The following is a 57,671-nucleotide window of genomic DNA, read 5'->3' as shown; positions in this document are numbered from 1 at the left end:
CCGCAGCTGCGGGGCCCACTGGCTCGCGAGGACGAGCGGGGTGAAGGCGTCGTTGCCGTTGGCCTCGGCCGACCACACGTCGGTGTAGCCGAGGTCGGGCATGCGCTGGAAGAGGTCCTTCTGGTCGAGGAGGGACAGTCCTTCGAACGGAACGGTGATACCCCAGCGGGGGGTGGTCATGGCGTCTCCCTGTGGGTCGGGTGTCCCTGGAGACCATACCGCCCGGTCGGTTTGTTGACACCCCCTGGCGGTCTTCCCGATCCTTCCCCGGGGCACGCCCCTGATACCCCGCGCGCCGCACCGCCGCCCCGCCCCACCACGTGTGAATCAAGGGCCGCTGGGGCGTATGTTCGTAACCGAAGGCACACCCGAAGCGAACGAAGGAGGCCCAGCCAGTGGCCACGCCACCCTCCCCCTACGACTTCCTGCCGGAGGTCCCGTCGTTCACGGTCACGAGCACCGACGTGGCCGAGGGCCAGACCCTGCCCAAGCCGCAGGTCAGCGGGATCATGGGCGCCGGCGGCGAGGACGTCTCGCCGCAGCTGTCCTGGAGCGGGTTCCCGGAGGGCACCCAGAGCTTCGCCGTCACCTGCTTCGACCCGGACGCCCCCACCGCCAGCGGTTTCTGGCACTGGGCGGTCGCCAACATCCCCGCCGGCGTCACGGAGCTGGCCTCCGGCGCGGGTGACGGCTCGGGCCTGCCCGAGGGCGCGGTGACCCTGCGCAACGACGCCGGGAGCCACCGCTACATCGGCGCCGGTCCGCCTCCCGGGCACGGTCCGCACCGCTACATGTTCGCCGTGCACGCGGTGGACGTGCCCCGCCTCGAGGTCGACGAGTCGGCGAGCCCGGCCTTCCTCGGCTTCAACCTGTTCTCGCACACGCTGGCCCGGGCGATCATCACCCCGGTCTACGAGCAGTAACGGCGCCGGCCCGCAGCAGCGGCGCGACCGTCCGGAACGTCGGCCGGGACCTGTTCGGTCTCCGGCGACCGGGCATTCGCCGAGCGGGCCCAGAGGGCGGGCGGTGGTCTCCCCGGCCACCGTCCGCCCTCACCCTTTCCTCCCGGGGGCTCTGGGTACACGCGCGAGACCCCCGAAAGGTTCACGTCCGACAATCACCCAACCGGAACCGGCCATTCCTCCACCCGTCCGGCTTTTCGGCGTTACTCTCTGTGGCCTGACCAGCCTCCCTGTCTCCCAGACCGCCTCGAGGGGTGCACCGGTGCCAGACCAGACAGCGACGCGACCGACCGTCGTGGTGACCACCGCCGGCTCGGCGCCCACACCGGGCACCATCCTCCACCTGCGGTCCAGAGGGTTCCGTGTGGTGGCCACCGACGTCGATCCGACCGCCCCCGGCCTGTACCTGGCCGACCGCGGATGTCTGGTCCCGCCCGGCGACAGCGAGGCGTTCCTGCCCCGGATGCGGCAGTTGGTCGCCGAGGAGGAACCCGTCGCGGTGATCCCGCTCGTCGACGAGGAACTCCTGGCGGTCGGCACGCTCGAGGGCCCGGCCACGACCGTGCTCCTGCCCCGCCCCGAGTTCGTCCGGACCTGCCTGGACAAGTACGTGCTCATGCGCGAGCTCGAGGCCGCCGGCGTCGGTGTTCCGCGCACCTGGACCGCCTCCCGGTGGCCCGTGCAGGCCGCCGGCGCCCCGCCGGAGGGACTGGTCGTCAAACCCCGCAGCGGACGCGGCAGCCGCGGGGTCGCCTTCGTCGACTCCGCCCGTGACCTGGCCCGGGTCGTGGCCGAGAGCGGGTACCCCGCCGACGACCTCATCGTGCAGGAGCGCATCACCGGCCCCGAGTACACCGTCTCCGTCGTCGTGTGGCGCGACGGCGGGGTGCAGGCGGTGGTGCCCAAGGAGGTCGTGCTCAAGCAGGGCGTCACCAAGTACGCCGTGACCCGGCGGAACCAGGCGGTGATCGAGGCCTGCCGCGCGGTGCAGCGGGCCCTGCGCGCCGACGGGCCCTTCAACGTGCAGCTGTGCCTGGACCCGGAGGGCCGGCCGCGTGTATTCGAGATCAACCCGCGTTTCTCCTCGACCGCGGCGCTGACCGTGGCGTCCGGGGTCGACGAGATCGCCGGGCTGCTGCACCAGGCGACGGCGGGCGGTCCCCGGCTCCGCGACGACTGGCAGGAGGGTGTGGCCATGGTGCGGCGCTGGACCGACGAGTTCCTGAGCGAGACCCAGTTCGCCTCCCACGGGATCTCGCCGGCCTCCCCGCCCGCGGCGCCGCCCGCGCGCGAGGGTGTCCCGGCCGACCACCGCGCCCCGGTGCGTGCGCGGTGACCGCCCCGGAGACCCATCCGCTGTCGGAGTCCCTGGCCTCGGCCGTCACCGGGGTCGGGGCCCTGCTGCGCACGTGGCGCGAGGACCCGGCGAGCCTGGACGGCGTCTGGGAGGGCAGCCAGTTCAAGGCCCGCGCGGACACCATGGCGCACCGGGCGCTGAGCGAGCGGCTCGCGGCGATCGACCCGACCATCCCGGTGCTGAGCGAGGAGGATCCGGCGAGCCTGCCCCGGTACCGGCCCTCGCGTTACTGGCTCATCGACCCCATCGACGGCACCGCCAGTTACACGCACGGGTTCGCCGGTTACGTCACCCAGGCCGCGCTCATCATCGGCGAACGCCCCGAGGTGGCGGCGGTGCACGCACCCGACAGCGACACCCTCTACACGGCCGTGCGGGGCCGGGGTGCCCGCCGCGACGGGGTTCCGATGCCGCCGTTGGGTTCCTGTCCGCCGGGTACGGGGGTGCTCACCGACAACACCCCGGAACCGCGCGGGGTGGCGCTGCAGGTGCAGGAGCGGTTCGGTTACGGCCGGTACCTGGAGAGCGGCAGTATCTCCCTGAAGCTGTGCCGGATCGCCGAGGGCGCCGCGCACCTGTTCGTCAAGGACGTCCCCGTCCGCGACTGGGACGTGGCCGCGCCGGCGCTGCTGCTCTCGGAGGTGGGCGGGCACGTGACCCGGCTCGACGGGGGCGGGTTCGGCTTCCGCGGACCGTGGGAGCACACCGGCCTCGTCGCCGCCGCCGACCCCTCCACGGGGCGGCAGGTCGCGCACTGGTTGGCGAACTGACCGGGGGCTGGAACGCGCTTCACCGAACCTTGGCCCGGGCGCCCGAAAGTGGCGCCCACAAGGCCTTTCCGCGCCCCGGCGTGGCACGTATCGTGTGGGCACCAGCTCGCACCTGTGGGGGTGGGAAGTGCAGGACCAACGTCTGCCGCTGAAACAGATACGAGCCTCCGACGGCGAACGCGACCTCACCGTCGAACGCCTCACACGTGCCTTCGTCGAGGGCCGCCTCGACCGCGACGAGTACGAACGCCGGGTCGGGGTGGCGTTGGGTGCGGTGCGCCTGGGAGAGCTCAACCCCCTCACCGCCGACCTCCCGCGCCCCACGTCCTCGGGTCGGCGCCCCCGGTTCAACGAGACGCGGCGCGGCGGCGACGCCGGTTCGTGGATGATCCCGCTGCGCGAGTGGAAAGAGGAGTGGCGCTGGTGGGGCGGTGCCGCCGCGGTACTCACGGGCCTGTGGGGCGTGACCAGCCTGGTGGGCGGGGTCCTGCTCCCCTTCTGGCCCGCGGTTCCCCTCGCGATCTGGGCGACGCTGCTTCTGGTGTCGGCGGTGGACCCCAGGCAGAGCTCCTGAGGGTGTTGCGTGGCGGGCACGGCTCCCCAGGGCACGGCGATCCGCCGGAGACCCGGTCTCAGCCGACGGCGTGCAGCCAGCGCACGGGGGCGCCGTCACCCGCGTAACGGAACGGTTCGAGCTCCTCGTCCCAGGCCTTGCCGGTGAGCAGGTCGAGCTGGGTGGCGAGGTCGATCCCCCCGGCGGCGGCCTGTTCGGCGGCCGCGCGCAGGCGGCCTTCGGGCACGAGGACCTCGCCGGCGGCGCTCATGATGGAGGTGAACATGCCGAGAGAGGGTGTGTAGCTGTAGCGGACACCGTCACAGCCGGGCGATCCCTCCTCGGTCACCTCGAACCGCAGCCGCTGCCACGCGTTGAGGGCCGAGGCCACGGCCCCGGCCGTTCCGGGCTTTCCCTGCCAGTTGAGCTCGGCCCGGTGGTTTCCTGGGGCCGCCGGCTGGGCGACCCAATCGAGTTTGACGGGCACTCCGACGACACCCGCGACCGCCCACTCGACGTGTGGGCACAGCGCCGCGGGCGCGGAGTGGACGTACAAGACGCCACGTGCGGACACCGAACCTCCTGATACGAACGAGTGCGCTTCCCCGACGCCCTCGTACCACGAGAAGGTTGCATACCCGCCTTGATGCGTTTGCCCCATTGTGCCGCAAGGGCACCTGGAGAACCAGCGGTCACGCTGGTCGTTTTCCTGCGTTACCCCCGTGCCCGAGGGTCTCAGCGGTTACCGTGAGCTTCATAAGGGCAGGGAGTCCGATCATAATGGGGGCGGTTGTGCCAGACCAGCCGGGTGAGGGCACACACGGCACGGACGAGCCATGGAAAACGGTACTTTCGACCACATCCGAGGGTAAAACCCCGCCCGAATTGCCGGTTCCGGCCAGAACGGACGAGGACGACGGTGCCCTGGTCGCCCGAGCGCGGGAGGGCGACGCCGACGCCTGGACGGTCATCGTCGACCGGCACCTGCCCATGGTCAACGCCATCGCGAGCTCCTACCGCCTGGGCTCGCCCGACCGCGAGGACGCCGTGCAGACCGTGTGGCTGACCCTCAACCAGCACCTGCCCCACCTGCACTCACCGCACCACCTGCGCCACTGGCTGCGCCGGGTCACCCGTTCCACGTGTGCGCGCCAACGCCGCAACGGCCTCGGTCTGCATCCCGTGGACCCGCACGCGCTGGCGGCGAGGCGCCCGGACGACAGTTCCGACGAGCTGGACCCCGAGGCGCTGTACCTGCGCAAGGAGGTGCACGAAGCGTTGCACCGCGCCCTGGGCACCCTCACCGATCCCGCCGACCGGCGTGCGGCCCGCTACTACCTCGGTCAGGCCCACCCCGGCGAGACCACACCCGTGGAGCGGCGGCGGCTCAAGCGCCGGCTCCACCGAATCCTCAGGGAGGACCGTTGAACCAGCGTTCCGCGCACACGGGAGACCTGCGGGGCCGGGCCGCCGCCCTGGCGGCCTTCGACCGCTCCGACGACCGGCGGGGGCACGCGCCGCTCGCCGCGGAGCACCGGCCCGACCCCGAGCCCGTGCGGGACCGGGGGCCGGAGCTGCTCACCCACCTGCGGTTCGACCACGACGTGTTCACCCTGGACGTGTGGGTGCGGGCCGAGGGCGGGATGCGTTCGCTGTCCGGGCAGGTCGTGGAGGAGGACCCGGACTACCCCAGAGCCCGGGTGCAGGTGCGCAGGCCGGACCGCACGCTCGGGCGGCGGGTGGCGCTCGACGGTTCCTTCGGTGTCACGGACCTCGCGCCCGGGCCGGTGAGCCTGGTGGTGGAGTACAGGGAGTACCGCCACGACAGCTCGATCGTGACGGACTGGTTCACCGTCTGACCCACGCGTGCCCCAGCACCACGCCCCCGCATCTCACGCGCACCCAGCGCCCCGGCCCTCCCCGCCGGCTCCCACCTCCCGGCACCACCCTCGGTGCCGCCCAGGCCCAGCGCCTCCCCCGCGCGCCCCGCGCGCAGACGCACCCCCGCCTCCGCAGGCCCGCGCTGCGTGCACAAGCCCCGCACGCACCTCGCGCACGCACCACGCACTGCGCACCACGCACGCGACATGCCCCATGCGCTGCCCGCGGGGTGCGCTCAGCGCAGGTTTCGGGGGACGGGTGTTCCAGGCGCGCGTCCCGGAATGAGCGGCCGGGCTCCGCGCCTCCACCGGACGTCTCGTCGTCCACCAGTGACACACGTCGGAGGCGGCACCGTGCGGCTCTGCTCGTGCGCATCACGGGACACGGGGGCACGTCGCGCACCGCGGGTGCCACCGACAACAGAAGCGGACGTGCCGAACCCGAGTCACGGGACACGCAGAAACCACGTTCACGCGCGACCCCTTGTCCGGGTTCGGAACGGTTCGCACCCCGCGGCTGCGACGAGTTCCGCCCGAGGCCTCCCCATACGGCGTGTGACCTGCACACACTGGAAGCGCTTCGGCCCGACACCGTGGAAAGAAGGCCACGTTGGTCACGCGTTCCCCTGCCCCCGCACACGCAGCCGCACTGATCTCCGGCCACACCCTGCTCAGGCAGGTGTCCGAGGGCGTCCGACTCGCCCAGGACGGCCGGTTCGAGGACACCGTCACCCTCCTCGACGAAACCCAGTCCCGATTGCGCCGCCATCCCCTCTCACGGGTCGCGGCGGTCCTTCCCGGAACCCTCGCCAACCTCGGGCTCGCGCAGAGCCTCTGCGGCCGCTTCGACGCCGCACGCGACCACCTCCAGGAGGCACGCTCCCGGGCCGAAGAACACGGCCTGGGCGTCCTGGACCTCGTGATCCGCCAGAACCTGGGCTGCCTGGCCCTGCACCGGGGCGACAGCACGGCGGCGATCGGCCTCTTCCACGACCTGCTGCCGCGCATGCCCGCCGACCGCAGCGAGGCACTCTACGTGGACCTGGCCGAGGCCCTGCTGAGCGAGGGGCTCCTCCAAGAAGCGTCCGAGGCCCTGGGTGACGGGTCCTCCGCGGGCCCGACGGCGCACCTGCGGGAGGCCACCCTCCGCCTGCTCGAGGGGGACCCCTGGTACGCCCGCGACGCCGGCCTGCAGGTCCGGCAACAGCACGGTCCCGGATCACTCTGGTCCCGCTTCGCCGACCGCCTCGTGCGCCGGGCCGCGCGCCGCCCCTCCGTCCGCAGGCGCGGGGCCTGTCCCCTGCCCGCGTCCGCCGCGCCCCCGCCGCACACCGTGCGCACCGCGCTGCACCAGGCCCTGTCCGCGGGTGCGGCCGAGACGGCGCTGGAGTGGGCCGAACTCCGCTGCAGCTGGACCTCACCCCTGGTCCCCGGCCCGGACGCCACGCCCGGACCCGCACACACCGACTCCTACCGGGACGCGCACGCACGCGCGGGCGCGGCCGCGGCCCAGGCGCGGGCCCACGCCTGGGAGAGGTCCCGACGCCGCACGTTCTACGCCCGGCACGTCCAGCGCGCGCTGTGTCCCCCGAGCGGGCCGGTGCAACCGCCGACCCGCCAGGAACCCTGGAACCCGGTGACCGGAACACTCCACGCCCGACTGGGCGAGCGCGCCTACGTGCGTTACGTGCAGGTCGACGACCGCGCCTGGGCCCTGGTCGTGGCGGACGGAACCGTCCGGGCCGTCCCCCTCGGCCCGGCGGCACGGGCAGCCACACGGGCCACGCGCTTCACCCACTGCGCCCCGGTCGACCCGGACCTCCCGAGGGCGGCCGACGAAGCGGGCAAGGTCCTGCTCGGCCCGGTGTTGGAGACCATCGGCGACCGTCCGCTGGTGCTGTCGTGGGAACCCTTCCTCGGCGAACCGCCGTGGGGCGCGCTCCCCGCCCTGCGCGGCCGACCGTTGTCCCTGGTCCCGTCGGCGCGCGCGTGGGTGGCACGTCCGGAGGGGCTCCCGGCCCTGGACCGGGTCCTGCTCGCGGCGGGTCCGGTACTGCCCGGGGCGGCCGAGGAGGTGGAGGCGCTGGCCCGCCTCTATCCACAGGCCCGGGTGCTCTCCGGAACCAGGGCCCGGCCTCGGGCGGTCCTGGAGTCGATGGGCGACGCCGACCTGGCGCACCTTGCCGGACACGGGCACGTCCCCGACCGCGCGGCGATGCTGGCGTCGGTGGAGCTGGACGGCGCCCCGCTGCTGGCCTGCGACCTGGCCGGCCTCGACCGGGTCCCGTCGGTGGTCACGTTGGCCACGTGCTGGAACGGTGGGGCGTTCGGGCACCGTTCCGGCCCGCCGCTGGGCTTCGTGGGGGCGTTGTTGGCCCGGGGTGCGCGCGCCGTGGTGGCCAGCCCCGTCCCCGTGCGCGACACCGAGACGGGCTCGGCCATGCGGCGGTTCCACCGGGCCCTGGCCGCGGGGACGCCCGTGCCCGAGGCGGTCGCTCTCCACCTCGGGCGTTCGGGGTTCTGCTGCTACGGCGGGTGAGGTCTACCAGCCGCGCTCTCGCCACTCGGCGAGGCTGGGACGCTCGGCGCCCAGGGTGGTGTCGCGTCCGTGGCCGGGGTAGATCCAGGTGTCGTCGTCCATGGTGGCGAAGACACGCTCCTCCACGTCCTCGAGGAGGCTGCGGAAGTCGTCGTCGGACCACGTCCGTCCCACGCCGCCCGGGAAGAGGCTGTCACCGGTGAACAGGTGGGTGTGCCCCTCGGGGTCGTCGTAACGCAGGGCGATCGACCCGGGGGTGTGCCCGCGCAGGTGGACGACGGAGACGGAGCAGTCCCCCACGGGGATGCGTGCGCCGTCCACGACGGGTTCGTCCACGGAGACCGGCAGTTCGTCGGCGTCGTCGGGGTGGGCCACCGTGCGGGCGCCGGTCTGGCCGACGATCTCGGCCAGCGCCTGCCAGTGGTCCTGGTGGCGGTGGGTGGTGATCACCCGTGCCAGACCGTCCTCGCCGAGGATCTCGATCAGGCGGTCCGCCTCGGCCGCGGCGTCGATGAGCACCGCCTCGCCGGTGGCACGGCAACGCAGCAGGTAGGCGTTGTTGTCCATCGGTCCGACGGCCAGTTTGGTGATCGTCAGGTGCGGTAGTTCTCGCAGGTCGGCGGGGCCGCCGACCCTCGTATCTCCGGAGTAGCTCACCCGACCATTGTGGCCTGACCGCGGCACCGCACAAACCCCACCCCGCCCTCCTCGTGCGGGACCGGTGCCAGACACCGTTCCGCTGCAGGTCACCCGGCGTTCGGGGGCGGTCCGGCGAACGCTTCCCGCGTCCGCGGGGCCGTTCTGCGACCGAAGCGCAGCTGCCGGCACACGAACGCCCCGGCCCGGCGTGCGGACCGGGGCGCGGGGACGGGGTCAGCGCGACCAGGACGGCGGGCGCTTCTCGAAGAAGGCGGTCCGCCCTTCGGCCGCCTCCTCCCCGGCGAAGAACTCGGCGGAGAGGCGGCCCATGCGCTCGAACGCCTCGGACCTGCGGTCGGGCGCGGCCTCCACGCCCCCGGCGACCTCTCCGAGCAGCTGCTTGGTGCGCGAGAGGGCTGCGGGCGCGGCGGCACGCAGGCCCTCCAGCACGCTCTCCAGTGCGTGTTCCATCTCCCGGTCGGGCACGGCCTGGGTGATGAGCCCGGCGTGCGCGGCGTCGGCGGCGTCGAAGAGCTCGCCGGTGATGAAGTACCGGCTGAGCTGGCGCGAGTGCATCCGGGCCGACACCGGGACCGAGATGATCGCCGGGACCGCCCCGATGCGCACCTCGGTGAACGCGAACGTGGCGCTCCTCGGGGCGAGCGCGATGTCGGCCGCGGCGACCAGGCCGATACCCCCGGCGCGCGCGGCCCCGTTGAGCACCGCGACGACCGGTTTGGGCCCGGACATGATCTGCTCGAAGATCTCCGGGAGTTCCGGTGCCGGTTCGATCTGCTCACCGGCCAGGGCGGCGCCGATCTCCTTGAGGTCGGCGCCGGCGCAGAAGACCGGCCCCGTGGCGGTGAGCACGATCCCGCGCACCTCGTCGTCGGCCATCGCGTCGGCCAGGGCCTTGGACAGCTCCGACCGCAGGCGTGCGGAGAGCGCGTTGCGGTTGCGGGGGGAGTCGAGGGTGATGGTGGCGACGGCTCGGTCGACGGTGAGGCCCACCAGGGGGGTGTCGCCGGTGGGGGGCTGCTGCTGCGTCATCGCAGTTGACCTTTCCGGGTCCGTCCCCGCGGGTACGGGGGCAGTCTCTACGCGCGCGGGACCGGTGTTCCGGAGGCGCGTGCGCTCCCGGCCGGTGACCGGTCACGCCGGACGTGGGGACCGGGCGCCCCGGCCCGGGGTGGGGACGGAGGGCTCGGGCCCACCGGACACCTTAGACGGACCGGTCATCACATCACCATGTCCGGTGACGTCGTGTTCGTTAAGTCCTCATCACGCGCGTGGAGCCTTCTGTCACGTGACGTTCACACGGTAGGCCACGGCTGTCACGGGCCCCTCGTGCGGCCCCGGCCCGAGCGGGGAGCCCGCGGTCCCACCGGGAGCACACCTCCGTCCCGCCGGCCCGCACACGACGAGGGCACCGCCCCACCCGCAGGTGGAGACGGTGCCCTCGTGGCGGTGCTCCGCGGCCGTACCTTCGAGAGGTACGGAAGGCCGGTCAGCGTCCCCCGGTCGCGGCCGAGAGCGCGTCGGCGAAGCCCATCATGGAACGCACGGCGTCGGCCCCGTCGGCCGCCTCGCTCACCCGCAGCGTGAGGGGCTCGGCGGTGATCGCGCCCGTGTACCCGTGGTCGAGCTCGCAGGTCTCGTCGGCGCACGCGGCCGGTTCGAGGTCGATGTGCGCGACGGCGCCCCAGTTCACCGACAGGTTCACACTGAGCACGAGCTCGCTCGGCAGGCTGCCGGGCGTGTACTGGGCCGGGTTGGGCACCACGCGCGTCAGACCCACCGACTGGATGTTGCCCAGCTGGATGCTGTCGGTCGTGGTGGAGGCGTGCGAGGTTCCCGCGGGGTCGGTGGGCGGGTGCTCGTCGGTGTGGCACACCACGAGCCGGTTGGCGGTCAGCAGCATCACGGTGATGTGCCGCCGCATCTCCATCGCCGGGTCGAAGGTCGCCTCGTGGTGCACGACGAACGCCTCGGCGTCCTCGTCGCCCAGGGCGTCGGCGACCGCGTCGATGACCAGCGCGGGATAGTACCCGCTGCGCTCGATCTCCGAACGCCAGTCCGCGGAGACGGCTCGTGTTTTCCTCATACTCCTATCCTGCCCCCTACCGCCGACATTTCGCGACCGGGATCTGAAAAGCCCAGGCCACATGGTCAGAACGTCACCCCGCGGAGCCGGCGCGGCCCCACGTCGGGACGCACCTCGGGCGCCTCGCGCAGCCACACCCGGCCGCCGAGCACGTGGGCTCCGGTGGCGTTGACCAGCACGGGGTCGAGGTCGATGTAGCCGATCTCGGGGAAGGCCTCCACCAGACGGGAGACCCGGATCAACAGTTCCTCGAGGGCCTCGACGTTGGGCTGTTCGGCCAGGGACGTCGACCCGGCCGGCAGCCCGAACAGCAACGGCGCCGCCCGCACCGCGTGGATGAGGTCGGCGGCGTCCATGTCGGTCAGCGGTGCCAGGCGGAACGCCCGGTCGTCGAGGAGTTCGGCGGTCACGTCGGCCAGCCCGAAGGAGACCACCGAGCCGAAGGACTGGTTGTCCCCGGCCCGGATCACCGTGGGCACACCGGGCGCGGCCATGCGCTGCACCACCAGCTCGGCATCGCCGCCGAAGCGGTCGGCGAGGGAGTTGTAGGCGCTGCGCACGTCCTCCGGTGTGCGCAGGTCGGCGCGCACGAACGTGCCCCCGGCGCGTACACGCAGGTCGGGGGCGTCGGCCTTGACCACCACGGGGTACCCGAGCTGCCCGGCGGCCACGACGGCCTCGTCGGCGGAGGCCGCGGTGATGTCGGGGTAGGCGGCGATGCCGTAACTGGCGAGGAGGTCGCGGGCGTCCTGCCCGGAGACCGCGGTCTCCTCGTCGTAGCGGCGCTCGCCCCCGAACCAGGCGATGTCCTCCTCGTCGGGGGTGTCCTTGTCCAGGGCCCGGGTGATGACCGCCCGCGCCCGGGCCCGGTCGATGTCGGGGAGCTCGGGGTGGCGGCCGGGCTTGCGGTTGCGCCACTGGGCGTAGCGCGTGGCCAGCGCCAGGGCGCGCACCGCGTCCTCGGGCGCGGGGTAGGAGGGCACGGAACCCTTGAGGGTCTCCCCGCGCTCACCCGCGTGCCGCAGTTCCTCGGGGATGCCCTGACGCGCCAGGTAGGTCGTGACGATGGGCTTGTCCGATTCCAGGGCGCGCGCCCGCAGAACACGTGCCACGTCGTCGGAGATCGGGTGCAGGGCCGGGATGAACACGACCACGACGGAGTGCACGTCGGGCGCGGCGAGCGCCGTCTCCAGGGCCAGGTCGAAGTCCTCGGCGGTGGCCTGCGGACCCAGGTTGACCGGCTCGTGCGGCTTGAGGCCCTGGCGTACGGCGGCGTCCTTGACCAGCAGTTCCAGGGAGTCGGAGTTGCCGATGATGCCCACGCGCGGCCCGTCGGGCAGCGGCTGGTAGGCGAAGACCTGGGCGGCGTCGAACATCTGCGTGATGTCGTCGACGCGCACCACACCGGCCTGCTGGAACAGGGACGTGACGGCGTAGTCGGGCAGGGAAAGCCCGCCGGCGGCGTGGCCGGTGGGGGTGGTCTGCGCGGATCCGCCGCTGCGCACGGCGACGACCGGCTTCTGTTTGGCCAGGCGCCGGGCCAGGCGGGTGAACTTGCGCGGGTTGCCGAGCGATTCCAGGTACTGGAGCACGACCCCGGTGGAGGGGTCCTCCTGCCAGTACTGCATGAGGTCGTTGCCGGACACGTCGGCGCGGTTACCTGCGGACACGAAGGTCGACAGCCCCATGCCGCGTTCGGCCACACGCTGCAGGATCGCGCGGCCCAGGGCGCCGGACTGGGAGAAGAACCCGATGGGGCCGCTGGGCGGCAGGTCCGGCGAGAGGGTGGCGTTCAGGGAGACCTTGGGGTCGCTGTTGGCGATCCCGAGGCAGTTGGGACCGACCACGCGCATACCGGCGGCGCGTGCGGTGCGAACCAGCTCGTCCTGGCGGGCGCGGCCTTCCGGGCCGATCTCACCGAAGCCGGAACTGACCACGATGAGTCCGTGCACACCCTTGTCCGCGCACTCCTCGACGACGGCGGTGACGGCCTCGGCGCGCACTGCGACCACGGCCAGGTCGACGTCGTCGGGGATGTCGCTGACCGTCGGGTAGGCGCGCACGCCGGCGACGGCCTTGGCCTCGGGGTGGACGGGATAGACGGGGCCCTGGAAGTCGCCGCCGAGCAGGTTGCGCAGGGCGCTCTGGCCGATGGTGTGGGCGGTACGGCTGGCACCGATGACCGCGACCGAGCCCGGGTAGAGGAGGCGGGCGATGGAACGCGACTCGGCGCGCTGCTCGCGGGCCCGCATGACCTCCTTGGAGTCGTCGGTGGGTTGCAGGTCCAGGGTCAGCCGGATGACGCCTTCGTCGAAGGTCTGCTGGGCGGTGTATCCCGCCTCGCGGAAGACGTTGACCATCCGGCGGTTCTCGGGCAGGACGTCGGCGATGAAGCGGCGCACACCGCGCTCGCGCGCGGCCGCGCCGATGTGTTCGAGCAGGACCGATGCGAGGCCGCGGCCCTGGTGGGCGTCCTCCACCACGAAGGCGACCTCGGCCTCCTCGGGGGCGATCTTGTCGTAACGCACCACCGCGACGAGGGAGTCGGAGATGGTGGCCACCAGAGCGACGCGGTCCTCGTAGTCGACGTTGGTGAACCGGTCGACGTCCCGGTCGGACAGTTTCGGGTAGGGCGCGAAGAACCGGTAGTAGATCGTCTCCGGCGAGAGCCGGGCGTGGAACTCGCGCAGCAGGTCGGCATCGTCAGGGGTGATGGGGCGCATGTGCGCTGTGCCGCCGTCGGTCAGCACGACGTCGGCTTCCCAGTGGTTCGGGTAGGACTGCACGACTGCGAGACTAGACGACATTCGGTCGAATCTGGGGAAAGTCCTCGCTGCCCGCACGAAAACACCGCGCAGGCCACGCGGAGCAGGGCCTTTCTCAACGATCCGCACAGAGTCCTGGTTCCCCCGTCTGTGGGCCGATCGTCCCCTGGACACAGCGTGTCCGGGGCGCTGTCACTTCGTTACACGTAGCTGACAGTTCACCTGTTAACGTCGTTCGGGCACGGATTCTCATAACCCTCGGCGGTGGCTGGCGAAATGACACGAGTGGTCGTAATCGGTGATCTCATGACCGATGCAGTCGCGCGCGCGTTCCACCCGTTGGCCCGCGGCAGCGACACCCCTGCATCAGTGGTCATGTACGGCGGGGGCTCGGGCGCCAACATCGCCTCGTGGCTCGCCGTGGAGGGAACCGACACGACCTTCGTCGGCAGGCGGGGCTCCGACATCACCGGCCGCACCCGCGAGATGGAGCTCATGGGGTACGGGCTGGACTCCCGGATGGTCATGGACCCGGAGCGCCCCACCGGCACGTGCGTGGTCATGATCACGCACCGCGGCGACCGCACCATGCTCAGTGACCCCGGCGCCAACGCCCGTCTCCAGCCCGAGGACCTGCCCCGCGACGTGTTCGGCCCGGACGGGCACCTGCACGTCTCCGGGTACACGCTCATCAACGAGGACTCCCGCCGTGCGGCGCGTGTGGCGCTGCGGACGGCGCAGGAGTCCGGGATGTCCATCTCGGTGGACGGCGGTTCGCACGCGCCGCTCAAGCGTGCCGGTGCCGAGGAGTTCCTGGAGTGGACGCAGGGTGTGCGGCTGCTCTTCGCCAACATGGACCAGGCCAAGGTGCTCACCGGCCGTGAGGAGCCCGAGGCCGCGGCCAAGGTGCTCACGGCGTGGTTCCCGAACGTGGTGCTGAAGCTGGGTGACGAGGGCGGCCTGTGGGCGTCCAAGACCCGCGAGGACTGCGTGACGGTGCCGGCCGAGCCGGTGGAGCCGTCGCCGGGCTCCGTCGGCGCGGGTGATGCGTTCATGGCCGGTTTCCTGCCGGCCTGGCTGGTGGGCCGCCACCCGAAAGAGGCGCTCGGCCGCGCCCAGCGCCTGGCGGCGCGGGCCCTGCACCAGCCGGGTGCCCGCCCGGACCTGGGTGAGGGCCAGCCGGTGCGGCGCGGCGCCCCGCGCGGCCAGCGCATCCGCTGACCCCACGCGGATCCCCTGTCCCCGGTGACGTGCAAGGCACACCCCATACGTGCCGCGCACGCCTCGGCCCGTGCGCACCACGGGCAATGCCCGCCGCCGGACCAGGGCCCCGCACGCACGGACCAGGCACGGCGCTGGTCGGCACCCCGTACGCTCAGCGCACCGCGACGGGCACACGAAGGTGAACGCCCGGCCCACGGCCGACAGTGCTAGTCCCGAAGGAACGGCGCACGCACCACGCGCACCCGCCGATGAACGCCCCGCCGCGCGACGCCTACGACCCACGGCTCACACCCTGTGTGCCGGGGAAACGCGCACGCACCACGCACACCCATCGGTGCCCCCGCGCGACGCCCACGGCCCACACCCTGCGTGCCGAAAGAACGCGCACACACCACGCGCACCCATCGGTGAACGCCCCGCCTCCCGGAACCCGCCGCACGGCGTGCGCAGCACTTCTCCGCCCCGTACCGGCCGTGCGCACCGCACGCGTGCCCTGCGTTCCGCGCCGAAGGCACGGGCCCACGGCCGTGCGCGCCTTCCCTCGGGTCAGCCTGCTGCGAGGGTGAGGGGCAGGACGGCGGGGGCGCCTGCGCGGCGCAGCAGCGACGCGCCCACCGCCAGGCTCCACCCGGTGTCGGCGTGATCGTCCACGAGCAGCACCGGACCATCCACCTGTCCTGCGCGCCCGGCCAGGTCCGGCCCGATACGAAGGGCCTTGTGCACCTGGGCCAGGCGCAGAGCGCTGTTGTGCCGCCGCTCCCCCGGCCCCGCGGGGTCCGCGTACTCCAGTGAACCGAGCGGTTCGAGCCGCCCCAGGCGGGCGAGGCGTCCGGCCAGGTCGGCGACGAGCGCGGGGCGGGTCACCGACGGCATCGCGGCCACGGCGACGGGGCGCCGGGCCCAGTCCCAGTCGGCCAGTACCCGCACCAGACCCTGCAGCACCCGGTCGCTCACCGGCTCGTCGGGGGCGTCCACCGCCAGGATCCGGCGGAGTTCACTGCCCCATCCGACGTCGGTGAAGCGGGCCAGGGCACGTCCCTCCTCGTGGCGTTCGCCCTCGGGCACCCGGCCGGAGAGGGGGATGTCGAGGGTCTTCATCCCGGTCGGCCACTGCCGGCGCGGGGCGATGGGCGTGCCGGGCCGGTCGAGCATGCCCGCGGCGGCGTCGCGGCGCCCGGGGTCGACCTCGGTGGGCCAGTACCGGCCGGTGCACACGTCGCAGCGGCCGCAGGGTTCGGCCTCGGCGTCGTCGAGCTGGCCGCGCAGGAACTCCATGCGGCACGTGGTCGCGGCGATGTAGTCCAGCATCGCCCGGCGTTCGCGCTCGCGGGCGGCGGCGACGGCCGTGTAGCGCTCGGAGTCGTAGATCCACGGGCGCCCGGTGGAGACCCACCCGCCGCGCACCCGCTGCACCGCCCCGTCGACGTCCAGCACCTTGAGCATCTGCTCCAGCCGGGAACGCCGCAGGTCCACCCGGGTCTCCAGGCGGGCGACGGAGAGCGGTTCCCCCGCCTCGGCGAGGGTGTCCAGCGTCTGGCGCACGGTCTGTTCGGGCGGGAAGGACAGACTCGCGAAGTAGTCCCAGATCTGGGTGTCCTCGCGTCCGGGCAGCAGCACGGCCTCGGCACGGTCGAGCCCGCGCCCGGCACGTCCGACCTGCTGGTAGTAGGAGATCGGCGACTGGGGCGCACCCAGGTGGACCACGAACCCGAGGTCGGGTTTGTCGAAGCCCATGCCCAGCGCGCTGGTGGCGACCAGGGCCTTGACCTCGTTGGCGAGCAGGGCGTCCTCGGCCTCACGCCGTTCCTCGGGGTCGGTCTGCCCGGTGTAGGCCCGCACGGCCATGCCCTGTTCGGTCAGGAACCGGGCGGTCTCGAGGGCGGCGTTGACGGTGAGGGTGTAGATGATGCCGGAACCCTCGATACGCGGCAGGTGCTCGGCCAGCCATCCCATGCGCGCGGTCGGGTCGGGCAGTTGCGCCACGGCCAGGCGCAGGCTCTCGCGTTCGAGGGGGCCGCGCAGGACGAGGGTCTCCTGGCGTTCGTCGCCCGAGCGCAGCTGCTCGGCCACGTCGTGGGTGACCCGTTCGTTCGCGGTGGCGGTGGTGGCGAGCACGGGGATGCCGTCGGGCAGGTCGTGCAGGAGCTGGCGGATGCGCCGGTAGTCGGGGCGGAAGTCGTGGCCCCAGTCGGAGACGCAGTGGGCCTCGTCGATCACGACCAGCCCGGCCCCGGCGGCCAGTTCGGGCAGCACACGGTCGCGGAACTCGGGGTTGTTGAGGCGTTCGGGGCTGACGAGCAGCACGTCGACGAGCCCGGCTGCGACGTCGGCGTAGGTCGACTCCCAGTCCGTGGTGTTGGAGCTGTTGATGGTGCGGGCCCGGATCCCGGCGCGTTCGGCGGCGGCGATCTGGTTGCGCATGAGCGCCAGCAGCGGGGAGACGATGACGGTGGGCCCGGCGCCCTCACCGCGGCGCAGGGCCGTGGCGACGAAGTACACGGCGGACTTGCCCCACCCGGTGCGCTGCACGACCAGGGCCCGCCGCTGGTCGGCGACCAGGGCGTGGATGGCTCTCCACTGGTCCTCGCGCAGCCGGGCACCGTCGCCCGCCAGGGCGCGCAGGTGCTGTTCGGCGCGCTCGCGCAGGGCGCCGCCGGCCGGGGCCGAGGAGGGGTCGTGGGTGCCGTCGTGCGTGGGGGTCCTCATGCGTTCCTTGGTACCAGAGCCGGAGGGCCCGGAATCGGTTGCAGGCCCGGTCCAGGCCGAGAACCCTTCCGGCCCGGGAAAACCCAGAATCGGAACCCAGTACCTAAAAGCACCACGAGGTGACAGGGGTAACGGAACGGCCACTCTTGCCTTTCCCGGCATTGCCCTCCGTTCCCAACAGTTGAACACTTCCCGGAGAGGTCTCACGTCCAGGGGTGCACAGGGCACCCGCGGGGACGGCGTCGCAGCAGACGCCACTCCCCGATACCCATCCCCCAGGTGTGCGGAGGTGGTTCTCGCCCCGACCCGCTCGCGGGACGAGAACCGCCGCCCATCCCGACAAAAACCCCGCAGTCACGCGACTCACACCCGCCCGACCGGGTGCCCGCGTACGTTCCAGTCCCCGGAACAGGCCAGAATGACGTTCATGGCCCGTACTACTTCCCGTCCCCCCGAGGATCTCGCCGAGAAGATCATCGACATCGACGTCTCCGAGGAGATGCGCGGCAGCTTCCTGGAGTACGCGTACTCGGTCATCTACCAACGCGCACTCCCGGACGCACGCGACGGCATGAAGCCCGTGCAGCGCCGCATCCTCTACCAGATGAACGAGATGGGGCTGCGCCCCGACCGCGGGCACGTCAAGTGCGCCCGCGTCGTCGGTGACGTGATGGGTCGCCTGCACCCCCACGGCGACTCCGCGATCTACGACGCCCTGGTCCGGCTCAGCCAGTCCTTCGCGATGCGTGTGCCGTTGGTGGACGGCCACGGCAACTTCGGTTCCCTCGGCGGCGACGACGCCCCCGCCGCGATGCGTTACACCGAGGCCCGCCTGGCCCGCCCCGCACAGCTCCTGGTCGAGGGCATCGACGAGAACGTCGTCGAGTTCAAGCCCAACTACGACGGGCAGGAGAACGAACCCGAGGTCCTCCCCGCCGCGTTCCCGAACCTGCTGGTCAACGGCTCCTCCGGGATCGCCGTCGGCATGGCCACGAACATGGCGCCGCACAACCTGGGCGAGGTGATCACGGCCGCCCGGCACCTGGTCCTGCACCCGGACGCGAGCCTCGACGACCTCATGGAGTTCGTGCCCGGGCCGGACCTGCCCACCGGCGGGACCATCGTGGGCCTGGACGGGATCCGCGACGCCTACGCCCGCGGCCGCGGCAGCTTCAAGACGCGCGCGACCGTCTCCATCGAGAAGGTCTCGGCCCGCCGCACCGGCCTGGTCGTGACCGAGCTGCCCTACAACGTGGGCCCGGAGAAGGTCGTCAGCCGCATCAAGGAGCTGGTGCAGTCCAAGAAGCTCCAGGGCATCTCCGACCTCAAGGACCTCACCGACCGCAACCAGGGCCTGCGGCTGGTCGTGGAGCTCAAGAACGGGTTCAACCCCGAGGCCGTGCTCGAGGAGCTCTACCGCCTGACCCCGATGGAGGAGTCCTTCGGGATCAACAACGTCGCGCTCGTCGACGGCCAGCCCCGCACCCTGGGCCTGCGCGACCTCCTCCAGGTCTACGTCGACCACCGCCTCGATGTGGTCCGCCGCCGCAGCGAGTACCGGCGCGACAAGCGCCGCGAGCGCCTGCACCTGGTCGACGGCCTCATGGTCGCGCTGCTCGACATCGACCGTGTGATCGCCCTGATCCGCGAGGCCGACGACACCGCCGGTGCGCGCGAGGCGCTCAAGGGCGCCTACGACCTCTCCGACGTGCAGGCCCGCTACATCCTCGACACCCCGCTGCGCCGTCTGACCCGCTTCGACCGCCTGGAGCTGGAGACCGAGCGCGACAAGCTCAACAAGGAGATCGAGGAGCTCACGGCGATCCTGGAGTCGGACAAGAAGCTGCGGCGCGTGGTCGCCAAGGAGCTCAACGCCGTCACCAAGGAGTACGCCACCCCGCGCCGCACGCAGCTGCGCGAGAACGACGGCGAGGCCAAGGCCGCGGTGATCCCGCTGGAGATGGCCGACCAGCCCTGCCACGTGCTCATGGGGACCGACGGCAGGATCGGGCGCAGCAAGGGCGCGGCCCTTCCGCCCGCCTACGAGGGCATCCGGACCGCGCACGACTCGGTCGCCACGTCGCTGCCCACCACGTCGCGTTCGGAGATCGGGCTCATCACCGACCTGGGCCGGTTGATCCGGGTTCCGGTGGTGGAACTGCCCGAAGTGCCCGACTCCGCCGAGGATGCGCCGCCGTTGACCTCCGGGCTGCCCGCGGAGGAGTTCGTCCAGCTGGAGGACGGCGAAGGTGTGGTGTCGGTGGTCGGCATGCACACCGACGGGCCCGGGTTCGTCCTGGGCACCCGGGGCGGTGTGGTCAAGCGTGTGGCGCCCGACCAGCCGCCGAACAAGGACGACTTCGAGGTGATCGCGCTGAAGGACGACGACCGGGTCGTGGGCGCGACCCAGTTGTCCACCGGTGAGGAGGACCTGGCCTTCATCACCTCAGAGGCGCAGCTGCTGCGCTTCTCCGCCTCCGCTGTGCGTCCCCAGGGGCGCCCCGCCGGCGGTGTGGCCGGCATCCGCGTGACCGAGGACGCCCGGGTGCTGTGGTTCGGGTCCGTGCCGAGCCCGCAGGACTCGGTCGTGGTGACGGTGTCGGGGTCCTCGCAGTCCCTGGCCGGAACCGACGGGGGGTCGGCCAAGGTCACCCCGTTCGATTCCTACCCCTCGAAGGGGCGTGCGACCGGCGGTGTGCGCTGCCACCGCTACCTCAAGGGCGAGGACACCCTGCTGTTCGGCTGGATCGGCCGGTCCCCCGCGCGCGCCGCACGCGCCGACGGCAAGCCGGTACGCCTGCCCGACACCAACGACCGCAGGGACGGGTCCGGTGAGGCCATGGGCAGCCTCGTGGCGTCCGTGGGGTCGGGGCAGACCGACTCCGGCATCGCCCCGGTGGACGCACCGTCCTCCTGACCCCCCGGACCCGGTCACGTTCCGATACCGGACGTGGCGAGGCGCATGCGTACCGTGTCTTGCCTGTGCACGGTAGCTCCCCTGGGGTGTGCGCGGCCGTGCACACCTGAGACCAACGAACGAGGAAGGGCACCGAGAGTGAGCCAGTCCGACCAGACCTCCTCCCCTTTCGACGACGTCTTCTCGGCCAACGCCGAGTACGCCGCGAACTTCTCCCTGAACGGCCTGCAGCCCGTCGCCAAGCGGGGCCTGGCGCTGGTCACGTGCATGGACTCGCGCATCGAGCCGCTGGACATGCTCGGCCTGGGCCCGGGTGACGCGAAGATCCTGCGCAACGCGGGCGCGCGCGTCACCGACGACACCCTGCGCACGCTGGTCCTGGCCGTGTACCTGCTGGGTGTGGAGCGGGTGCTGATCCTGCCGCACACCAAGTGCAAGATGGCGTCCGTGGAGAACGACGACGTGGTCCACGACCTCATCGAGGAGCAGTACGGCGTGGACACCCGGAGCCTGGAGTTCAAGACCGACAACGACCAGCTGGGAGCGCTCAAGCACGACCTGGAGCGCATCCGCCACCACCCGCTGCTGCCCGCGGGGCTGCCCGTGACCGGCGCGATCTACGACGTCGACACCGGACGCGTGGAGCCCACCGGCCTCTGAGCCGGACCCGCTGTCGACGTCCTGTGGCCCGCACCGAGGAGCGCTGCTTCCCGGTGCGGGCCACAGGCGTGTACGGGGAAACGGGCCGGGCGGGCAACGCCCCTCCGGGGTGGGTAGGTCTCCGTACGGGCCCGGGAATGCCTACCCCTCCCGGGCGGTTGTCACCGCCAGGCGGCCCGGCGTCGTCGAGAGGAGCACCGTGGCTGACAGCACCTACGAGACCTACGAGACCTTCAACCGCGCCCGTATGTTCATGGAGCTGGGCGACCCCATCTACGCGGCCCGCATCCTCGAGACCGTGGTGGACGAGGAGACCGAGACGCGCTCGATGGTGGAGCTGCTCGGCCGTGCGTACTTCGACTCGGCCCAGCTCAACAAGGCCGAACAGACCTTCCGCCGGCTCATCGAACTCGACCCTGTCGACAACTGGGCGCACATCGCCCTGGCCCGCACCCTGGAGCGGCAGAACCGCCACGGGGAAGCGGCCACCTACCGCCGGATGTACGCGGTGATGTCCGGCGGCAGCCTCGACTGACACCGCTCAGGGCCGCGCCGAGGATCCCCCGGCGCGGCCCCGTTAACGTTGGGGCATGAGCTCTCCAGCACCGCACGTCCCCGAACCCGGCGAGGACCCCGCGTGGGTCGAACGCGACACCCACGCCTCCCGCCGTTGGGCGGACGAGGCCGTGCGCAAGGTGATGGCCGACGCCAACCGCTCGGCCGACACCCACCTGCACGCCTTCCCCCTCCCCGAGGAATGGGGCATCGACCTCTACCTCAAGGACGAGTCGGTCCACCCCACCGGCAGCCTCAAGCACCGCCTGGCGCGGTCCCTGTTCCTGTACGGGCTCGCCAACGGGTGGATCACCGAGGGAACCACCATCGTGGAAGCCAGTTCCGGGTCGACCGCGGTCTCGGAGGCCTACTTCGCGCAGCTCATCGGGCTGGACTTCGTGACGGTCATCCCCCGCCGCACGAGCCCGGAGAAGATCGCCCTCATCGAGCGCTACGGCGGCCGGTGCCACTACGTCGACGCTCCCCCGGAGATGTACACCGAGGCCGAGCGCCTGGCGGAGGAGACCGGCGGGCACTACATGGACCAGTTCACCTACGCCGAGCGGGCCACGGACTGGCGCGGCAACAACAACATCGCCGAGTCCATCTTCGAGCAGCTGGAGCTGGAGCGGTATCCGTGCCCGGAGTGGGTCGTCGTGGGCGCCGGGACCGGGGGGACGTCGGCGACCATCGGCCGGTACCTGCGCTACCGCCGTCTGCAGACCCGTTTGGCGGTGGTCGACCCGGAGCACTCCGCGTTCTTCCCCGGGTGGGTGACGGGCGCCCCCGACTACGCGACCGGCATGCCCTCCCGTATCGAGGGCATCGGCCGGCCCCGCATGGAACCGAGCTTCGTCCCGTCGGTGATCGACCTGATGATGCCGGTCCCCGACGCCGCCAGCATCGCGGCGATGCGGGACCTGCGCGACCGCACGGGGCTGTCGGCGGGCGGATCGACCGGGACCAACCTGTGGGGTGTGTGGCACCTGATCGCGCGCATGCTGCGCGAGGGGCGCACCGGCAGCGTGGTCACGCTCATCTGCGACGGCGGCGAGCGCTACCAGCACAGTTACTACGACGACGTGTGGGTGAGCGAGCGCGGCATGGACCCGGCGCCCTACCGCGCGGCGATCGACCGCCTCGTCACCGAGGGCGTCTGGGATCCGCCGAAGAACCCCTGAGACGCGGCGTCCGGCCGCCCGCACGGCGAAGGCCCCCGGTCGGGGCGACCGGGGGCCCTGGGTGTCTCTGTGCCTCAGGCGTCGATGCGGGCGGCGTCGAGCTCCTGCGCGCCGTCCTGGATGAAGCGGCGGCGCGGGGCCACCTCGTTGCCCATGAGCAGGTTGAACACGGACGCGGCCTCCTCGGCCTGCTCCACCTGGATCCGCCGCAGCGTGCGGTGGCGCGGGTCCATGGTCGTCTCGGCGAGCTGGTCGGCGTCCATCTCACCCAGACCCTTGTACCGCTGCACCGGCTCCTTCCAGGAGATGCCGCGCTTCTCCAGGTCGAGCAGGGTGCGCTGCAGCTCCGCGTCGGAGTAGGTGTAGATGTAGCGGTCTTCCTTCTTGGCGCCCCGCTTGCGCTTGGTGTTGGTCAGCTCGATGCGGTGCAGCGGCGGGACGGCCGCGTAGACCCGCCCGGCCTCCAGCATGGGACGCATGTACCGGTAGATGAGGGTCAGCAGCAGACAACGGATGTGCGCGCCGTCCACATCGGCGTCGGCCATGAGGATGATGCGGCCGTACCGTGCGGCGTCGATGTCGAAGGTGCGCCCGGAACCGGCACCGATCACCTGCAGGATCGCGGCGCACTCGGCGTTCTTGAGCATGTCCGCCACGGACGACTTCTGCACGTTGAGGATCTTGCCGCGGATCGGTAGCAGCGCCTGGAACTCGGAGTCGCGCGCCAGCTTCGCGGTACCCAGCGCCGAGTCGCCCTCGACGATGAACAGTTCGCTGTGCTCCAGCCCTTCGCTCCGGCAGTCCACGAGCTTGGCCGGCAGAGCCGAGCTCTCCAGGGCGTTCTTGCGCCGCTGGGTCTCGCGCTGCTGGCGGGCGGCCAGGCGGGCCTTGGCTGCGCCGGCGACCTTCTCCAGCACCGCGCGGGCCTTGGCCTTCTCGGCGCGCTTGGTGGAGGTCAGCCACTCCTTGAGGTGCTTGCCCATGATCTGGGAGACGATGCGCGCCGCCGCGGAGGTCCCCAGGATCTCCTTGGTCTGACCCTCGAACTGCGGTTCGGGAAGGCGCACGGTCACGACCGCGGTCAGGCCCTCCTGGGTGTCGTCCTTGGTGACGGGGTCGTCGCTGTTCTTGAGGAGCTTGGTGGCGCGCAGCTGGTCGTTGATCACCCGCACCAGGGCGCGGTCGAACCCGTTGAGGTGGGTGCCGCCCTTGGGGGTGGCGATCACGTTCACGAAGGAGCGCACGGTGGTGTCGTAGCCGCTGCCCCAGCGCAGGGCGATGTCGACGTCCAGGCGGCGCTCGACGTCGGTGGGCACCATGTGGCCCTCGTCGTCCAGTATCGGCACGGTCTCGTTGAACTTGCCGCTGCCCTGGACGCGCAGCACGTCGCTGACGGCCTCGTCGGGCGCCAGGTAGGTGCAGAACTCGCCGATGCCGCCGTCGAAGCGGAACTCCTCCTCGTAGGCGGCCTCGCCGTCGGCGCGCTCGTCGCGCACGGCGATGGTCAGGCCCGGGATGAGGAAAGCGGTCTGGCGTGCGCGGTCGAGCAGGGACTCGCGCGCGATGTCGGCTTCCTTGAGGAAGATCTGGGTGTCGGGCCAGAAGCGGATACGGGTGCCGGTGGTCTTCTTGGCGACCTTGCGCACCTGCTCCAGCCCGGAGGCCGGGGTGAACTCGGCGTCGGGGCCCTTGCCGGCGAAACGTCCGGGGATGCCCCGGCGGAAGCTGAGCGCGTGGGTGTGGCCCTGGCGGTCCACCTCGACGTCGAGGCGGGCCGAGAGGGCGTTGACCACGGAGGCGCCCACACCGTGGAGGCCGCCGGAGGCGTTGTAGGAGCCGGAGCCGAACTTGCCGCCCGCGTGGAGCTTGGTCATGACGAGCTCGACACCGGTCAGGCCGGACTTGGGTTCGGCGTCCACCGGGATCCCGCGGCCGTCGTCGGCCACGGAGACGGATCCGTCGGCGTGGAGGGTGACGTCGATCCGGGAGCAGTAGTTGCCCAGGGCCTCGTCGACGGAGTTGTCGATGATCTCCCACATGCAGTGGGTGAGGCCGCGGCTGTCGGTGGACCCGATGTACATGCCCGGCCGTTTGCGCACCGCCTCAAGACCTTCGAGGACCGACAGGTGCCGGGCGGAATAGTCCTCTGGGTCGTGGACGGCTGCGGTCAAGGCGGTCACTCGGACATCTCCTGCGTCTTGAGGGCCATCGGGCTCCAGTGGCGGTGCGTGCCCTTTGTACCGCGCCGCACTGACTGATCGAGGGGCGGGCCACGCCGAAGGCGGGTGATCCCTCACACGGTGGGGGCGGAGGGGCGGAAGGTGCCGGCGGTGTGCGTCCGCCGCGGGGCCCGCGGCGGCATCGAGTGTTCCGCGCGGTCGGTCGGCGGGTCCTGCCTCGCGCGAGACTACCACCTCCCTGGTCCGCGGCCGGTGGCCGCTGACCGGGAAGCTCCTGTTTTCCGGGGATGTGGAAGCACCACGAGGGGTACACCGAAGACAAGGGCCGACGCGCGGTGACATTGCCCCCGAACCGGGACGAAAGGGAATCTTCCAGGCTGATTCCGCTGTCGGCGTACACGGGATCAGGTTGGGAACGTCCGCGCCGGGTTAGATGTTGTCAGAGGTGACTAACGCCGAGTATTGAGGATGGCGAAGTGACTGGAACCCTTGCCCCCACCCAGCTGACGGCCGCTGACCGTTGCGACCGCTGTGGTGCACAGGCGTATGTCCGGGTCCTGCTGAACTCCGGCGGAGAGCTGTTGTTCTGCGCTCACCACATGCGCAAGCACGACGACTCGATCCGCAAGATCGCCTCGGACATCCAGGACGAGACCGACAAGCTCCACGAGAGCAACAACGCCACGGACGAGCGTTAGCCACAACGCGGTTGCGGGTGACCCCGTGGCCCTACAAGACACAACAGAACATGCTTGCGTGGGCGGCGGCCTTGTCGGGCCGCCGCCCACGGCTGTTCCGGGACCCTGACGGCCCGCCCGCGACGATCCGGCTCGGCCGCGAACAGCCCCTCATCCCAGGACGCGGTTGTGGTACCGGCTCACCCGCGCGAACCCGAACCCCTCGTACAGGCCCAGCGCCGGGGTGTTCCCCTCGACCACGCACAGGTACCCACTGCGGGCGCCCTTGTCGTGGGCCCAGGCCAGAAGGTCGGCGAGCACGCCCCGCCCCACGCCCCGGCCACGGGCATCCGGCGCGGTGACCATGGAACAGATCGCGGCGGACTCCCCGTCGACGACCACACAGCCGCGCCCCTGTCCGCCCGGCGCGACCCCGTACCCCGCCTCGACCTGCCCGAGGATGCGTTCGACCCCGCGGACCTGGTGCCCTGTGCCGGAGGTCAGGGCCGACCACTGCGGCGCCGGCCTGACACCGATCTCCGTCGTGCCCGGCCCGTCGGGGCGGTCGCCGAGCCCGCGGTCGAGCACGAGTGTGGGTTCGACGGTCCGGTAGCCGGCCTCGGCCAGCCGCGCGTCGACCCCTTCCTCCCCCGGCCAGACCTGCACACAGGGAGAGAGCCCGTGCCCGCGGTAGAACCGGGTGACCTCGCCGACGTCGGCCCCGGGGTCCAGGACCAGCGCGCAGTTGGCGCGTTTGGTGACACCGTCGCCCCAGCCCAGGCGCCATCCGCCGCGTTCGACGGTCTCCAACGCCGGCCAGTCCGCGGCCACCCGGCGTGCCCACGCGTGCATGTCGGCCTCCTCACGTTCGGGAAGCCGTGATCCTAGCGGGGCCTACCATGGGTGGGTTCCTCCGCCCCACCGTCACCTGGAGCCGCCATGCTCGTCCTCCTGCCGCCGTCCGAGGGGAAGGCCACCGACGGCGACGGACCCCCGCTCGACCTGGACTCCCTGACCCTCCCGGGGCTGCGGCCCGCGCGTGAGCAGGTCATGGCGGCGCTGGCCGAGGTGTGCTCGGGTCCGGAGGAGGAGGCCCGCGAGGTCCTGGGGCTGTCCCCCACGCAGGCGGATGCCCTGAAGCGGAACCTGTCACTGGAGACCGCGCCGACCCTGCGCGCCGACCAGCTCTACACCGGTGTGCTCTACGACCGCCTGGGCCTGGGCGACCTTCCCCGCACCGACCGCGTCCTGATCTTCTCGGGGCTGTGGGGTGCGGTGGGCCCGGCCGACCGGTTGCCTCCGTACCGGCTGTCGATGGGGGTCAAGCTCCCGCCGCTGGGCGGGCTGGCGGCGTACTGGCGCCGGGAGGCGAAGAAGGAGCTGGAGGGGTTCACCGGGGACCACCTGCTGGTGGACTGCCGTTCCTCGGCCTACGCGGCCGCGTACAAGAGCGGCGCCGCCCTGCCGGTGCGGGTGCTGCGCGAACGTGTGGTGGACGGGCAGGCCAAGAGGTCGGTGGTCAGCCACATGGCCAAGGCGACCCGGGGCGACATCGCCCGTTCGCTGTTGCTGGAGAACGTGGACGCGCGCACCCCGGAGGAGCTCACCGGGGCGCTGCGCGACCTGGGATACACGGTGGAACTGGACCGGGGGCGGCTCGACGTCGTCGTGCGCGACTGACACATCGCCCCCGGCCGGTTGTTTTTCGCCGGTAGGGTCTCAGCCGCTGCCGAGCTCGCGCTCGACCGCGTCGACCTTGCCGTGCAGGGCGTCACTCACGCCCTCGCGGATGTCGGCCTTGATGGTGAGCGAGATGCGGGAGGCGCCTTCACCGGCGGCCTCGGTGGCCCGTTTGACCACGTCCATGACCTCGTCCCACTCTCCTTCGACAGTGGTGAACATCGCCGAAGTCTCGTTGGGCAGTCCGCTCTCGCGCACCACCCGGACCGCACGGGCCACAGCCGGTGCGAGAGACTCGCCGTTACCTTCCGGTGCTACGGAGAACGCTACGATCATGTCTCCATGCTGCCCCCGCGGGCCCGAGACATGTCAAGGCTCCACCACCGGGATCGCACACGTCCAGACACTCAGAGTCACAATACGACCCGGTATCGTAACTTTATGTCGCACCTACAACACCTGCGGCAACATGTTGCGCGTCGGATGAAGACGCTGTGCGGTGCACGGGCGCCGTGCCCGCCTCGCGGGGATCACACGCTGACTGATCGCCACACCCGCGGACGTCGAACCCCTCGACGCGCCGATGCGCCGCCCCGAGGGGTCGGGGCGGCGCATCGGCTCAGGCCTTCTTCGGTCTGACTTCCTACCTGGGGACCGGCCGGGTCCTAGTCCAGGTAGTCCCGGAGCACCTGCGAACGCGACGGGTGACGGAGCTTCGACATCGTCTTGCTCTCGATCTGCCGGATGCGCTCGCGGGTGACCCCGTAGACCTTGCCGATCTCGTCTAAAGTCTTCGGCTGGCCGTCGGTGAGACCGAAACGCATCGAGACGACGCCGGCCTCGCGCTCGGACAGCGTGTCCAGCACCGAGTGCAGCTGCTCCTGCAGGAGCGTGAAGCTGACCGCCTCGCCGGGCTGGATCGCCTCGGAGTCCTCGATGAGGTCACCGAACTCGCTGTCGCCGTCCTCGCCCAGCGGGGTGTGCAGGGAGATCGGCTCGCGGCCGTACTTCTGCACCTCGACGACCTTCTCGGGGGTCATGTCGAGTTCCTTGGCCAGCTCCTCCGGGGTGGGCTCGCGGCCCAGGTCCTGGAGCATCTGGCGCTGGACGCGGGCCAGCTTGTTGATGACCTCGACCATGTGCACCGGGATACGGATGGTGCGGGCCTGGTCGGCCATGGCACGGGTGATGGCCTGACGGATCCACCACGTCGCGTAGGTCGAGAACTTGAAGCCCTTGGTGTAGTCGAACTTCTCGACCGCACGGATCAGACCGAGGTTGCCCTCCTGGATGAGGTCCAGGAACAGCATGCCGCGGCCCGTGTAGCGCTTGGCCAGAGAGACGACCAGGCGCAGGTTGGCCTCGAGCAGGTGCTTCTTGGCGCGGCCGCCGTCCTCGGCGATCCAGTCCAGCTCGTCGCGCAGCTCGAAGGTGAGGGCGTCGCTCTCCTCGGAGAGCTTCTCCTCGGCGAACAGGCCGGCCTCGATGCGCTTGGCGAGCTCGACCTCCTGTTCGGCGTTGAGGAGGGGCACCTTGCCGATCTGCTTCAGGTAGTCCTTGACCGGGTCGGCGGTGGCGCCGGCCGCGACCACCTGGGCGGCGGGGGCGTCGTCGTCATCGTCGTAGAGGACGAAGGACTCGTCCTCGTTGGCCGGCTTGGTCGGGGCGCCCACGGCCTCCGGCTTGACCGGCTTCTTCTCGGTCTCGGCCGGGTCCTCGACCAGCTCCAGCTCGGCGCCGGTGTGCTCGAGGTCGTCCATGTCCTCGTCGGCGAACTCGCCGGCCGGGGCCAGTTCGAGGTCCTTCTTGGCCGACTTCTTGGTGGACGCCGCCGTCTTCTTGGACGCCGCGGCCGTCTTCTTGGCGCCGGTGGCGGCCTTGGCGGCAGGCTTGGCAGCAGCCGTCTTCTTCGCAGCGGGCTTCTTGGCCTCCGCCTTCTTGGCGGACGCCTTCTCGTCGGGCTGCTCGTCGTCGGAGGAGTCCACGACGGCGGTGACCGTCTCGGGCTGCTCCTGCGCAGCGGCAGCACGCGCGGGCTTGGCGGCGGGCTTGGCCGGAGCGCTTGGCTGGGCGGCCGAACGCTCAGCGGCGGGAGCCGAACGAGTGGTGGAGGCCGACTTGCGCCGCGAGGAAGACTTGCGGCGGGAGGAGGCCGACTCGGGAACGAGGACCGTCACGCCCTCCTTGGCGAGGCTGCGGAGCACGGACTGCGCCTGGGACATGGGGATTTCGGCCTCTTCGAAGGCACGGCGCACGTCCTCGGGCTCAAGGAAGCCCTGGGACCGCCCACGCTCGATCAGCTGCTGAATGACGGGCTCTTGCAGTGACTCCGACTGCTTCGAGCGAGTCGAACTGGCAGATGACACAAACACCTCTCGAACGGACGTGTGGCGAGACTTCGGACCCGGTGGCCCGCCTGGCCGGGACCGGGCGCGTCGCCCTCTCCCACCTGCGGCCTGGGATCCCCCACTGGGCGGGGAAGCCGGGGTTCATCCCCGCGTCGCGGGGTGGAACGGCTTCTTCACTGTAGGCAAGACATTGGACTTGTTCGTACGGTCTACCGCTCCGGCGCCGAATCGATCACCGGAAGTTGAACGGCGAGCAGCGTGACGTCGTCGTCCTGCTCATACCCTTCGAGCATCCTCTCCACAAGGTACTCCAGCATCTGCTGTGGATCGCCCACGACCTCCGGCGGAGCCTCCGACGCCACGTGGACGAGTTCGTCCAACCCGGCGTCGACGGACCTTTTGCGGTTCTCGACCAGTCCATCGGAGTACAGGGCCACCGTGTTACCGGGTTGCACGAAGAATTTGTGGTGCCCCCGCTCCGAGCTGACCCCCAGTGGTGTGTCGGGGTCGGTCTCCAGCAAGGAGGGACCTGCGTTGCCGACCAGCAGCGGCGGAAGGTGTCCGGCGTTGCTGAGGTCGAGCTGTCCCGTCACCGGGTCGAGGACGAAGTAGACCAGTGTTGTCACTTGGTCCATTCCCTCTGTGGCCGCGAACATGCGGTCCAATCCGGTGAGGACGTCGGCGGGTTCGGGCATGGAGAAGGCCAGTGCCCGCAACGCGTTGCGGATCCGGCTCATTCCGGCGGCGGCCGGGATGCCCTTGCCCATGACGTCGCCGAGGACCCCGGCCACACGCCCGTCGGGCAACGGGAAGGCGTCGTACCAGTCGCCGCCGACCTGCACGTGCTGGGACCCGGACCGGTAGAACGCGGTCAGGTTCACGCCCTCGACCTCGGGGAGCTCCTCGGGCAGCAGGCTGCGCTGAAGCTCCTCGGCGGTGCCGTGCTCGCGTTCGTAGAGCATGGCCCGTCCGATGGCCAGGGCACACTGCCCCGCCAGGGCCTCGAGGAACACACGCTCCTCCTCACCGACCTCGCGCGGTGCGGAGAAGGCGAAGCGCAGGGCACCGATCGGGCGGCCGCCGACCATCATCGGCAGGGCCGCCCAGGCGCGTTCGGGCGTGGACCCGACGAGCTCGTCGGCCTCCGGTGCCCCCTCCAGGAGCTCACGCAGTCCGGCGGGGCCGTCTGCGAGCACGGCACGGCCGCCGGCCACGGCCAGGGCGGCCACGTCGGGGTGGTTGAGGGAGAACGCGCGGCGCGGCAGGTCGTGGCTCTGGCCGGCGGCCATCACCCGCAGCCGGGAGCGGTCGCGGTCCAGCAGGACGACGGAGGTGTGGTGCGCCCCGACGCCGGAGCGCCCGATGTCGGCCATGGCGTGCACGACCTCGTCGGCGGTGAGCGCCTCGGCCAGGTCGGAGGTGGCCTTCTGCAGCCGGGCCGTGCGCATCGCGGCCTCGCTCAGCTGCTGGTTGAGCCGCTGGCGCAGTTCGAGGGCCTCGCGTTCGGTGGTGATGTCGACGAGGGTCCCGACCCATTCGGCGGTCTCAGCGCCCTCCATGATCGGGTGGGCCCGCGCACGGAAGTGGTCGTAGCCGCCCGAGCGTGTGCGCAGCCGGAACATGGCGTCGAACGGGGTCACGTCCAGGACCGCGTCGCCCCACGCACGTTCGACGCGGCAGCGGTCGTCGGGGTGGAGGGCGTCGAGCCAGCCGTGGCCGAGGAAGGCCTCGGGTTCCTGTCCGGTGATGGCGCGCCATCGGGGGCAGTCCTCGCGGAACTCTCCTCCCGGTCCCGCGGTCCACACGATCTGGTTCCCGGCCTCCAGCAGGGCGCGCAGGCGCTGTTCCTCGCGTTCGGCGACGGCACCGTCGTGGTCGCGGGCGGCGATGAGGGCGACGTGGCGGTCGCCGGAGCGGGGTTCGGTGACGGGGAACCAGGTCAGGTCCCACACCTGGTCGTCCCGGGTGTGGTGGCGGTCGCGCACGGCCTGGCCGTTCTCGCGCGCCGAGGTGAGGGAGTCGCGGTAGGCGGCGGCGTGGCCGGGTTCCTCGGCCTCCTCCAGCAGGGTCGTGGGAGCGCGCCCCAGGCACTGGGCAGGGGTGCGGCCGAGGAGGTCGGCCATGCGCTTGTTGATGGTTCCGAACGTGTCGTCCGGGCCGAGGAGTGCGAAACCGATCGGCGAATCCGTCAACAGGGACGTCACGGCGTCGGGAAGTTCCGCCTGGTCGATTCGCGGTGGCGGAATCGATGTCTCGGCGCTCACGTGCTCGACACCTCCGGAACCCTTCGATTCCCCATCGGTGTTTCGTGGGGGTTTCTGTCTGGACCGCGTGGCCCCTGCCGGTCTGTGGGCGCCCACCGGCCGGTGCCGTGGAAGGCGCGGAACCGGGGTGCGGTCGGGGGCTCCGCGACCTTCGGGAGTCACTCTCCATGACTCCTCTCGGCCGCTGTCACCGCCCAAGCATAAGACACACGGGTCCTCACGCAACGGCCGTCGCGGGCGGGGCACGGCCACGGACGCGGAACGTAAATGGTAAGCCACCGAACGGTCCGACGGTGTTGGCGGGACCGTTCCTCGGACGGCGTGCTTTCCTGTGCTTTCCGGTTCGCCGGGTTCTCACGGTGTTTGTGGAGAACACTCCGAAACCGTCCCGTTATATGTCCGATTCGCCCCTTTTTCAGCTTTGACCTGCAGTGACGGAGGTGTGTGGGTAAACGGCCGGTACCCGAGGTTTTATCAGGCACGTGCGGCAGCGGGGGTTGACAGTCGATCGAGAACAAGTGGAATGGGTGGAGGTCACCGTCCAGACCATCTTCAGCTAGGGGTTGAGCGAGAATGCTCCAGACCTTCCCGGTCCAGGATCTGAGCCGGATCTCGGCACAGCTCCACGACGAGTTCGGCGCGCTGTCCCACCGACAGGTGGAGCGCTGCGTCAGTGACACCTGGAAATGCGCCGAACACCTGGGGGTCCCGGTCACGCCGGACCTCGTGGAGCGGGTCGCGCGCGAGCACCTGGAAGCGATGGTCAACTCGGTTCCCCCGTCACGGCCGGAGCACAGGGCCCCGCACGTCGGAGGCCTGTTCACCGGCCACCGCACGGTCCCGGGGCCGCGCTGAGGCGACGCCGAGCACGAAGGGCACGCAGGTCCGATGCGGACGGCGTGCCCTCGACGTGTGTCCGGGGAGGCCCACCCGGCAGCGGTTCCCGTCCCGGACCTGCTTCCTCCCCCGGTTGTCCACAGGCTCGGCGATACCGACGCCCCACCGTAATCTCTGGCATACCCTCGGGTGGTGCCCTCCGCAACGCCTCCCTCACCCCCAGGACCCGAACCCGTCCCCACCGCAGTCTTCGAGCAGATGCTCCGCGCCGCCAGAGCCCTGCTGGCCATGCGCCACCCCCTCGACGCCGAGATCGCCTTCAGTGAGCTGCTCGGCAGCTGGTGGGGCGAGCGTCTGCCCGGCGTCGACGTCGACCGCCTGATCGGCGAGGGCCTCATCGCCCACGCCACCGCCTCCGACCGCCCCGAGGGCCTGGGCGTGCTCGCCGCGGTGACAGCGCTCGGTACCAACGACACCCAGCGAGCCCTGGCCGAACAGGGTGTCATCGTCCTGCGCGAGCGCGGCCTGACCGGCCCGGGGTGGGCCACCCAGCTGGGGTGGGTCACGCCTCTGTCCGCCTACGTCAACGGCGACCGGTTCGGCGACATCGACGAGCTCGTGCTGGTCTTCGGGCGTGAGAGCGAGCGCGGTTCGGGCCGTGCCGAGCCCGAGCACGCACTCATCCTGGTGCAGGACCACAACGGCGGCGGCGTGCTGCGCGACGCCTGGATCACCACACAGGTCGAGACGCTGCTGAAACAGTGCCGGGAGCGCGCCCGCGCCGACGACTTCGCACGTTTCGAGGAGGTCGAGCCGGCCAGGGCGCGCGGTGTGCTGGAACGGGCGCTGCACCGCACCGAACAGGTGGTCTCGGGCGCCGACCGTTCCGAGGCCCCGGTCCCCCAGGCCGTGGGGTTGACCGCCTCCGACCTCACCGGGGGTTCGCTGGCCTCGCACTTCGCCCTGGCCAACGCACGCATCCGGCGCCTGCCCGAGCCGGCCGCGGACGATCCTCCGCCCGTACCGGCGTGGCGGCGCGACCGGCGGGCGATGCTGGCGGCCCGGTTCCTCGCCTCCGACGAGGCCGCCGAGCTCTCGGACTCCTACGCCGCCAGCCGCTGCACCGACCACATCATCACCCACGGGTGCGACATCGACAGCGGCCGACCCCTGAGGGTGAGCCCGCGCAAGGTGGAGTCGTTCCTGCTGCACTGGCTGCCCGGACGCGTGGTGCTGCTGCCCGAGGAACAGGAGGCCATGCCGCACGTGCTGGCCGCCTGGGTGCGCTGGGCGGGCGCCCGCAACGGGCTTCCACAGGTCGAGGTCGGTGCGACGCTCGACGCGGTGTGGGAGTCCACGGCCTCCTTCGCCCGTACCTACCGCGACCCGGCCCGGCCGCTGGGGCTGCGCCAGGAGGCGGTCCGGCGGTTGCTGCCCGACGGCGACTTCGCGGCGCTGGCCCGGCGTATGTTCGCGTTCCCGCTCATGGCCAGCGAGATCGTGGCCTGGGCCCCGGAGGAGTTCGACCCCGACACCTCCGCCGGGCGCCGGGCCCTGCTGCGGCTCGACCACTTCGGTGAGTACGACGCCACGACCCCGCACAGCGGGCGCCACTCCAGCGGCCGCGACCACTGGTACCGGCCGGTGACCGGGCACGATCCCGACCGCGAGCGGATGTTGGACCGGCACGAACGGCTGGCGGTGCGGCTCTGGCACGGGCGGCCGCCCAACCTGTGGGCGGCCGCACGCCGCATGCTCGACCGGGGCGTGGACCGCACCACGGTACTGAGGGCCCTCGACGAGGTGCTCGGGTCGGCCACGAGCGAGAGCGAGCTGCGGCGCAGGCTCGATTCCCTCTGACCCCTGACCGGGTGTCCGGCTCTCAGGCCAGCATGCGCTCGCGCAGGGCCTCCAGGGTCGCCCCGCTCACGCCCAGCCCGTCGGAGACGTAGGTGTCGAAGGAACCGTAGACGGCGTCGGCCTCTTCGAAGGCGGTCTGCAGGTACTCGGCACGCACCCGGGTCATGGGGACGACGTCCTCCCAGGCCAGGCCGCTGTGCTCGGACAGCAGGCGCATCCACTTGTCGGTGTTGGCCTGTCGGGCGTTGCTCTCCAGGTAGTCCTCGACGATCACGGAGCGCTCCACACCCAGCAGTCCCAGGATCAGGGCCGCACCCCACCCGGTGCGGTCCTTGCCGGCGCTGCAGTGGAAGACCAGGGCGGTGGGCCCCTTGGCGGCGCGTTCGACCAGGTCGCGGTAGCCGGCCAGCGCCTCGGTGTCGTGCACGAGATCGCGGTAGACCCCGTCCATGAACCGGGCGGCGCCCCCGTCGCCGAACATCGCCCGCGCGGCCTCGGGGTCGGTGAGCGTGCGGGAGAAGTTGGCGCCGGCCTTCTCGGGGTCCTGCACACCCACGACGGTGTACTCGGCGCCCTCGGGCACGATGTCGGGCAGGTGCTCGCGCTCGTGCCCGGTGCGCAGGTCGATCAGCTGGCGGATGCCCAGGCCGTTGTAGGCGGGCAGGTCCTCCTCGGAGACCGAGTGCAGGGCGTCGGAGCGGAAGAGCAGGCCGGGGCGGACGGTGCGCCCGCTCTCGGTCCGGTGGCCGCCGAGGTCGCGGAAGTTGGGGGCACTGGAGAGGATGAATCCGTCTTTTGTCACGGAGCAGACCATATCCACCGCCCCGCCGGCCGTCACGGGGCGGCGGGGCGGCGGAGGCGGTCAGACGCCGGTGCGCAGGGCGGCGATCTCCTCGCCCGCCTCCTTGACGTCCTTGGCGGTGTCGACGCCGCGCCAGAACCCGTCGATGCGGTAGGCGGTGAGCTTCCCCTCGCCGGCCAGTTCGGGGAAGGTCGAGGACTCGTGGTCGCCCTTGGCCGGCAGCAGCTGGGTGATGCCGGGCTCGAACAGGTACACGCCGGCGTTGATCCACACCGGCAACAGGGGGCTCTGGGTGAAGCCCTCGATGCGGTCCTCGTCGTCGATGTCGACCACGCCCCAGGTGGTGCGGAACTGGGCGAGCGCGAGGGTGGCCAGGCCGCCCTTCGCGCGGTGGTGCGCGGTCAGTTCGGTGAGGTCGAACCAGGTGAGCACGTCGCCGTTGAGCGCGAAGTAGGGGGCCTCGGCGTCGCGCAACCCGGTGGCCGCGTAACGCAGGGCACCTCCGCGGCCCAGGGGTTCGTCCTCGACCAGCAGGGTGACCTCGGGACCCTCGGTACGTGCCTCCAGGTGGTCGCGCAGCACCTCGGCCTTGTAGCCGCAGGAGACGACGACCTGTTCGACGCCGTGGCCGGCGAGCCACTCGAGCTGGTGGTCGATGATCGGGCGCCCGGCGACCTCGACCATGGCCTTGGGCCGGGTGTCGGTGTAGGGCCGCAGGCGGGTGGCCTGACCACCGGCGAGGATCAGCGCCTGGGTGATCGGGGGCCCGGGGTTCGGGGATGTCGCGCTCGTCATGGGGGGACCATAGCAGCACGTCATCCCGCGTTCCCGTGGGCCGTACCGTCGGTAACACCTTTTCGGTCCCCGGTCAGCCGGCCTGGATGGCCTCGCCGTACGCCAGACGCACGTCCTCGCTGGTCAGGCGGGTCAGGTCAGCCGCGGTCGCCGACTCCCCGATCTCCTGCGAGACCCGCAGGTCCCGGCTGGAGCACGCCTTCTCGAACAGGGAACGGGCGAACCGGCCGTTGCCGAGCTGGTCGATGAGCCCGTCCTCGCACACGTGCCCGAAGATGCTGTGCAGGTCGGCCAGGGCGTCCTCGTCGAAGGTGTCCCCGGTCCGGGCCGCCACCGTCTCGGCGATCTCGGTGAGCTCGTCCGGGCTGTAGGACGGAAAACCCACCCGCACGTCGAAACGGGAGGCCAGACCGGAGTTGGAGCCCAGGAAGCGTTCCATCTCCGCCGGGTAACCGGCCAGCACCACCACCAGCCGGGACCGGTCGTCCTCGGCCCGCTTGAGCAGGGTCTGGATCGCCTCCTGGCCGAACGCGTCCCCTCCGCTGTACCCCGGGTTGACCAGGGAGTAGGCCTCGTCGATGAAGAGCACCCCGCCCAGCGCCCGGTCGACGAGCTTGTTGGTCTTGAGCGCGGTCGCACCCAGGTGCTCGCCCACCAGGTCGGCGCGCTGGGCCTCCACCACGTCGGACTTGCCGAGCAGGCCGAGGGCGGAGAAGACCCGGCCCAGCACCCGTGCCACCGTGGTCTTGCCGGTGCCGGGCGGGCCCGTGAAGACGAAGTGGCGCATCGGCGGCTGGTTGGCCAGGCCCTGTTCCTCGCGCAGTGTCGCCACCCGCAGCTGCGCCACGATCGAGCGGACCTGGCGCTTGACCGGTTCCAGGCCGATCATGCCGTCCAGCTCGGCCAGCGCCTCCTCGACGTCGGGCGACTCCCCGAACCCGGCCAGGTGCGCGGTGAGCTCGGTGTAGGCGGTGCGCACGTCGGCAGCGCGCACGGTGATGAGCTCCTCGGCCTCGGGGCGCGGGGCCGGGGCCCCGTCCTGCACACCCGAGGTGACCACACGGACGTCGCGGGCCTGGGCGGCCTTCTCCACGACCGAGCGGGCGAAGCGGCCGTTGCCGAGCTCGTCGACGACCTCGCGCCTGACGGCCTGGTCGAACCCGCGGCGCAGCGCCCGGGCCGCCTCGCTCTCCAGGGTGTCGCCGCGGCGGCCCACCAAGGCCTCCGAGATACGGAAGAGCTCGTCGGCGGAGTAGCTCGGGAACGTGATGCGGGTCGAGAAGCGCGAGGCCAGGCCGGGGTTGGTCGACAGGAACGCGTCCATCTCGTCCGCGTAGCCGGCCAGGATCACCACGAGCTGGTCGCGGTCGTCCTCCGCCCGCTTGAGCAGGGTCTGGACGGCCTCGTTGCCGAAGCGGTCGCTCTGGCCGTCACCCTCGTTGACCAGGGAGTAGGCCTCGTCGATGAAGAGCACCCCGCCCAACGCGCTGTCGACCAGTTCGTTGGTCTTGATCGCCGTCGCGCCCAGGTACTCCCCCACCAGGTCGGCGCGCTGGGCCTCCACCACGCGGGCGGAGGGCAGCAGGCCGAAGGAGTGGAAGACGGTGGCGAGCGTGCGGGCCACGCTGGTCTTGCCGGTGCCGGGCGGACCGGAGAAGACCAGGTGGCGCAGCGGCCGCTCGACGGGAAAACCGGCGTCGGCGCGCAGCCGGGCCGCCTCGATGGAGGCCGCCAACCCGCGAACCTGCTGTTTGACCGGGTCGAGGCCGATCATGTCCTCGAGTTCGGCCAGGGCCTGGTCGACGGGGACCGGCTCGTCGTCGGAGGCGGGTTCGGCCGGGCCCTCGCCCCGGTTCGCGGGCGGCGCGTCGGCCCGTTCGCGTTTCTTGCGGCGCCCTTCGTCCTTGGGCCCGGACGTGGGGGCCGGGCGTTCGGCCTCGCGCTTCTTCCGGGCCTCGGCGGCCTCGCGCTCGACCTGCCGGGCGGAGGTCAGGCGCCACAGCAGGCACGCAGCCGCGGCGAGGTAGACCAGCGCGATGGACCACCAGGCGGGGAACGGGCCGTCGGCGCCGCCGCTGAACCCGCGCACGATCATCCACAGCAGTGCGAGGGAGAAGCCGGCGATGAGGCCCGCGGTCAGGGACAGGGTCGTGGTGTGCCAGACGGGGTACTCGTGCACACGCCCGGCGACGAGCACGACCAGGATCGGCACTGGCAGGAGCAGCAGTGTCAGGGGGCTTCCGCCGAGGGGGATCTGGAAGAGCAGCGAGGTGAGGATCAGCCACAGCACCGACACCAGGACGGTGATGAAGGCGTCCATCGACCTCATGAGGGCGTGGAAGGCCACCAGCACCATGACCACGGCCGTCAACACGTTCAGCACGGGGAGGCCGGCCACGAGCGCGAGCAGGGAGGCGCAGAAGCAGAGCACGAGCGCGGCGACCAGGCGCCTGCTCAGCGGAAGGGCGTGGTAACGCTGACGCAGTCGGTCCAACCGCGAGGTCGGTACGGGCTGCGCCGCGGTGGCCGGGCGCGGCTCTCGCGTCATCCGTGCCCCTTCCTGCTGGGGGTCAGTGGGCGGTCGGCCGGACCGGGGGCGGGCGGGCCGGCTGCGTCGGAGGGGAATCCTACGCCGGTGGCCCCGTTCGGGGCGGTGGAGGGCTGTGCGCGGGGCTGCGGGCTTCCGGGCCAGCCTTGCCCCAACGGGGGTCGGATGTCCAGTGCGGGACGGCGTGTCGCGCCCGCCCCCGCCGGGTCGCAGGTCAGAGCAGGGGGATCTGGCCGTCCACCTCGGCCCGCACCCGGCGCAGGTGTCGCCACTGGGGCAGTGCGTCCAGGTAGGACCAGCTCATGCGGTGGTGAGGGGTCGGACCTTCCTCGGCCAGGGTCGCGCGGTGGGTCGGAGAGGGGTACCCGGCGGCGCGTTCGAAACCGAACCCCGGGTGGTCCTCGGCGAGCTCGGCCATGTGGGTGTCGCGGGCGACCTTGGCCAGGACCGCGGCCGCGGCCACGTTCACACAGGTCAGGTCGCCCTTGACCTGGGTGCGTACGGCCCAGGGGCTGCCGATGTAGTCGTGGTGTCCGTCCAGGACGACCGCGTCGGGGCGCTCGGTGAGCCCTTCGAGGGCGCGGTGGGCCGCCCGGCGCAGCGCCTCGGTCATCCCGACCTCGTCGATCTCGGACGGTGCGGACCAGCCGAAGGCGTGGTCGGCGACCCAGGGGCCGGTGAGGCCTGCGATCTCGGTGCGCCGTTTGGGGGTGAGCTTCTTGGAGTCGGTGAGTCCCTCGGGCACCCCGTCGGCGGGCCCGGAGACCGCGGCGCAGACGAGCACGGGGCCGGCCCAGGCTCCGCGTCCGACCTCGTCGACCCCTGCGATCACACGCGCGCCGCCGGTGCGCAGCTCGTCCTCCAGCTCGAAGGTGGGCGCGGGGGCTGGTTCTCGGGGTGTCGTCGGCACGCCTTCCACCCTAGGGCCTGGCTTCCCCCACCCGGGGCCGAACCGGTCCGAACCGGTTCCGGGAGGGCGGCCCGGATCGCGACTCGCCGCATGCCACGGTGAGTCATGGATCATGACCTTCGGTAGTTTCCGCTTGTCAGAACCGACCGATGTTCCAGGAGTGGCGACATGCCCGCCGCACACGCCCGGAGGCGACCCCCCATCCTGCGCGGCCAGGGCCGCTTGTACGACGCCGTCGCCGTCCTGACCCGGACCGGTGTCGGCTGGGCCTTCGCCGCACACGCGCTGGGGCTGCGCGGGCGCGAGACCGAACTCTCCGAGCACGCGTCGGGCACGGCGCTCGCCCCGCTCGGCCTGGTGGCCCCCGTCCTGCCCGCGCTGCTCGTGGCCACCTCGATCGCCTTCGCCGTGGGCCTGCTCACATGGGTGTCCGGTCCGCTGCTCGCCGTGACCGCCTTGCTCGGACACCTCGCCCCGGCCGGGACCGGGTTCGCCCCGTTCCCCGGTTGGGGCACGAGTGCGCTGGTCGTGGCGGTGTGCCTGCTCATGGCGGCCGGACCGGGGCGGTGGTCGTGGGACCACCTCGTGCTCGGTCCTCCCCCTCGCGAACCGGCACGGACCGGACAGCGGCGCCGGCCCTCGCCCCGGGCCGATTCATCCCCTGTTTCCCACCGCCGCCCCGAACACGCACCGCCACTGCTCTATCCTGTGGGGCAGGCCGAGTTCCGTCGGCCCTGACGAACTCCGACGCACCCTTGTGAGCCCAGGTCCGGGCCCCCGTACGGGTGTGTCCCGACGACACGGATCCGCCTGGGGGTGTGCCATGTCCGCCGAAGAGTCCGGCCCGACCCCTGAAGGGTCCGTGGCCAAACTGATGGAGCTCTCCGACCAGCCCACGTTCGGGGAGCGGCTCATCAGTTGGGCCTCGCGCCCGCCCGGGCGGCTCTACATCCCGGCGTGCGCGGTGGTCGGCGTCGTGCTGCTCTTCGAGGACAGCGTGCCCGGCGGCCACCTGCCCACCTTCCTCTTCGGGCTCATCGCAGGCCTCCTGCTGGCCGGCATGGGTGCGCTGCGCCTGGGCATCGCCCTGGCCGTCGCCCGACCGATGATCCGCTTCTACTGGCTGCGCTGGATCTCCGCGCCGCTGGTCGCCGCGGTCTCCATCGGTGTGGCCGTGGCCGACGTCCCCCTGCAGATGCGGGTGGAGGCCTCGGCCGAAGCGCTCACCGACCTGCAGGCGGAGCTGGACGACTCCACGACGATCCCGCGCAACGGTGAGACCACGGGCCTGTACCGGCTGCACAGCGTCTCGGTGGAGGACGGCATCACCCACTACGAGGTCGAGGGCGCCGGGCTCTTCTCCCCCGCCGGTCTCGCCGTCAGCGACGAGGAGATCCCGACCGGGGTGTTCGTGCCCGGCCAGGGTTCGAAGATCTACGAGCACGTCTCCGACGACTGGTACGTCTGGGTCGACCACTAGGGCCTGTTTGGCGAACACCGGCCCTCACCGTCACCCGCCACCGCCCTCAACGGACGCCTTCGGCGCAGTGCCCACCCGTCGCCCGCCACCAACCCTCAAACGACGCCTACGGCGCAGTATTCGTTGAAGCGACGGAAGGCGTCCACCAAACAGACCCTGGTGCGGTCTGCACAGCCGCCGGGACCCGGGGCGAGTGTTGACCCGGGGCCCGAATTCTTACCTCGTCCTTGACGACCCGCTGTCGTTCTCCAACACGACTCTCACCTTCGGCCGGTAGGACAGGGGGCGAAGGAGCCGGGAGTGGACCGAGCCTCTCCCATCCCCCGGCTGAGAAGCCGAACCAGAGGGAGTCTGCACATGCGTGAGTTCATGCTCACCCTGCACCTGCGCATCCACGACGCGATCACCGCCATGCGCCGGGCCCACGCCGTCGGCGACGACGACCTGGCCCTCTCCCAGGCCGGAGAGGTGGAGGACCTCGTCGAGCTCGCCGCCCGCAACGGCATCGACCTCGGCACCTGCTACGACTCCCTCTCCCTGGCCCCTACCGGCTGAACCCCCCGAAGGACCTCATGAACCAACGGAAGGGGCGGGCCCACCGACGTGGACCCGCCCCTTCCGTTCTGCCGGGTGGCGCTCAGCGGCGACGGCCCCCGTGGCCCTCGCCCTGGTCGAACTGCTGGCGCATCGCCTCGGCCTGCTGGCGCTGGTAGTCCTCCGACATCCGCTGCTGGCGTTCGGCGGCGGCCGCAACCGAACCGCGGGCGGCCTCGAAGGGCTCCGAGCCCTCGCCCGAACCGGAACCCAGCGACGAACGCGGGGCGCCGTCCATCACCCGCGGCAGCAACTGCGCGGTGAGGAGCGTCGAGAGGGTCGACCCGTCCCCGGAACCCGGCTCGGTCTGCACCACGACCGGGCGCGGGGCACGGCCGGCCAGCGACGAACCCACGTCCAGGCGGCGCCGGGCCAGCTCGTACTCGAGTACCGCACGGTTGTCGCGGTAGGCCGTGGCCAGGCGCTGCTGGGCCTTGGCCTCGTTCTCCGCGGACGCCAGGTCGGCGCGGCCCTTGGTCTCGATCTCGTAGCGCACCCGCTGCGCCTCGGTCTCCTGCTCCTGGAGCATCTGCGCGACGTCCTTGCGCGCCTTGTTCAGCGACGCGTTGACCTCGACGATCTTGGCGTCCCGGGTCTTCTTGGACCGCTCGATGTCCATGAGCAGGGTGTCGATGCGGCGCTTGCGGGTCAGCTCCCACTCCTGCTCGTAGGCGACCAGTTCCTTGGCGACGCGCTCCCGGGTGGCCAGGTGCTGCTGGTACTGGTTGGGCAGCTGCACGTCGGGGATGTTGCAGCCGGTGATGGTCACGCCGTACTTCTCGAGCTGGCTGTTGAGCAGGCGCCGCATGTCCTCCACGTTCGAACCGCGCAGGTCGTGGGCGGACTCGGTGTTGACCTGACGGCTGCGCTGGCGGATCGCGTCCTGCACCGCGCTGGAGAGCACCAGGTCGAAGTTGCTTGCCCCGATGATCTTCACGAAACGGATCGGGTCGATGATGCGGAACTTCAGGAAGAACTCGATCGACTTCAGCGGCACGTTCTCCCGCGTCGGGCAGGCCAGCACCGGCGCGGTGTAGGGGATCTCGGTACGGGTGTCGACCACGAAGTCGACCCGCGCCCAGGGGTGCCACAGGTAGTGGCGCCCGGGTTCGATCGCCCGCACGACCGCGCCGTACTTGGTGAGGACCCCGTGGGTGCCCTCCTCGATCTCGACGATGGAACTGCGCCACCACCACAGCCCGGCCACGACGATCGCGAGCAGGCCCGCGAGCATCGTGGGCACGGCCAGGAGCGCGAAGAGCGTGGTGCCGTTGACCGCGACGTCGATCGCCATCATCAGCGCGGACAGGAGGGCGAACAGTCCGAACCAGACCAGGACCATCCACCGAAGTCCGCGGTTGTCGCGCGGTATCACCACGGGCACGATCGCGCCCTGGTCACCGCCGCGCAGCAACCCGGCCAGATCGCTCCACGAGGCCAGGGACTCCTTGATGGTGGAGCCACTGCCGCTGTTCATGGGCCGGCTCATCTACTGACCTCCCTGGTTCGTGCCGGGCGCCTGCCCGCCGTGCTCCCACGGCGGCTTCGGGGCGTCACCGGTCGTGCCGGCCTCCCCCGCCGCGGTGGCGCCTTCGTTGCCCTCGACCTCCTGGCTGATGCGCTCGTCCAGCGCCTCCTCCGAGACCGACTGGCGGATCTCCTCCACGAGGCTCTCGTCGGCCTCCTCGCCGCCCTGCTGCGGGTCCTCGGCCTCCTCGACGAGCGCGTTGATCTCCTGCTCGCGGTCGGAGATGCGGTCGCGGATGTCGGCGAGGCGTCCGCGGATCTCGGCCATGTCCTGCTCGGAGAACAGGGCCGAGTCGGTCTGGCCGATGATCTCCTGGGCGATGCGCAGGTAGTCGACGCTGGCCTCGTCGCCCGAGCCGATCCGCAGCACCTGCGGCAGGCTGTCGGCGACCGCCTCCAGCTTGTCGAGCAGGTCCTCGCGGAAGCGGTAGTTGAGGATCTCGGGCGCCTCGGCCGCGCTGACCGCCCGGATGTCCAGCGCCTGGGCCTGCAGGAGCGCGGCGTTGGCGTTGGCCTCCGACTCGGCCTCCACGAACCGCTGGCGGGCCAGGGCGTTGGCGCGGTTGGTCTCGCGCTCCAGGGCGGTGTCCATCTGCGCCTGGTACTGGGCGATGTCGGCCTGGATCGCCGAGAGCGTCTCGTTGAGGGTGGCGAGCTCCTTGTTGAGGTCACCCTCGTTCTGTTCCTTGCGGAGCTGGAGCTCGTACTCGAACGTGTAGGCGTCCTTGGCCACCCGGACCATCTCCGGCGCGGCCAGGTCCATGCGGTACTCCTGGCTGGAGGGCTCGGCATGGGTGATGTTCGCGCTGGTCAACACGACGATCCCGCTGAACTGGCGGTTGAGCGACTCCACGAGCGCGTGGGTGCTCTCGCCGACCATGTCGTAGATCGCCGAGGCCTCCTGCTCGTAGATGAGGCTCCGGGTCGTCTCGCTGATGGCGTTGTTGAGCTTCTCCTGGAAACCGTGCACACCGCCGAGCGTGTACACGAAGTCCGTGGCGTTCTCGATGCGGAACTGCACGAACAGGTCGATCGAGGCCTGCACACCGCTCTTGGTGGGTGCCTCTCGGATCGGCGCGTTGAAGGGGTACTCGCGCGCCGTGTTGACGATGTAGGAGACCCGCTTCCACGGGTTGAACAGGGTGACCCGGCCGGGCGCGAAGTTGTTCTCGCGCTTGCCGAAGCGGGTGACGATGGCCTCGCAGCCCTCGGGGACCATCACCATGCCCTGGCGCCACCACATGAAGGCGGCCACGGCCAGGGTGATGATCCAGTAGTGGATCCCGAAGAACGGGTTGAGCAGCGGGTTCGCCTGGCCCACCAGGGCTTGGGGGACGACCACGGTGACGACGCCGACCACACCCACGGCCACCAGGATCAGGGCCGGGAGCAGGGTCACGAGCGTGCGCCCGCGGGGGATCACCATCGGGCAGATGACGTGCACGGGCCCGTCGGAGCCGCGCTCGTAACTGCTGCTGTTGATCGCCTCGCCGGCGTTGTTGAGCGACGTGGTCTTCTGCTCGATCCGGGTGCCCACGGAGGCACCCTGTTCGCGAGCGGCCACGAAGTCACGGGGGTCGAGGCCGTCCTCTCCGGGCGGGCCTCCTTCCTGACCCGCGGCCTGCTGGGCCGCCTGGGTCGCGGCCTGGCGCGGGTCATCACCCTGGGCTACCGCGCTCGCCGCTCCGCGCACTGTCTGCGCAAAGGACATGGACACTCCTCGTTGCGGAGATGGGGAACTGTCGGTTCCGACGCGCCGTTCACCCGTTCGGTTCCAGGTCAGCACGCATCGTATGGCCGGAAACCAGAAACCGGTCCCCTCCCACCCTGGTACACGGTCAGCCCGAAACCCAGGGTTGTTGCACGGGTGTGACCGGCGGGCCCGCTGGCGACCCCTCGAAATGCGCCGATACCGTCGTCCGGTGACGACCGCACCGGTCGCGCCCCGGCCACGAGGAGACCACCATGCCCGCAGTACCCAGCGCCGCTCTGACCACCGCAGGCCTGATCGGCGGTTACTCGGCCGCCCGTGCCACCGGCAACCGCCCGCTCGGCGGGGTGGTGCTCGCGGCCTTCGGCGCGGCCGCCTTCGAGGCGACCCGGCGGCGCTCCGGGGTGGGCGCGGCCGTGGCCGTGACCGGCACCTACGTGGCGGCCTTCGGGCTGTCCCACCCGCTGGCCAAGAAGATCGGCTCCTGGCCGGCGGTGCTGAGCGTGACCGCCGCCACCGCCGCCGTGGCGGTGTCCGCGGGCGACCGCGACGGTTCCTGAGACACTCCGGGGCGCGGTGACGGGGACTGTGCCCGGGGTCACTGCACCGGTGGGGCCGTTCCCGTACCGTCGGCCGCGCGCCGACCGGCCTCCGCCGGCGTCTCCCCCGGTTCCCCCCACGTAGGAAGTCCCCCATGCCTCAGAACGTCCTCGTCACCGGCGCCTCCTCCGGGATCGGGCGTGCCACCGCCGAACTCTTCCACGCCAAGGGCTGGAACGTGGTGGCGACCATGCGCAACCCCTCCGCCGAGACGGAGCTGACCGGACGTGAACGCCTGCTGGTCACCCGCCTCGACGTGACCGACCACGCCTCGATCACCAGCGCCGTCGCCGAGGCCGAGGAACACTTCGGCCCGGTGGACGTGCTCGTCAACAACGCCGGCTTCGCGGTGCTGGGCCCGCTGGAGTCGGTCCCTGTGCAGGCGATCGAGCGGCAGTTCGCCACCAACGTGACCGGGCTCCTGGCCGTGACCAAGGCCGTGCTCCCGCGGTTCCGGACCCGCAGGTCGGGCGTGGTCGTCAACGTCAGCTCGCTCGCGGGCAAGGTCGCCTTCCCGCTCGGGTCCCTCTACGTGGCGTCGAAGCACGCCGTCGAAGGGGTCTCGGAGTCGCTGTCCTTCGAGCTGCGGGCGATCGGTGCGCGGATGAAGATCATCGAACCCGGCGGCGTGGAGAGCGACTTCGGGCACCGCTCCTCCGAGGTCAACCACGACGAGGAGCTGACCGAGTACGGTCCCCTGCTCGAGAAGGTGGTCGCCGGGCTGAAGGCCGGGACCGGGGCCGAGGGCGCCCCGGCCTCCGGTGTGGCCCGCGCCGTCTTCGACGCGGCCACCGACGGCACCGACCGCCTGCGCTACGTCGTCGGGGAGGACGCCGAACAGGCCATCGCGCACCGGGCCGGTGCGGACGACGCCGAGTACCTCGCCCAGGTCAACGCACAGTTCGGGCTCTGACCCGGCGCATCGGACCTCGGGTCAGGAACCCTGGATGTAGGCCTCGAGCTGGGCCCGGTCCTCCTCCAGGACCCGCAGCCGGCTCTTGACCACGTCGCCGATGCTGACCAGGCCGGCCAGGCGGCCCTGCGACATCACCGGTACGTGGCGGAAGCGGTGCCGGGTCATGGCCTCGCTGACGGACTCGACGGTGTCGTCGGGTGTGCAGGTGTGGACGTCGGCGGTCATGATGTCGGCGACGGGGGCGGCGAGCAGGTCGGCGCCGTGCCGTTCCAGACCTCGTACGACGTCGCGTTCGGAGACGATCCCGATGAGGGCCTCGTCCCGGGCGACGGCCACGGCGCCGATCCCGTGCCGGGTGAGTGCGGTGAGCAGGTCGGCCACGGTGGTCTCGGGTGCCACGCTCACCACCTCCGTGCCCTTGGTCCGGAGGATCGCGGCGATCAGCATGGGAGCCCCTTCCACTGGCGGGGTGCAGGTGCGGAAGGGGTACCCGCCCCGGGCACCGGCAACCATGGGCCACCGTGCAGACGCAGACACGCACGAGGGGGACCGGTCTCGAACCGGCGGTCCCCCTGCACAAGTGGTGCTTCAGCCGCCCTCCATCCAGTACCTCTGGAGCCTGGCCACAGCCTCTTCCTTGCTCATCCGCGCGACCTCGGCGCCGTCCAGCCCGAGGTTGGTCATCAAGAGATGCACGAGGTCGGCGGGCAGTGCTCCGACAGGAACCTCGGGAACACCTCGATCCGGGCGCACACCTTCCTGCACGCACGACCAGAACGTGTCCTCGTCCACCTCGAGCTGGTCCCGCAGAATGTGCGCCCACATGCTCTTGCCGTGGTCGGAGCGGTCCGCGGGCCGTGAGATCCGTGTCCTGAGCACACGGCCGTCGGCGAGAGCGAGCTCGTAGGTGATGTGGTGCGTGCCGGTCCGGCCCCGGGCGCTGCGGACCGGTGTCCAACCCTCCACCGTGCAGAACCGATCATGGTCCTCGCGTGTGGGTCGTGGCCACGTCACCGGGTACCCCCCACCAACCAGTCACGCAACTGCTCGTCGTCGCTGAGACCGATCATCTGGACCAACCCCCAATTGTCCCGGTGGTTGGGGGCGTCGAGCAGGTGGTCCTGCCAATCCTCCGCGTACTCGCGAAGCGCGTCGACCATCTCGGTCAGTGCCTCGCCGAACGTCGCACCGTCCGCGGCGACAGGCAAGCCGGGGATGAAGACGGACCAACCGTCGGCCTCGGGCACGACCTGGGCGCGCGCAGGAGAGACCGCTGCAAGGTAGCGGCGCAATCTCTCCACGTCGACGACGGCGGTTCTCGCCGAGTCGCGCCGGACCGTTGCGATCCGCCCGCTCTCGGCGGCATCCAGGAGTGCCTTCAGGTGCGCACGCGCCTCGGTGTAGCTGTCGTAGTGCACAGCACTCATGGTGTTCCCTCCATCGCGACGTAGTACAACAATGCCCCGACTCTGCACGTACGTCAAGTACTCCACGTACTTCCCTGCGCGCGCAAGAGAGGGGGACCGGTCTCGACCGGTCCCCCTCGTGCGCGGCGGGGCGCCCGCGTGCGGGCGCCCCGGGCGCGGATCAGCTGCAGCCGCTGGTGGCGCCGCAGCCCTCGCAGGCGTAGCAGCTACCGGACGGGCGCATCTTGGTCCCGCAGGTGATGCACAGCGGGGCGTCGGCCATGAAGCCCTGGGAGGAGCCGACCGTCGCGCTCGGCTTCGGGCTCTCCTCCTCCGTGCTCTCCTCGGCGCCGTCCTCCGACACCGAGGACTCCTGCGACGGCGCGGCCGACTGGGCGTAGGACTCCACCTGCGCCTGCATCTGGGCCGGGTCCTCGCCGTTGAGCTGGGCCTGGCGCTCGGCGGCCGAGAGCACACCCAGCGCGGCGCGCTCGTCGTAGGGCAGGTGGTCCAGGGCCAGGCGGCGGAAGATGTAGTCCACCACCGACTGGGCCATCCGGATGTCCGGGTCGTCGGTCATGCCGGCCGGGTCGAACCGCATGTTCGTGAACTTCTCCACGTAGGTCTCCAGCGGGACCCCGTACTGGAGCGCGATGGAGATGGCGATGGAGAAGGCGTCCATGACCCCGGCCAGGGTCGAGCCCTGCTTGCCGAGCTTGAGGAAGACCTCGCCGAGGCCGTCGTCCGGGTAGGAGCCGGCGGTGATGTACCCCTCGGCACCGCCCACGGAGAACGACGTGGTCTCGCTCGGGCGCTTCTTCGGCAGGCGGCGGCGCACCGGGCGCGGGACCTCGACGACCTGCGGCTCGTCCTTCTCCTTCTCCTCGTTCTTGGAGGTGGAGAGCGGCTGGCCGACCTTGCAGTTGTCGCGGTAGACGGCGAGCGCCTTCAGGCCCAGCTTCCAGCCCTGGAAGTAGATGTGCTCGAAGTCGGCGACCGTGGCCTCCTCCGGGACGTTGACCGTCTTGGAGATGGCGCCGGACAGGAACGGCTGGGTCGCGGCCATCATGCGCACGTGGCCCATGGGCTGGATGTAGCGCTTGCCCATCGCGCAGTCGAAGACCTCGTAGTGCTCCGGGCGCAGGCCGGGGGCGTCGACGACGTGGCCGTGCTCGGACACGTACTCGACGATCGCCTCGATCTGCTCGTTCTGGTAGCCGAGGTTGGTCAGCGCGCGCGGGATCGCCTGGTTGACGATCTGCATGGAACCGCCGCCGACCAGCTTCTTGAACTTGACCAGCGAGAAGTCCGGCTCGATGCCGGTCGTGTCGCAGTCCATCATGAAGCCGATGGTGCCGGTGGGCGCGAGCAGCGACGCCTGGGCGTTGCGCCAGCCGTTGCGCTCGCCGACCTTGAGGCAGTCCGCCCACTCGCGGGTGGCCGCGGCGTGGATCGGGCGCTCCAGGGTGCCGACCGTGGAGAGGTCGTCGTTGGCGGCGGCGTGCTTGCGCATGACCCGCTTGTGGGCCTGCTCGTTGCGCTTGTAACCGTCGTAGGTGCCGACGACGCCGGCGATCTCGGCGCTGCGGCGGTAGGCGGTGCCGGTCATCAGCGAGGTGATGGAGCCGGCGACCGCGCGGCCGCCGTCGGAGTCGTAGGCGTGGCCGGTCGCCATGAGCAGGGCGCCGAGGTTGGCGTAGCCGATGCCCAGCTGGCGGTAGGCGCGGGTGGTCTCACCGATCTTCTGCGTGGGGAAGTCGGCGAAGGTGATGGAGATGTCCATCGCCGTGATGATCAGCTCGGTGAGCTTGGTGAAGGCCTCGACGTCGAAGGTGTCGTCCTCGCGCAGGAACTTCAGCAGGTTGATCGAGGCGAGGTTGCAGGAGGAGTCGTCCAGCGACATGTACTCCGAGCACGGGTTGGACGCGGAGATGCGGCCCGTCTCGGGGTTGGTGTGCCAGTCCTGGATGGTGCCGTCGTACTGGATGCCGGGGTCGGCGCACTCCCAGGCGGCGTTGGCCATCCGGTTGAACAGGTGCTTGGCGTCGACGGTGGCCACGACGTCACCGGTGGTGCGGGAGGTCAGGCCGAACTCCGAACCGGTCTCGACCGCGCGCATGAACGCGTCGGAGACCCGGACCGAGTTGTTCGCGTTCTGGTACTGGACGCTGAACATGTCCGAGCCGCCCAGGTCGACGTCGAACCCGGAGTCGCGCAGGGCACGGATCTTGTGCTCCTCGCGGGACTTGGTCTCGACGAACTCCTCGACGTCGGGGTGGTCGACGTCGAGCACGACCATCTTGGCGGCCCGGCGGGTGGCGCCGCCCGACTTGATGGTGCCGGCGGAGGCGTCGGCGCCGCGCATGAAGGAGACGGGGCCGGAGGCGGTGCCGCCGGAGGAGAGCAGCTCACGGCTGGAGCGGATGCGGGACAGGTTCACACCTGCGCCGGATCCGCCCTTGAAGATGATGCCCTCTTCCTTGTACCAGTCGAGGATCGACTCCATGGTGTCGTCCACCGACAGGATGAAGCACGCGCTGACCTGCTGCGCGGACGTGGTCCCGACGTTGAACCACACGGGGGAGTTGAAGCTGAAGAACTGGTTGGCGAGGGCGTACTTCAGCTCGTGGTCGAAGATCTCCGCGTCCTCGTCGGAGGCGAAGTAGCCCTGCTCGCGCCCGGTCTCGGTGTAGACGCCGACGACCCGGTCGATGAGCTGCTTGAGGCTCCACTCCCGCTCGGGGGTGCCCATGGCGCCGCGGAAGTACTTGCTCGCCACGATCTGGGTGGCGTTCATCGTCCAGGAGGCGGGGAACTCCACGCCGCGCTGTTCGAAGTTGACCGTGCCGTCACGCCAGTTGGTCATGACGACGTCGCGGCGCTCCCATTCGAGGGAGTCGTAGGGGTGGACCCCCTCGGTGGTGAAGACCCGCTTGATCTTCAGGCCCTTGCGTCCCCCCTTGCCCTTGCGTCCCGTCGGTCCGCTGGTGGTTTCCGTCATTGCGGAGTCTCCCCGGAGTACTTCGTGGGCACGGTCGTTGTTGCCGTGCGGCGTCCATGGTTTGGGGGACGGGTGGGCCCGGCCTCTCCTGTGCCGTGCCCCTCCTCCCCGGAGGGTCTTGTGCCTTCCGGGCCGTCTCGGGAACGGCCCGGGACGCGCTACCCGGTGGTGTTGTCGCCGGACGCGGACCCGGCCTCACTGTCCGCGCGGAGGCTGGCGATCTCTGCCTCGAAGTCGGCGAGGCTCTCGAAACCGCGGTAGACACTGGCGAAGTGGAGGTAGGCCACCTCGTCCAGGTCCCGCATCGGGACCAGGATCGCCAGCCCGATCTCGTTGGCCGGCACCTCGGCCAGCCCGCGGCCGCGGATCTCCTCCTCGACCTGTTGGCCGAGCTGGGCCAGGGCGTCCTCGGAGACGGGCCGCCCCTGGCAGGCGCGCCGCACCCCGGCGATGATCTTGGTGCGGCTGAACGGTTCGGTGACCCCCGAACGCTTGGCGACCATGAGCAGGACGTTCTCCTGCGTGGTGAACCGGCGCTCGCACACGGGGCAGGTGCGGCGACGACGGATGGCGGCTCCCTCGTCGGCGGACCTGCTGTCGATCACCCGAGTGTCCGGATGGCGGCAGAACGGACAATGCACCCCGAAACACCTGCTTCCCACACCCGGAACAACGCCCCTCGCCTCTACTAAACCACAACTTCTGGGTCAGTGGCCACTAGAGCCACCCCAGATGTTGTGGTCGAACCTAGACCTCGCCGGACGCTCCCGCAACCCTGGCCACCGCGTGTTCTGCGCACAGGGGCACGACGACCCGCAGGGCAGCTTCTGAACTGGGAGAACGGGGGGTTTCGGTCGACCGTCGGGGGCGATCCGGCACCGGCCTCCAAGGATAACGTCGACGCCCTCGGGCAGCCGCCCGGACCGGGGCCCCACGGCGTGCCGGAAGCCCCGCCGAGCAGGGACTCCGGACACTCCGCAAACCCCCGGAGACACCTCCCACACCGGCGGCGACGCCTGCTCACAACACATGCCGGACGCAAGTTCTTCCTGCGTTCACACCACCCGCGCGTGCACGAACCGGTAAACACGTGTACATGAGCGAGCACCCTCCGGCCACAGCCGAGGCCATCGCCCCGAAGGCGGTCGAACGCTTGTTTGAAATCACCGTGCGCAACGATTAATGTTGGAACGATCCGACCCAAGTCGAGGAGGCCCGGCCGTGCCGGAGGAACTTCCCACAGCCGTGGACAGCAGCAACGAGGTCGCGCCCCTGGACGGGCCGGCCGGCGCCGAGGCCCAGGCCCCCAGGCTGACCGCCCGCCAACAGGCCGTCCTGAACTGCATCCAGCGCTACGTGCGCGACCGGGGCTTTCCCCCCTCCATCCGGGAGATCGGCGAGGCCGTCGGGCTCTCCAGCCCCTCCAGCGTCGCGCACCAGCTCAAGGCGCTCCAGAACAAGGGCTACCTCCACCGTGACCAGAACCGGCCACGCGCGGTCGAGGTGAAGCGCCGCGACGAGCTCGCCCCCCAACCCCAGGACGAGGACCGGGTTCCCGTTCCGCTCGTGGGCCGTATCGCCGCCGGCGGTCCGATCCTGGCCGAGGAGTCGGTCGAGGACGTCCTGTCGCTGCCGCGCCAGCTCGTGGGTGAGGGGCGCCTGTTCATGCTCACCGTCGTCGGTGACTCCATGACCGACGCGGCGATCACCGATGGTGACATGGTCGTGGTGCGCCAGCAGGCCGACGCCGAGAACGGCGACATCGTGGCGGCGCTCCTCGGCGAGGAGGCCACCGTCAAGGTGCTCAACCGGGGCTACGACGGCCACGTGTGGCTCATGCCGCGCAACAGCGCCTACTCACCCATCAACGGCGACGAGGCCACGGTGCTCGGCAAGGTGGTCACGGTCATGCGCCGGGTGTGAGGCGATAGCGTGGGTCCCGTGTCCACACCTGAGCCCTCTCTGTCCTGGTTCGTCGGCGGGGCCGCGCTGGCCCTGCTGGCCTCCGCGTGCGCGCCCGCCGAGACCGCTGCCGAGGAGCCGCCCGGTGACACCGGCAGCCATCGCGAGGTGCAGTTCACCGTCGGCGAGGACGAGGTGTACGGAACCTTCTCGCTGCCGGAGGAGGGCGCCGACGGGGTTCCGGGCGCACTCGTGATCTCCGGGAGCGGCCCCACCGACCGCGACGGCAACAGCGACATGCGCCCCGCGGCCGACACCAACCTCAACTTCGCGCACGCGTTGGCCGACGCCGGTGTGGCGACCCTGCGCTACGACAAGCTCGGCAGCGGTGAGACCGGTACCGGCGACCGCGATCCCGAGGACCCGGTGGACCCGGAGATCTTCGACGAGCAGGCAGCAGCGGCCTACGAGCACCTCCTGGAGCAGCCGGAGGTCGACCCCGAACGCACGCTCGTGCTCGGGCACAGCGAGGGCGCGCTGTACGCGCTGCGCATGCACGAGCTGGTGCCGGGGTCCTCCCCCGCCGTGGTGCTCGCGGCGCCGCCCGGGGAGCGGTACCTGGACGTGGTCGACCGCCAGCTGACCGAGCAGGTGCGCACGGCGGAGGCCATGGGCGGCCTCGGGGAGGTCGAGGCTCGGACCGTGCTGTCCGACGCGCGCGCGGCGCGTGCGGCGGTACGCGCCGACCGGCCGATGCCCGAGGAGATGGACCCGGCCCTCGGCGGCCTGTACGGGGCGGGGAACCGGGACACCCTGGCGTTCCTCGACGAGCTGGTGCCCGCTGAGCTGGCCGCCGGTCTGCCGGAGGGCACCGAGTCCCTCGTGCTGTGGGGCGAGCAGGACGCGCAGATCTCCCGGGAGGAGATCGACGAGCTCATGACCGGTTTCGAGGACGGTCCCGGCGAGGGCGGCGGCGTCGAACGCGTGGACCTGCCCGAGACCGACCACGTCTTCCGCGAGCAGTCCGACGACGACACGATGCCCGCCGTCGACGAGGACCGCCGCTTCTCCCCCGATGTCGCGCCCGCCCTGGAGTCCTTCGTCGACCGCGCCTGGTGACGTACGCGGGGGCGGTGGTTCAGAGGGCGTCGACGAAGGCCTCGGCGAGATCCTCGGCGGACCCCTGGATCTCCTGCTCGTCGGCCGAGCGCAACGCCTCGTAGTCCGCCGCCGCGCTGTAACAGGTCTCCAGGTACAGGTTGGACACGCGCGTGCCCACACACCCGATCGTGAACGGCCCGTCCTCGGTCCACGCGAGCGCCTCGTCACCGAGGTCGGGGACCTCCCGCGTCTCCTGCCCCGAGGCGGTCTCCCGCAGTGTGCTCGCGGCCGTCTCAGGGCCGCTCGGCTCGGGCGCGGCCACGGCGACGGCCGATGCGAACGCGGGTACCGCGACCGCCGGGCCCTCCGGGGTCGCCCACCGGCACTGCCACCCGGAGCCGAAGGCGTCCTCGGCCCCGCCGAGCGGTTCCTCCGTCTCGAGGGCGTGTGAGGGGACCAGGTCCTCCAGCACCGTGTTCTGCAGGTCCGCGCACTCGGGGGCGGCCTCGAAGTCACCGGCCTCCGCGGAGTCCCGGCTCAACACGTACCAACCGGTCAGCGCGATCGCCACGACCACGGCGAGGGAACCGGCTACCACCCCGGCCACCGCGCACCCGCGGCTCTGGGGCTGGGTCTCGGGGACGCCGGGTCTGGCGTAGGGGTCGCTCACAGGTCCTCCCCCATCCCTGCGGCCAGCTCCACGACCTCGTCCCGTCCGTCGTCGGGGCTGTCGTCGGAGTAACCGGCGTAGGAGATCCGCACGAGCAGGTTGTCGACGTGGTAGGCGAGCTCGACGGTCCCGGGCACGTGGCCGGACCACACGTGGGCGTCGCCCCCGGGCAGGTCGACCTCCTCGCCGTACTCGGGCACGGACGCACCGAGCGTCTCCGCCGTACGTGCGTGCCCGGTGACGAGGGGATCGCCGGAAGGATCGGTGAACCGCGCGGACAACCCCACGCGGAGCGCCCCGCCGTCACCCTCGCCGTGGGTCGTCCATGCGCAGGCGGTGTGTTCCCCGCCGTGCAAGGGCCCGGTCGTGTCGGTGTCCTGCACCGCCTCGCCCAGGAGCGCCTCGACCTGTTCCGCGGGGACCAGGTCGCAGCCGGGGGCGGCCGCGTGCACGTCGTCCGGGTAGGGCTCGTCGGGGGTCCCGCTCCCGGCCCAGAGCCCGATACCGACAGCCAGCGCCGACACCACGGCCGCGCCGCCGCCGATCGCGCCCCAGCGCCCGCGGGGTGAGCGCAACGCTCCGACCCAGTCCTTCGTCCCGGTTGCCGGCAACCGGTCACCGCCTCCCTGTCGGTCGCCGGGCGGCCGACCACGAAGGGCCGCGTGCGGAAAGGGGCTCCCGCACGCGGCCTTCGTCGGTCTCTCGGGGTCAGCCGACGACGATGTTCACCAGCTTCGGTGCACGCACGACCACCTTGCGGATCTGCTTGTCACCGATGAACTTCTGCGCCTTCTCCGACGCCAGCGCAAGCTTCTCCAGCTCGCCGGCGTCGATGTCGGGCGAGACGTCCAGCTTGTCACGGACCTTGCTCTGGACCTGCACGACACAGGTGACCGACTCCTGCACCAGCAGGTCCGGGTCGGCCTCGGGCCAGTTGCCGATGGCGACGCTGCCCACGTGGCCCATGCGCTCCCAGCCCTCCTCACCGACGTAGGGCGCGAAGAGCGACAGCGCCACGGCGATGAACTCGGCGGCCTCGCGCACGGCCGGGTCACCGGCGCCGGGGCCGGAGTCGATGGCCTTGCGGGCGGCGGAGACCAGCTCCATGCACCGGGCGATGGCGACGTTGAAGCGCCGCTCCTCCACCAGGCCGCTGATCTGGTCGATGGCGCGGTGGGTGGCGCGGCGCAGGTCGGTGTCGCCGGCGGAGAAGTCCACGCCCGCGGAGGTGCCCTGCCCGGCCTCGACCATGACCTTGAAGGCGCGGTTGAGGAACTTCTGCGCGGCCAGGACCGACACGTCGGCCCAGTCGACGTCGTCCTCGGGCGGGCTGGCGAAGAGCATGGTCAGGCGGACCGCGTCGACCCCGTAGGTGTCGATCTGCTCGCCGAGGTCGACACCGTTGCCCAGCGACTTGGACATCGCCCGGCCCTGGTTGATGACCTGGCCCTGGTTGGTGAGGCGGGCGAAGGGCTCGGTGAAGTCGAGCATGCCCATGTCGTGCAGGACCTTGGTGAAGAAGCGCGCGTACAGCAGGTGGAGCGTCGCGTGCTCCTTGCCGCCGATGTAGTGGTCGACGGGGCCCCACTTGTTGACGGTCTCGCTGTCGAACGGGGCGGAGTCCAGGCGCGGCGAGCAGTAGCGCCACGGGTACCAGGACGAGTCCACGAAGGTGTCCATGGTGTCGGTGTCGCGCTCGGCGGGCCCACCGCAGGTGGGGCAGTCGACCTCGAGCCACTCCTTGGCGGCGGCCAGGGGCGAGATGCCCTTGGGCGCGAGCTCGGCGCCCTTCATCTCCGGCAGGGTCACCGGCAGCTGCTCGTCCGGCACGGGCACCAGGCCGCAGGAGGGGCAGTGGATGATCGGGATCGGCGTGCCCCAGTACCGCTGGCGGGAGATCAGCCAGTCGCGCAGGCGGAAGTTGACCGTGGACTCGCCGGTGCCGCGCTCGTCGAGCACCTCGATGATGCGGGCGATCGCGTCGTCCTTGGTGAGGCCGTCCAGCGGGCCGGAGTCGCGCAGCGTTCCCTCTCCGGCGGTGGCGACGCCGCTCTCGGCGGGGTCGGGCTCACCGGTCTCGACCACGACGCGCACCGGCAGGTCGAAGGCGAGGGCGAAGTCGAGGTCGCGCTGGTCGTGCGCGGGCACGGCCATGATCGCGCCGTGGCCGTAGCCGGCCAGGACGTAGTCGGCGGCCCACACGGGCATGCGCTCGCCGTTGACCGGGTTGATGGCGTGGCGGCCCAGGAAGACACCGGTCTTGGGGCGCTCGGTGGTCTGGCGCTCGATGTCGGAGAGCTTGGCAACCTCGGTGCGGTAGGCCTCGAAGGCCTCGCGCTGCTCGGGCGCGCACAGTTCGTCGGCGAGCTCGGCGTCGGCGGCCACGACGAAGAAGGTCGCCCCGTACAGGGTGTCGGGGCGGGTGGTGTAGACGGTGACGGGCTCGTCACGGCCCTCGACGGCGAACCGGACGTCGGCGCCGGTGGAGCGCCCGATCCAGTTGCGCTGCATGCTGAGGATCTCGTCGGGCCAGCGGCCGCCGTCGAGCTGGTCCATGTCGTCCAGCAGGCGCTGGGCGTACTCGGTGATCTTGAAGTACCACTGGTTGAGGCTGCGCCGTTCGACGTCGGAACCGCAGCGCTCGCACTTGCCGTTGACGACCTGCTCGTTGGCGAGCACCGTTTGGTCCTGCGGGCACCAGTTGACCAGGCCGTCCTTGCGGTAGGCCAGGCCCCGCTCGAAGAAGCGGTTGAACAGCCACTGGTTCCACTTGTAGTACTCGGGGTCGCTGGTATGGATGCGCCGGGACCAGTCCACACCCACGCCGTAGCGGTGGAACGAGGCGGCCTGCGTCTCGATGTTGGCGTAGGTCCACTCGTCGGGGCGGCTGTCGCGCTGGATCGCGGCGTTCTCGGCGGGCAGGCCGAAGGAGTCCCACCCGATGGGGTGCAGGACGTTGTCGCCGCGCTGGAAGCGGTAGCGCCCGATCACGTCGCCGATCGCGAAGGCCTCCGCGTGGCCCATGTGCAGGTCGCCGGAGGGGTAGGCGA

Annotated in this window: 49 protein-coding genes (2 of these 49 running past the window's edge); 23 read left to right on the top strand and 26 right to left on the bottom strand. The window is 71.2% G+C overall.

Features of this window, described 5'->3' with window-relative positions; genetic code table 11:
- Positions 1–180, bottom strand: partial view of an LLM class F420-dependent oxidoreductase gene (locus tag IDM40_RS07790; protein WP_193121240.1) — the 5' end (the start) only. Its footprint begins 792 nt before the window's first position; the window shows 180 of its 972 coding nt (coding positions 1–180); its start codon is at positions 178–180; its stop codon lies off the left edge, out of view.
- Positions 181–395: 215 nt separating this feature from the next.
- Between IDM40_RS07790 and IDM40_RS07785 the strand changes: the two genes are divergently transcribed.
- The 4 genes from IDM40_RS07785 (at position 396) to IDM40_RS07770 (ending at position 3,663) form a co-directional block, all read left to right on the top strand.
- Positions 396–923 carry a YbhB/YbcL family Raf kinase inhibitor-like protein gene (locus IDM40_RS07785; protein ID WP_193121239.1) on the top strand — a complete coding sequence of 176 codons (528 nt, stop codon included), beginning with the start codon at positions 396–398 and terminating at the stop codon, positions 921–923.
- Between the two features lie 334 nt (positions 924–1,257).
- Positions 1,258–2,298 carry an ATP-grasp domain-containing protein gene (locus IDM40_RS07780; protein WP_193121289.1) on the top strand — a complete coding sequence of 347 codons (1,041 nt, stop codon included), beginning with the start codon at positions 1,258–1,260 and terminating at the stop codon, positions 2,296–2,298.
- A complete protein-coding gene (locus IDM40_RS07775; protein WP_193121238.1) occupies positions 2,295–3,089 on the top strand; it encodes an inositol monophosphatase family protein in 795 nt (264 codons plus the stop codon). The genes IDM40_RS07780 and IDM40_RS07775 overlap by 4 nt, the downstream gene beginning before the upstream one ends.
- Positions 3,090–3,216: 127 nt before the next feature.
- Positions 3,217–3,663 carry a DUF1707 SHOCT-like domain-containing protein gene (locus tag IDM40_RS07770; RefSeq protein ID WP_193121237.1) on the top strand — a complete coding sequence of 149 codons (447 nt, stop codon included), beginning with the start codon at positions 3,217–3,219 and terminating at the stop codon, positions 3,661–3,663.
- 58 nt (positions 3,664–3,721) lie between these two features.
- Here IDM40_RS07770 and IDM40_RS07765 read toward each other — a convergent pair whose 3' ends face one another.
- On the bottom strand, positions 3,722–4,216 hold the full coding sequence (locus tag IDM40_RS07765; protein ID WP_193121236.1) for a DUF3145 domain-containing protein: 495 nt from the start codon (positions 4,214–4,216) through the stop codon (positions 3,722–3,724).
- Between the two features lie 311 nt (positions 4,217–4,527).
- Here IDM40_RS07765 and IDM40_RS07760 point away from each other — a divergent pair, with 311 nt between their 5' ends.
- The 3 genes from IDM40_RS07760 (at position 4,528) to IDM40_RS07750 (ending at position 8,061) form a co-directional block, all read left to right on the top strand.
- Positions 4,528–5,070, top strand: a complete 543-nt coding sequence (locus IDM40_RS07760) for an RNA polymerase sigma factor (protein WP_193121235.1) — start codon at positions 4,528–4,530, stop codon at positions 5,068–5,070.
- Complete coding sequence (locus tag IDM40_RS07755) at positions 5,067–5,501, top strand: hypothetical protein (protein WP_193121234.1); 435 nt, start codon at positions 5,067–5,069, stop codon at positions 5,499–5,501. The genes IDM40_RS07760 and IDM40_RS07755 overlap by 4 nt, the downstream gene beginning before the upstream one ends.
- Before the next feature lie 631 nt (positions 5,502–6,132).
- Complete coding sequence (locus IDM40_RS07750) at positions 6,133–8,061, top strand: CHAT domain-containing protein (protein ID WP_193121233.1); 1,929 nt, start codon at positions 6,133–6,135, stop codon at positions 8,059–8,061.
- 3 nt (positions 8,062–8,064) lie between these two features.
- Here IDM40_RS07750 and IDM40_RS07745 read toward each other — a convergent pair whose 3' ends face one another.
- The 4 genes from IDM40_RS07745 to IDM40_RS07730 all read right to left on the bottom strand — a co-directional run bounded on the left by IDM40_RS07745 (position 8,065) and on the right by IDM40_RS07730 (position 13,590).
- On the bottom strand, positions 8,065–8,718 hold the full coding sequence (locus IDM40_RS07745) for an MBL fold metallo-hydrolase (protein WP_193121232.1): 654 nt from the start codon (positions 8,716–8,718) through the stop codon (positions 8,065–8,067).
- Positions 8,719–8,934: 216 nt separating this feature from the next.
- Positions 8,935–9,750 carry an enoyl-CoA hydratase-related protein gene (locus IDM40_RS07740; RefSeq protein ID WP_193121231.1) on the bottom strand — a complete coding sequence of 272 codons (816 nt, stop codon included), beginning with the start codon at positions 9,748–9,750 and terminating at the stop codon, positions 8,935–8,937.
- A gap of 457 nt (positions 9,751–10,207) precedes the next feature.
- Positions 10,208–10,804 carry a DUF5998 family protein gene (locus tag IDM40_RS07735; protein ID WP_193121230.1) on the bottom strand — a complete coding sequence of 199 codons (597 nt, stop codon included), beginning with the start codon at positions 10,802–10,804 and terminating at the stop codon, positions 10,208–10,210.
- Between the two features lie 65 nt (positions 10,805–10,869).
- Positions 10,870–13,590, bottom strand: coding sequence for a bifunctional acetate--CoA ligase family protein/GNAT family N-acetyltransferase (locus IDM40_RS07730; RefSeq protein WP_193121229.1), 2,721 nt, complete (start codon positions 13,588–13,590; stop codon positions 10,870–10,872).
- 264 nt (positions 13,591–13,854) lie between these two features.
- Between IDM40_RS07730 and IDM40_RS07725 the strand changes: the two genes are divergently transcribed.
- Positions 13,855–14,790 carry a carbohydrate kinase family protein gene (locus IDM40_RS07725; protein ID WP_193121228.1) on the top strand — a complete coding sequence of 312 codons (936 nt, stop codon included), beginning with the start codon at positions 13,855–13,857 and terminating at the stop codon, positions 14,788–14,790.
- 549 nt (positions 14,791–15,339) lie between these two features.
- Here the strand turns inward: IDM40_RS07725 and IDM40_RS07720 are convergent.
- Positions 15,340–17,499 (bottom strand): RecQ family ATP-dependent DNA helicase, encoded by a 2,160-nt coding sequence (locus IDM40_RS07720; RefSeq protein ID WP_193121227.1) that lies wholly within the window; start codon positions 17,497–17,499, stop codon positions 15,340–15,342.
- Between the two features lie 427 nt (positions 17,500–17,926).
- Between IDM40_RS07720 and IDM40_RS07715 the strand changes: the two genes are divergently transcribed.
- From IDM40_RS07715 to cds1, 4 genes are all read left to right on the top strand, one after another.
- Positions 17,927–20,416 (top strand): DNA gyrase/topoisomerase IV subunit A, encoded by a 2,490-nt coding sequence (locus IDM40_RS07715; RefSeq protein WP_193121226.1) that lies wholly within the window; start codon positions 17,927–17,929, stop codon positions 20,414–20,416.
- 138 nt (positions 20,417–20,554) lie between these two features.
- Positions 20,555–21,076, top strand: coding sequence for a beta-class carbonic anhydrase (locus IDM40_RS07710; RefSeq protein WP_193121225.1), 522 nt, complete (start codon positions 20,555–20,557; stop codon positions 21,074–21,076).
- 247 nt (positions 21,077–21,323) lie between these two features.
- Entirely contained in the window at positions 21,324–21,611 is a 288-nt protein-coding gene (locus IDM40_RS07705) for a tetratricopeptide repeat protein (RefSeq protein ID WP_193121288.1), read from the top strand.
- Between the two features lie 55 nt (positions 21,612–21,666).
- Complete coding sequence (gene cds1 / locus IDM40_RS07700; protein ID WP_193121224.1) at positions 21,667–22,812, top strand: L-cysteine desulfhydrase Cds1; 1,146 nt, start codon at positions 21,667–21,669, stop codon at positions 22,810–22,812.
- Positions 22,813–22,886: 74 nt separating this feature from the next.
- Here cds1 and IDM40_RS07695 read toward each other — a convergent pair whose 3' ends face one another.
- Positions 22,887–24,992 (bottom strand): DNA gyrase/topoisomerase IV subunit B, encoded by a 2,106-nt coding sequence (locus tag IDM40_RS07695; protein ID WP_193121223.1) that lies wholly within the window; start codon positions 24,990–24,992, stop codon positions 22,887–22,889.
- Between the two features lie 476 nt (positions 24,993–25,468).
- On the opposite strand from IDM40_RS07695, the gene IDM40_RS07690 reads away from it, so the two are divergent.
- Complete coding sequence (locus IDM40_RS07690; protein ID WP_193121222.1) at positions 25,469–25,690, top strand: DUF7455 domain-containing protein; 222 nt, start codon at positions 25,469–25,471, stop codon at positions 25,688–25,690.
- A 150-nt stretch (positions 25,691–25,840) separates the two neighbouring features.
- On the opposite strand, the gene IDM40_RS07685 is transcribed toward IDM40_RS07690, so the two are convergent.
- Positions 25,841–26,521, bottom strand: a complete 681-nt coding sequence (locus IDM40_RS07685) for a GNAT family N-acetyltransferase (protein ID WP_193121221.1) — start codon at positions 26,519–26,521, stop codon at positions 25,841–25,843.
- Between the two features lie 87 nt (positions 26,522–26,608).
- On the opposite strand from IDM40_RS07685, the gene yaaA reads away from it, so the two are divergent.
- Complete coding sequence (gene yaaA / locus IDM40_RS07680) at positions 26,609–27,349, top strand: peroxide stress protein YaaA (RefSeq protein ID WP_193121220.1); 741 nt, start codon at positions 26,609–26,611, stop codon at positions 27,347–27,349.
- 39 nt (positions 27,350–27,388) lie between these two features.
- On the opposite strand, the gene IDM40_RS07675 is transcribed toward yaaA, so the two are convergent.
- The 3 genes from IDM40_RS07675 to IDM40_RS07665 form a co-directional block, all read right to left on the bottom strand.
- Positions 27,389–27,685: an MTH1187 family thiamine-binding protein gene (locus IDM40_RS07675; protein ID WP_193121219.1), complete on the bottom strand. Its 297-nt coding sequence runs from the start codon at positions 27,683–27,685 to the stop codon at positions 27,389–27,391.
- A 329-nt stretch (positions 27,686–28,014) separates the two neighbouring features.
- Positions 28,015–29,658: an RNA polymerase sigma factor gene (locus IDM40_RS07670; protein ID WP_407939945.1), complete on the bottom strand. Its 1,644-nt coding sequence runs from the start codon at positions 29,656–29,658 to the stop codon at positions 28,015–28,017.
- A 248-nt stretch (positions 29,659–29,906) separates the two neighbouring features.
- Positions 29,907–31,961, bottom strand: coding sequence for a SpoIIE family protein phosphatase (locus IDM40_RS07665; protein ID WP_193121217.1), 2,055 nt, complete (start codon positions 31,959–31,961; stop codon positions 29,907–29,909).
- Positions 31,962–32,534: 573 nt separating this feature from the next.
- Between IDM40_RS07665 and IDM40_RS07660 the strand changes: the two genes are divergently transcribed.
- A complete protein-coding gene (locus IDM40_RS07660; RefSeq protein WP_193121216.1) occupies positions 32,535–32,816 on the top strand; it encodes a hypothetical protein in 282 nt (93 codons plus the stop codon).
- A gap of 240 nt (positions 32,817–33,056) precedes the next feature.
- A complete protein-coding gene (locus tag IDM40_RS07655) occupies positions 33,057–34,658 on the top strand; it encodes a hypothetical protein (protein WP_193121287.1) in 1,602 nt (533 codons plus the stop codon).
- 22 nt (positions 34,659–34,680) lie between these two features.
- Here IDM40_RS07655 and IDM40_RS07650 read toward each other — a convergent pair whose 3' ends face one another.
- The 4 genes from IDM40_RS07650 to IDM40_RS07635 form a co-directional block, all read right to left on the bottom strand.
- A complete protein-coding gene (locus IDM40_RS07650; protein WP_193121215.1) occupies positions 34,681–35,472 on the bottom strand; it encodes a tyrosine-protein phosphatase in 792 nt (263 codons plus the stop codon).
- A gap of 48 nt (positions 35,473–35,520) precedes the next feature.
- Positions 35,521–36,255: a nucleotidyltransferase family protein gene (locus tag IDM40_RS07645; RefSeq protein ID WP_193121214.1), complete on the bottom strand. Its 735-nt coding sequence runs from the start codon at positions 36,253–36,255 to the stop codon at positions 35,521–35,523.
- 73 nt (positions 36,256–36,328) lie between these two features.
- Entirely contained in the window at positions 36,329–38,803 is a 2,475-nt protein-coding gene (locus tag IDM40_RS07640) for an AAA family ATPase (protein ID WP_193121213.1), read from the bottom strand.
- A gap of 214 nt (positions 38,804–39,017) precedes the next feature.
- Positions 39,018–39,713, bottom strand: coding sequence for a ribonuclease HII (locus IDM40_RS07635; protein WP_193121212.1), 696 nt, complete (start codon positions 39,711–39,713; stop codon positions 39,018–39,020).
- A 168-nt stretch (positions 39,714–39,881) separates the two neighbouring features.
- Here IDM40_RS07635 and IDM40_RS07630 point away from each other — a divergent pair, with 168 nt between their 5' ends.
- From IDM40_RS07630 to IDM40_RS07620, 3 genes are all read left to right on the top strand, one after another.
- The gene (locus IDM40_RS07630) at positions 39,882–40,451 is read left to right on the top strand and encodes a DoxX family protein (RefSeq protein WP_193121211.1); all 570 of its coding nucleotides are present in this window, start codon (positions 39,882–39,884) and stop codon (positions 40,449–40,451) included.
- Positions 40,452–40,536: 85 nt separating this feature from the next.
- Positions 40,537–41,193: a hypothetical protein gene (locus IDM40_RS07625; protein WP_193121210.1), complete on the top strand. Its 657-nt coding sequence runs from the start codon at positions 40,537–40,539 to the stop codon at positions 41,191–41,193.
- Positions 41,194–41,550: 357 nt separating this feature from the next.
- Positions 41,551–41,748 carry a hypothetical protein gene (locus IDM40_RS07620; RefSeq protein WP_017612546.1) on the top strand — a complete coding sequence of 66 codons (198 nt, stop codon included), beginning with the start codon at positions 41,551–41,553 and terminating at the stop codon, positions 41,746–41,748.
- An 82-nt stretch (positions 41,749–41,830) separates the two neighbouring features.
- Here the strand turns inward: IDM40_RS07620 and IDM40_RS07615 are convergent, their stop codons facing one another.
- Positions 41,831–43,276, bottom strand: a complete 1,446-nt coding sequence (locus tag IDM40_RS07615) for an SPFH domain-containing protein (RefSeq protein WP_193121209.1) — start codon at positions 43,274–43,276, stop codon at positions 41,831–41,833.
- Positions 43,277–45,025, bottom strand: coding sequence for an SPFH domain-containing protein (locus IDM40_RS07610; RefSeq protein WP_193121208.1), 1,749 nt, complete (start codon positions 45,023–45,025; stop codon positions 43,277–43,279).
- 254 nt (positions 45,026–45,279) lie between these two features.
- Between IDM40_RS07610 and IDM40_RS07605 the strand changes: the two genes are divergently transcribed.
- Both IDM40_RS07605 and IDM40_RS07600 read left to right on the top strand, forming a co-directional pair.
- Positions 45,280–45,585 (top strand): hypothetical protein, encoded by a 306-nt coding sequence (locus tag IDM40_RS07605; RefSeq protein WP_193121207.1) that lies wholly within the window; start codon positions 45,280–45,282, stop codon positions 45,583–45,585.
- Between the two features lie 134 nt (positions 45,586–45,719).
- Positions 45,720–46,538 (top strand): SDR family oxidoreductase, encoded by an 819-nt coding sequence (locus tag IDM40_RS07600; protein WP_193121206.1) that lies wholly within the window; start codon positions 45,720–45,722, stop codon positions 46,536–46,538.
- Positions 46,539–46,559: 21 nt separating this feature from the next.
- On the opposite strand, the gene IDM40_RS07595 is transcribed toward IDM40_RS07600, so the two are convergent.
- From IDM40_RS07595 to nrdR, 5 genes are all read right to left on the bottom strand, one after another.
- Positions 46,560–46,988: a CBS domain-containing protein gene (locus IDM40_RS07595; RefSeq protein ID WP_193121205.1), complete on the bottom strand. Its 429-nt coding sequence runs from the start codon at positions 46,986–46,988 to the stop codon at positions 46,560–46,562.
- A 141-nt stretch (positions 46,989–47,129) separates the two neighbouring features.
- Positions 47,130–47,507: a cytotoxic translational repressor of toxin-antitoxin stability system gene (locus IDM40_RS28025; RefSeq protein WP_328806961.1), complete on the bottom strand. Its 378-nt coding sequence runs from the start codon at positions 47,505–47,507 to the stop codon at positions 47,130–47,132.
- Positions 47,508–47,551: 44 nt separating this feature from the next.
- Positions 47,552–47,968, bottom strand: coding sequence for a type II toxin-antitoxin system HicB family antitoxin (locus tag IDM40_RS07585; RefSeq protein WP_193121203.1), 417 nt, complete (start codon positions 47,966–47,968; stop codon positions 47,552–47,554).
- Between the two features lie 160 nt (positions 47,969–48,128).
- Complete coding sequence (locus IDM40_RS07580) at positions 48,129–50,948, bottom strand: vitamin B12-dependent ribonucleotide reductase (protein WP_193121202.1); 2,820 nt, start codon at positions 50,946–50,948, stop codon at positions 48,129–48,131.
- Positions 50,949–51,106: 158 nt separating this feature from the next.
- On the bottom strand, positions 51,107–51,589 hold the full coding sequence (nrdR, locus tag IDM40_RS07575; protein ID WP_193121201.1) for a transcriptional regulator NrdR: 483 nt from the start codon (positions 51,587–51,589) through the stop codon (positions 51,107–51,109).
- Between the two features lie 604 nt (positions 51,590–52,193).
- On the opposite strand from nrdR, the gene lexA reads away from it, so the two are divergent.
- Positions 52,194–52,871, top strand: a complete 678-nt coding sequence (gene lexA / locus IDM40_RS07570) for a transcriptional repressor LexA (protein WP_328806967.1) — start codon at positions 52,194–52,196, stop codon at positions 52,869–52,871.
- Between the two features lie 9 nt (positions 52,872–52,880).
- A complete protein-coding gene (locus tag IDM40_RS07565; RefSeq protein ID WP_193121199.1) occupies positions 52,881–53,969 on the top strand; it encodes an alpha/beta fold hydrolase in 1,089 nt (362 codons plus the stop codon).
- A gap of 19 nt (positions 53,970–53,988) precedes the next feature.
- Here the strand turns inward: IDM40_RS07565 and IDM40_RS07560 are convergent, their stop codons facing one another.
- The 3 genes from IDM40_RS07560 to leuS form a co-directional block, all read right to left on the bottom strand.
- Positions 53,989–54,621 carry a hypothetical protein gene (locus IDM40_RS07560; RefSeq protein ID WP_193121198.1) on the bottom strand — a complete coding sequence of 211 codons (633 nt, stop codon included), beginning with the start codon at positions 54,619–54,621 and terminating at the stop codon, positions 53,989–53,991.
- A complete protein-coding gene (locus IDM40_RS07555) occupies positions 54,618–55,196 on the bottom strand; it encodes a hypothetical protein (RefSeq protein WP_216630457.1) in 579 nt (192 codons plus the stop codon). The genes IDM40_RS07560 and IDM40_RS07555 overlap by 4 nt, the downstream gene beginning before the upstream one ends.
- 133 nt (positions 55,197–55,329) lie before the next feature.
- Positions 55,330–57,671, bottom strand: partial view of a leucine--tRNA ligase gene (leuS, locus tag IDM40_RS07550; RefSeq protein ID WP_193121197.1) — the 3' portion only. The gene runs 154 nt beyond the window's last position; only the last 2,342 of its 2,496 coding nucleotides appear in the window; the start codon falls outside the window, past its right edge — the gene reads right to left on this strand; the stop codon is at positions 55,330–55,332.

Origin of the sequence: Nocardiopsis coralli (assembly GCF_014892575.1) — a bacterium.
Taxonomy (GTDB): Bacteria; Actinomycetota; Actinomycetes; order Streptosporangiales; family Streptosporangiaceae; genus Nocardiopsis; species Nocardiopsis coralli.
This window is presented reverse-complemented; position numbering and strand designations above follow the sequence as displayed.

Excerpts from the sequence above, each read along its gene's own strand:
- IDM40_RS07610 (WP_193121208.1), bottom strand. The coding sequence starts at position 45,025 with ATGTCCTTTGCGCAGACAGTGCGCGGAGCGGCGAGCGCGGTAGCCCAG.
- IDM40_RS07620 (WP_017612546.1), top strand. The coding sequence starts at position 41,551 with ATGCGTGAGTTCATGCTCACCCTGCACCTGCGCATCCACGACGCGATC.
- IDM40_RS07640 (WP_193121213.1), bottom strand. The coding sequence starts at position 38,803 with ATGACGCGAGAGCCGCGCCCGGCCACCGCGGCGCAGCCCGTACCGACC.
- IDM40_RS07605 (WP_193121207.1), top strand. The coding sequence starts at position 45,280 with ATGCCCGCAGTACCCAGCGCCGCTCTGACCACCGCAGGCCTGATCGGC.
- IDM40_RS07650 (WP_193121215.1), bottom strand. The coding sequence starts at position 35,472 with ATGGTCTGCTCCGTGACAAAAGACGGATTCATCCTCTCCAGTGCCCCC.
- IDM40_RS07655 (WP_193121287.1), top strand. The coding sequence starts at position 33,057 with ATGCTCCGCGCCGCCAGAGCCCTGCTGGCCATGCGCCACCCCCTCGAC.
- IDM40_RS07625 (WP_193121210.1), top strand. The coding sequence starts at position 40,537 with ATGTCCGCCGAAGAGTCCGGCCCGACCCCTGAAGGGTCCGTGGCCAAA.
- IDM40_RS07600 (WP_193121206.1), top strand. The coding sequence starts at position 45,720 with ATGCCTCAGAACGTCCTCGTCACCGGCGCCTCCTCCGGGATCGGGCGT.
- cds1 (WP_193121224.1), top strand. The coding sequence starts at position 21,667 with ATGAGCTCTCCAGCACCGCACGTCCCCGAACCCGGCGAGGACCCCGCG.
- IDM40_RS07615 (WP_193121209.1), bottom strand. The coding sequence starts at position 43,276 with ATGAGCCGGCCCATGAACAGCGGCAGTGGCTCCACCATCAAGGAGTCC.
- IDM40_RS07585 (WP_193121203.1), bottom strand. The coding sequence starts at position 47,968 with ATGAGTGCTGTGCACTACGACAGCTACACCGAGGCGCGTGCGCACCTG.
- IDM40_RS07645 (WP_193121214.1), bottom strand. The coding sequence starts at position 36,255 with ATGACGAGCGCGACATCCCCGAACCCCGGGCCCCCGATCACCCAGGCG.
- IDM40_RS07740 (WP_193121231.1), bottom strand. The coding sequence starts at position 9,750 with ATGACGCAGCAGCAGCCCCCCACCGGCGACACCCCCCTGGTGGGCCTC.
- IDM40_RS07705 (WP_193121288.1), top strand. The coding sequence starts at position 21,324 with ATGTTCATGGAGCTGGGCGACCCCATCTACGCGGCCCGCATCCTCGAG.
- IDM40_RS07580 (WP_193121202.1), bottom strand. The coding sequence starts at position 50,948 with ATGACGGAAACCACCAGCGGACCGACGGGACGCAAGGGCAAGGGGGGA.
- IDM40_RS07660 (WP_193121216.1), top strand. The coding sequence starts at position 32,535 with ATGCTCCAGACCTTCCCGGTCCAGGATCTGAGCCGGATCTCGGCACAG.
- IDM40_RS07735 (WP_193121230.1), bottom strand. The coding sequence starts at position 10,804 with ATGAGGAAAACACGAGCCGTCTCCGCGGACTGGCGTTCGGAGATCGAG.
- IDM40_RS07630 (WP_193121211.1), top strand. The coding sequence starts at position 39,882 with ATGCCCGCCGCACACGCCCGGAGGCGACCCCCCATCCTGCGCGGCCAG.
- IDM40_RS07685 (WP_193121221.1), bottom strand. The coding sequence starts at position 26,521 with ATGCACGCGTGGGCACGCCGGGTGGCCGCGGACTGGCCGGCGTTGGAG.
- yaaA (WP_193121220.1), top strand. The coding sequence starts at position 26,609 with ATGCTCGTCCTCCTGCCGCCGTCCGAGGGGAAGGCCACCGACGGCGAC.
- IDM40_RS07675 (WP_193121219.1), bottom strand. The coding sequence starts at position 27,685 with ATGATCGTAGCGTTCTCCGTAGCACCGGAAGGTAACGGCGAGTCTCTC.
- IDM40_RS07720 (WP_193121227.1), bottom strand. The coding sequence starts at position 17,499 with ATGAGGACCCCCACGCACGACGGCACCCACGACCCCTCCTCGGCCCCG.
- IDM40_RS07595 (WP_193121205.1), bottom strand. The coding sequence starts at position 46,988 with ATGCTGATCGCCGCGATCCTCCGGACCAAGGGCACGGAGGTGGTGAGC.
- IDM40_RS07715 (WP_193121226.1), top strand. The coding sequence starts at position 17,927 with ATGGCCCGTACTACTTCCCGTCCCCCCGAGGATCTCGCCGAGAAGATC.